Below are 57,671 nucleotides of genomic sequence, written 5' to 3' on the forward strand. Positions count from 1 at the left end.
TCAATAGTGGTGTGATCAAATATTATATATAGAGAATTTGAAGTACTTTTATATTTATTTAAGAATTTATATATATATAATTCATATAGTTTTTCTGGATTAATAGATTTATTACTTAGAAATCTTTGAAGTCTCTTAATTTTACTTTCTTCTGTGCCAGAAGAGTACGAATCTTTAAGCTCTTGAGCTTTTCAGATAATACAACTGTTTTTGAAATTATGATTCCAATAATCATAGCAACTAAGTTATTTAATCTTTTTGAAGATAAAGGTATCATTTTCTCTAGTGTTTTTTTCAATTTTGTAGTAATATATTCTTGATCATTGATCATAATAAACCACCTTTCTATATAAATTGGCTGTTACAAATCAATTTTACACTAGAATTGGTGGTTTTTTATTATTTTCAGATTAATTTTTTTCTCAAAAATGATATTGGAAATTATTTGGTTATTAACTGTCCGTAAGTCAGCTTCTTTTTCACCATTTAAAATATTATAGTGCATAAATTTATCTCTATTCTTTTTATCTCGACAATAAAATTATAATAGATAATTTATGCACTCCTTTTTTCATATAGTTTTTATTACTATTTGTGTCTACTAAAATTATACTCTAACCTATAATAAGTCTTCTTTTATTTTTGATTAGAGTTTTTTAATAATTCTATTGGAATTTTAGTTTCATATACACCACAAAAACAGGATTTATTCATTGCTTTTTCACTTATTCTTATTGAAGTCTCCCCTAAAGAATGTGCTATTTTTTTAGACATTTTGTTAAATAAAATCTTTTTCATAGTTCTCATAATTTCTATAACTCCTTTTCAATAAATTATATGTTATTGGTAAAATTAATGTAACTGCTGAAATTGCAGATAAAATTATCAATGCTTTTATTAGGTTATTTGGAACTAATAAAGTAATTATCATTAAGATTAGACCTGTTATTACAGATTCTTTTTTTAGTTTTTTTCTTAAATTAAAGCTTAATAAAGGATGATTTTCAGTATCTGCAGGGGCATATTTATATAATAAAGTATTAATAATTGTAAATAGAGTAAAAACCATATAATTATTAAACTTTAAATAATAACTTAAATAAGATCCAAAAACAAATATTAATAATGAAACTAAAGTACATATAAAGCTATTTTTGGCATGAAGGCCAAATGTATTTCTTCTTATAATTGTAAAAATTAATAACATAAAGATAGTTCTTTTTAATAAGTGAAATACTGCAGCTACTAAAAATATTATAATTAATTTAGATATATTAATTAGTAATATTTCAATACCTAATTTCATTTTTTGTAGTTCTAACCCTTCCTTTTGTAAATATGAATTTATATTATTCAAAATTATTTGAGCAAGTCTTTCCATAAGGCTTATCTGAATTTTATTTTTCATATATATCACCTGAATATGCTTTACTATATTTTTACTATAATAATGTTAATAAAATTGTATATTAATCTATTTATGCTTTGAATTATAAATAGCTAAAATAATTATACAAATCAAAGCAATAGAACTTATAATGATACCTAATATTATTGGTGGCATTGGAAAAATAATTGTAGCAATTAAAATTAGAAAAAGTAATATTAAAAGTAATGATAAGTATTCTTTCAATAAGTCACCTCCTCATGTATAGAGGAGTATTCTTGGAAAATGTAAATGTCCAAGTTTACTCAAATTTTATTTTTAATATTCTTATGGGTTTTATACTAAAAGCTATAATTCCATCTAAAACAAAAGCTATCATTTTTTATGGATATTTAGATTCAACTGTTAGTCTTTCATGATGTTATATTCTAATATGGAAGACTTGTATTATATTAAAATAACTATACCTCTAAGAAATAAGTTTACTTCTTTAATTATATATATATTATTGAAATTTTTCCAGTAAAAGTCACAAATGATAATATTTAAGTAATAATTGTTGAAATTAATACCAAAATTACACAAATAATACTATTTATGACTAAAATTAAAATTATAATTTTTGGTGATGTAGAATTATATCTATAAGTAAGATATTTAAATTAAAAGCAAATTAAAATATCTTAAAAAAGGATAGGTTACTTATTTTTTAGTATGTTATCTAATGCTGTTAGAATCATTGTTTATGGGTGTAAATCATGTCCATTAGCATAAATGTTTCTCTAGAAGCGGTTAGAATTAGGACAAGTTCTTGCTAATTACAATAATATACAATGTAATCGAAACTGCCAGATTAAATTATACGCAGAAATCAGCTTTTATCTACAGAGCAAAAAGTAGTAATTGTTTTTGGACCATAATTTCCATTGGAGGTAATAAGATGAAAAGTATAAAAGACTATATTTTAAAATTATGTTTTATATTTAAAGAAATTTTTAAAGCAGGACCAGGTGTATTTTTTCTTTCCATTGGTTCAATGCTTATTACAGGTATTAGCCCAGTCGTTACTACATATTTGACAGCTAAATTAATAGAAGAATTAGGTCAAAATATAGGAAATAACTCATCGGGTGTGTATGTAAGATTATTAATTATTTTATTTTTAATGCTTTTATTTATAGTAATTTCATTCGCTATAGAAAGTGTAAAAACTATTATATGTTCTATAGCAGGGTTAAAATTGTCACACAATATAGAAAACTTGGTTGCGGATAAATTTCAAAGAATAAAGCAAGAGAGAATAGATAATCCTACTTTTTTAGATTTGCATTCAAACACTTTGACTAAATGTGGTTCTGAACCATTGAATTTAATGGAAGGCTTATTTGGTATGGTTGCAAGCTTTATAAGTCTTATTGGATATGCTGTTATTATTATTAGATTTAATTTACTTGCGTTTCTTTTTATTATGATTTTTACTTTACCTATTATAATTTATAAAAGAAAATTTCAAGGTATGATGTTTAGATTTTTTAGTGAAAGAACTATGCAAATGAGGAGAATATGGTATTATCTCTCACTGATTACTGATCCCAAGTATACAAATGAGATTAGAGCTTATAGATTATATGATCACTTTAGAAAAAGAAGAAAAGAGTCATTTAATGACCTTATGAAAGGTAACAATAAAATTGCAACAAAAGAGATTATAGTATCAATATTAACTAGTTCTATTTCAATGATAGGTGCTATTTTGGTTGGAGTATGGATTGTAAAAAATACGATCACAGGTTCAATATCTGTGTCAGAGTTTTATTTGTTTGTTACTGCTATTATAACTATCGTTACGAAGTTAATAGGATTATCAAATCAAATAGCATCCAATAGTAAAAGCATGATGTTTATTAATTATATATTTGAATTTATGAAGGAAACAGATATTATAGAAAGTAAAAATCTGAAAATTAAATCAATACCAGTACATAATATATGTTTTGAAAATGTTAGTTTTAAGTATACAGGTTCTGATAATTATGCACTTAAAGATATAAATGTAAATTTTAATACAAAGGAGACAATATGCCTTGTTGGTGAAAATGGGAGTGGAAAGTCAACACTTGTAAAACTTCTACTTAGAATTTATGATCCAACACAAGGGCAGATATTACTAGATAACACAGATTTAAAAGAATACGACATAAATGAATTAAGATCGTTTTTTGGCGTTTTATTTCAAGATTATGTTAAGTTCTCAGATAGTGTCCATAATTGTATAGGATTTGGAAATATTGATAAGATACAAAACGACATGGATATAGAAAAAGCTGCTCAAATAACAGGAGCCAGTAAATTTATTGAAAACTACAAAAATAGATATGATACAAACTTAAGTAAAATGTTTTTTTATGATGCTATAGAACCTTCAGGAGGTCAATGGCAAAAAATTGCCATATCTAGAGCAGTTTTCTCTGAAGCATCGGTTTTAGTATTAGATGAGCCAACAGCAGCACTTGATCCAAAGTCAGAAGTGAACATGTTTGATACTTTTAAAACAATAAGCGAACTTAAATCTACAATCATCATCTCTCATAGAATGTATATTACTAAATTAGCTGATAAAATTATTTTATTAGATAAAGGACAAGTTATAGAAGAAGGAAGCTTTGAAGAATTAATCAAACTGAAAAAGGAATTTTATAATATGTATAAAATTCAAGCAGACAGCTACTCTATGTCTGTTGAATTAATATAAATATAATAAGGGCTATTGATTACTTATACAGCTTACTACTAAAAAAGTTATAAGATGGGGGAGAGAAAATCATGAATAATAAATTAAGTTTAAAGAAAATCAATAAGGCAAATTATTCTACAGTAAGAACTTTAGGTGTCCCAGATAAAGCTTATAATGCAGGTTTTATCGGACAAATGATATAAATAAAACATTCACAGTAAATTTAAAAAATTATAAGATGGAGGAGAGAAAATCATGAATAATAAATTAAGTTTAAAGAAAATCAATAAGGCAAATTATTCTACAGTAAGAACTTTAGGATGCCACTGTGGTTGTCACGGTGTCCCAGATAAAGCTTATAATGCAGGTTTTATCGGACAAATGATATAAATAAAACATTCACAGTAAATTTAAAAAAGAAGAATAACTAATAACTTTAGTAGTAGGCGGTATAAATAATCAATAGCTCAAAAGTTTATATCCATGATTAAACTAGACAAGCTACATCAGAATTCCTATAAAGTAAAAATTATAAGATGAGGGAGTGGAAGTCATGAATAATAAAGTTAGTTTAAAAAAGATAAACAATGCAAATTACTCCACAGTAACAACTTTAGGGTGCCACTGTGGCTGTCCAAGTAAAGCAAGTCAAGCTTATTATTATAATTACATGGGACAGTATTTGAATATTCTGTAAACTGAAAATTTACAGTAAATCTATAAAATAGAAAAATAACTTATAACTATAGTAATAGGCTATATAAATAATCAATAACTATAAAGAGAGAGGATGTAAGTAAAGATGTATTTATCTAAAATAATTAAGACAAATAACAATATGTATATTTATGATGCACTAAACAATGACTTTGCTAAAATTAACTCCGAGGAAGATATATTAGATGATAATAAATATGCTGATTTTTTGATAAATAACAACTTCAGGGATATAAAGAAACCATGTGAGTTTGATGTGAAATATCCTTATAGTGAAGACGAATTAAATAATATGTATAATAATAAAACAAAGAGTATGACTTTAGCACTTACAGAGCAGTGCAATCTACGATGTAAATATTGTGGATATATGCCTAAATATATGGATGATAACTATAAGCTAAAAAGTATGCCTAAAGAGGTTGCTTTTAAGGCTATAGATATTCTTATGAATAATTCACATGAAAGTGATATATGCCATCTTGGTTTTTATGGAGGGGAACCTTTACTTAGACTTGATCTTATAAAAGAATGTATTGATTACATAAGTAATAAATATCCATTTAGAAAACCTTTTTATAATATGGTAACAAATGCAGTTTTACTTGATGATAAAGTTACTGATTTCATAATAGAAAATGATATAAAAGTAATTATAAGCTTTGATGGACCTAAAAAATATCAAAATAAATATAGAGTTGATTGTAATGGTAATTATAGTCATGAGAAGGTGTGTCAAAACATTGAGGCATTTTATCGTAAAGACCCTAAATTTTTTAGGGAAAATGTTACATATAATGTAGTTACGTTTAATGGTGCTAGCAATGATCTTTTTGAGTCTATAGATAATTTATGGAAATCTAATGTAAATATGATAGATCTTGTAGAAACTGATTATTTTACAAACTCAAGGGACGAAAGTGATAAGCTGGTCAATAAAAATGAAAAAATTGATGCAAGAAAGTACGATTTTGTCTATAATAATATTCTTAAAAATATGAAAAAATATTATGATTTATTCAGTGGACCAGCTTGTAGTAATTGCATTTTTCCTGGAGGGTTTTGTATTCCTGGTTCAAGAAAGAACTTTGTAACCACTGACGGTAAAATAATTGTATGTGAAAAGGTGGATGAGGGTCAGGAAATTTTTGAAATTGGAGATGTTTATAACGGTATTGATATAAATAAAATAAAAAGGCTTATTGATCAAACTCTAAAAAGTTTAGAAAAATGTAAGGATTGCTGGGCCGCTAAGTATTGCAAAATGTGCTTTAAAGAGATTCTAAATATAAATGATGAGTTCTGTGAAAAATCTAAAAGAGATGTAGAGAAGGAATTGGGTTATTATTTAGACAATGCAAGTAATGATAGAGATTTTGTGAATCAGGTAGCAAACATCTCAGTGATTTAAATAGGAGATTCATATGACTTCTGTTTAGTGGTATCCCGTAGAAAATACAGAGATGGTAGTTGCCCAATAGTTTTAATCATCAGAGCTTGGACTCAGTATAGAGATGTATGACTAAGTATGGCATTAGAGGGCTACTCTATCTGTATTCGACTTTTCATAACTTGCGAGATACTACGAAAACTGGGGATCAATAGAAAAACTAAGATTATATAAGGAGAGAATAAAAATGAAGGTTGCATTGATTGATACAGGAATTTCTAAAAATGAAATTAACAACAGGTGTGAAGTAAGACACTTTTCTTTAGTTAAAGAAGCATTAATAGAAGAATATAAAGAACCTGCAGAAACACACTGCCACGGTACAGATTGCTTCAAGGAAATAGTATCTAATACTAAAAATAGTGAACTAGAAATACTTGATTTAAATATATTAGATGAGTCAGGAAAATTACAGGTGAATAATATTATTTCTGCAATAGAAAAATCAATAGAGGAAAGAGTTGATATAATAAATATCAGTTTAGGATTAACTACGTATTCCCAAGAATTATATGATATATGTGAAAAAGCAGTTCAAAATAATATTGTTATATTATCAGCTGCATCCCATTCTAATACCATATCATTTCCAGCTGATTTCAAAAATGTAATATGTGTACAAGTAGATCAAGAGCAAACAGAAAAAATTAAAACAATTGATTATAGTACAGTTTCTATTTCGATGAGAGATTTTATAATAAAGGAAAACAATACCGAATTTGATTTCAGTTCATCTAGTTTGGCATGTGCTAGACTATGCGGATATCTTTGTGATGATTTTAGCAATATGTGGTTAAATGATAAATTTAAAATACTATCTCGCAAATACAATATTAAGCTTTATAGTTCAGATGATATTAGTTCCAATATTGGTTTAAAAGAAAGCGGTATTAATTATATATTATCAAATAACAAAGCAGCCGTTGTTCTATTTCCATCAAATTTACTGGAAAAAGTGAATAAGGATTATATAAATGAAAACATAGTAGCGTATTATGATCATGAGAAATGTGATTTTTACAGTTTTAAAGATGGTAAGCCAATTAAGGATTTTGATGTAATAATAATATTGAATTCTTCATATTTCAATATGGAAGTTCCTGCAACTATAAAAGAAAAGTATATAAACTATAGGATAATCTGTATAGGTAATTTTTTAAAAACAGACGATAATAAATACTTGTATGATTATAATGAATATAATTCTTCTGAACTATCTGTACTAGAAAAACCTGCTATAGCTATCACAAGCTTATGTAGTGGATTAAATAAATCTGATGTTCAGTTATCTTTATTAAATAGTTTGAAACAAGACGGATTAAATATTGAATCAATTTCTAATAATCCAATAGATGCACTTTACAATGGAAATGTTTTTAATTTTCCAAACGAACTAAAATTCCCAAGTATAGTTTATTCGATTAATAAATTTATGTATCTTTCTGAAATTAATAAAGACATGGATGCATGGCTTATAAATATTGGAGGAGCAATAGGTCAAGTTAATAACTTAAATACATACAACTTTGGTAAACTTGCTGATGCTTACTTTTCTGCCGTAAATATAGATGTAGCCATAATGTGTGTAAATACTTTTATAGATGTTGAAAATTTAAAATTACAGTTAGCAAATTTATATAAACATGGCATTGAAACAATATTCATTGTTTTATCACATAATGATATTGATAGTACAACTATGAGTTATAGAGATGGATTACAAACCTATTATGTTGATAATACAAAATACTTTGAGGCATTTGAGTATTTAAAGGAAAATGTTGAAGAAAAAGTATTTACTTTGGATGATGTACAAAACGGTAACCTTTATAAAAATATTATAGAAACATTAAGCTAAAATAAAGTCATATTAGATAACTAATCAAAAGTCTATTAAAGAATATAAATTTAAGTAAGGGATTTAAAATATAATCTATGAACCTTTTCCATTGATAAAATCATTTACTGCTTGTAATTTAATATCTGATATATAAAATGTATTTTTATTTTTGGTTATAGGTTCTTCTAATGCAAATGTTTTATATTTACGAATCCATGCTCTAACAGAGCTTGGATTCACTCCTAAATATTTGCCTATTTGATTTAGGATAATTTCCCTATATAAATAGTATTCTACAAACTTAATCTTAATTTCAGCAATATTTTAGGTTTTCTTCCCATAATAGAATGCTTCCTCTATAGTTACAGTTTTATTATTTGAACTGTCTACTATAAGGGGAGCATATCAATGATTTTTTATATCTGTTTTTTATTTAACTACTTTTAATTACTTTTTCTAGTATAAGAATAGAATAAATAATAGTAATAAAGACTCCTAAGAAAGAAATTATTGTTATTATTCTTGATGACCAAGAAAGTAGAAAAATGCTTATTGTATTTAAATTATTAGGATCAAATAATGTAAATATAGAACCTAGGCTTTCGTGAACTAGATTGTTATTTAAAAGAGTTAAAACTATTCCACAAATTAATCCCATTATTAAATCTATATATTTGTGCATACATATATCCCCTTTATTAAAATATATTGTAATTACATATTAAAAATTTTTATGCTTTTGCAGTAACTTTACACGAAATAAAAATAAAAACAAAACTAAAAAAAATTAAAATTAATCTATTTAATATATAGTACTCTGGTGAAATAATATAATAAAAATTATTTGTATTTGCTCCAATAGAAAAAATCTTAAACATTGAACCTGATGATAATAAATCAATACAATAATATGATGTTAAAATTAATATTGCTGCATAAATATTCTTAAAAACAGTTATTATTAATAACACTAATGAACATAGAAATAATATATTAGGTATAAATCTAGCACTTAAAAGTAAATTTTTTATATCTAAAAATGATATATTTCTATAATAAATTAACCCAGTAACGAATGATCCAAAAGAAAATGCTAATGAATATATAAGCCATCTATACAGTACTATATAATTAAATTCATTTCGATTATAGAATGTAATTAATTCATACATTCCAATACTATAATCTTGATAAAAAACATATATTATAGTAAATGCTGATATTAATGGAATAATATAATCATATAAATTATCACAGCTTTTTAATTTATATCCAATTGCAATAGATTTTAAATAATTTGAAGGTGCAGGTGAAATTAATGATATAATAAACATTAAAATCAAAATTAAACCTGTAAATTTTACTTTCTTTTGTTTTACATCATATATTTTAAAATAATTATTATAAAATCCCTTGCTGTTTTTGAATATATACATATGCATTTTCTAAAGAAACCTCCTTCTCAGGTTTACTATTATTAATTTCACAAGAATTCTTAATAAATTTAATTTTAACCTCTTTATTATTTAAACGTTTTTCTTCTATTACAACTACAGATTTTCTTATTTCTTTTAAATTTTCCACATTGCAAATAACACTATAAATATTAGGAGCTGATTTTCCTATTATATCACTAACAGACCCATTAAATTTTATTGATCCGTTATTAATAACTAACACATTATCACTATATAATTCAGCATCTTCTATTATATGTGTTGATATTAAAGTTATCCTATCATGTCCAATTTCAGAAAGATAATGTCTAAATTCTAGTCTTTGTTCTGGATCTAGTCCAACTGTTGGTTCATCAATTATTATTAATTTAGAATCTCCTAATACAGCTTGTGCTATCCCTAATCGTCTCTTATATCCACCAGAATATTTAGAAACAGGACGTTTTATAACTTCATTTAAATTAAACTTGTATATAACTTCCTCCAATATCTTTTCTTTTTTATGTTTATCAATATTCTTAATATCACATACGTAAGATAAAAAATCATATCCTAATACATTAGGATATATATCAAAATTTTGTGGTAAGTACCCGATCTCATTCAATCCAATATTTTGTGCATACAATAAATCTTTTCCATTAAGTTCAATCTTACCACTTTTAGGCTTTTTTAATCCTGTAATAATTTTCATTAATGTAGTTTTTCCAGCTCCATTATTCCCCAACAAAGCAGTAATACCATTATTACAATTACAAGAAATATTATTTAATATTTTTTTATTACCATAAGAAAAATTAACATTACTAATAGATAAATTATTTTCCATACTTATAAACTCCTATATCTCATTTATTATTAAAGTATCTTCAAATATTTGCACACTTGAGTTTATATCATTATTTAGTGTATTAATATCCCAAATACCACCTATAACCTTTTTAAATTTTCGACTTTTTAAAAATTCCAAATCAGCTTCAGATAAACCATCAGTTACATTTAATTTTGAAATATATTTGTCTAATCTAGATTTTAACTGTTGTGAATTTTGATTTATTGGAATAATATATTGGCAATTATCTATAAATTCTTCTTTATAATCACCTGAAAATACATTTACTCCTAAGGACTTTCCTTGAAATTTATAAACATTATCACATTTATCTATAATATTTAAATTAGAATATACTTGTTTATTTGCTTTGATATTAACATTAAAATCTATCACATAGTTATTATTTATTTTTGGATACCATGAAAATGTTGATTCAGGTAAATTAACTGCTAAATTACTAACATAGTAAACACTCATACCAAGATCATTTTCTACAAAAACATTACCACTATATTCAATTACTATATCTACTAACGTACCTTTATTAAATTTATGTTTTATATACAAATTATTATCTTCATGTTCAAAATTAACATCAACATTATTTATAGATACTTTATTTATTTTAAATAACTTGTCTAATAACAATACAATTTCTTCTGAATCATCATTAATATTTATGTTAATATGAGTTGTATTTTTTATATTATTACTTATATCTATATTCATATCATAAGATTTAATAGTATATTTTGTATTAACTAAATCTTTATATTCTATGGTGGTGGTAGTACTTCTATTAATATCGTTATAATAAACAATACTAATCATTCCTAAAAAAATTGTGATTATAAAAATAATATATTTTAATCTTTTATTATTTTTATTAACTATAAAACTAATTGAAAGTATAAGTGCTGCTATAAGTACTATAAATACTTTATCTAAATAGTATAAAGTATTAAAAATTTCTCCACAAATATAATTTCCACCCATTAATGTAGAATCATCAAAAATATTAAATAATTTGTATAATACTTTTGTCGATGGATTATATAATTCAAAAATAAATAAACCGTATACTATAATTGATAATAACATAGCAAAAATATTTCTACATATACACCCTATAGTAGAACCTATTACAGACGCAATTAGATTACTTAAATTCCATACTATACAAAAATTAATAATTCCTCTTAAATCAAAGCTATATTCAAAACTTTTATTTCTAAATATAATTATAACTAACATTGGAATAAGAATTGTAAGTATTGAGATTATAAAACCAGTAATTATTATAGCTAATTGTTTTTTTAATATATTATTTTCTAATAAATTTAGAATATCATAATCCTTATACATAACATATGTACTACTTATAAGTAAAAATAAATTTGAACAAATAAATCCAAAGCAGTATACTTGACTAAATACAAAAATTGATTGTCTTAATGCTCCACATTGTTTATAAGTTAAAAATATATTTAATAATATTGCTATTAAAAACAATGGATTTTTAATCATTATTTTTAAGTAAAATCTAATTATTTTTTTCATATTTTGTATATCCTTTCTGTAACTAATAACAGTTCTACAAATTATACTATTGATTCTATAAATAAACACTATCAAAACTTGATAGTGTTTATTTATCTTCAAATTAAATTTTCTTAATCTATAGATAGATCAGCTTCTGAAGTCTAGAATACAAAGGCATTAGTAGCAACACAACTAAATAATGAAACTGATAACATAAGTGCAAGTATTAATTTTTTCTTATTCATATAATGCTGCTAACATTCTTTTTAATACTTGTACATATTTTTAACACTTGTATATATTACCATAATAATTAAATTATTTCATTTTTTTATTACTGCTAGCTAGTATTACTTATATATCTATTTGTATAAAATTCCTATAATTCATAAAAAATACACAATTTAAAAAAAATTATAATTATGGAGGTGTTTTGAAATTATTGAAGAATATTATGTAGGTAACAAAAAAATAAATTTTAAACTACTTTAAACTTTAATTTTTTGTTTTAATATATTTTGAAAGGGATGTTAGCTTAACATGAAAATTATTCCATTATCGTTGGAAAATAAAAATTACATAAAACAATGTGCAATGCTACTAAAGACTAATTTTAAAGATTTTTATAATATTGAAATTGCAAAAAAAGCAATTCTTAATTCTATAGATGAACATAAAATTAGTATTATTGCAGTTGATGAAAATAATAAGGTGCTTGGATGGATTTGTGGAGTTGAAGAGTACAATGCACATGTTTGGGAAATACAACCTTTAGTAGTACGTAAAGAAAATCAAGGAAATGGCATTGGAAAATTGCTTATTTGTGAATTTGAAAGGCTGGTTGCTTTAAGGGGAGGTATCACAATCATATTAGGTACACAAGATGATAATAATAGTACAAGTTTAAGTGGAAAAGATATATATACAGATATTTTCAAGCAAATAGAAAATATAAAAAATTTAAAGCATAATACTTATGAATTCTGCTTAAAACTTGGATATAAAATAATTGGTGTAATACCAGATTCAAATGGTATTGGAAAACCAGACATTCTAATGGCTAAAAGAGTAATATATAATTAATATATTATATTTAGTTCAGTTTAGATAAATTGACCCTATAAATAATTTTTGTAAACTGAATAAAATTAACTTCTTCTTTACAATAATTTGTTAATTATCTAAACAGTGCAATGTCAGTAAGCTAAGTTTTAAAATTTTTACAAGATATAGTTTTTCAAGGAAAAGTCTATGTTTTCATAGACTTTTCTAAAATATTATATAAGATAAAAGCTTGTGCACATATAACATCTAAAATTTAATCATTTTTGGATGCTCATTTATAATCAATAAAAGAATATATCTTAAATGTCTTAAACTTTTATTAATCAAGTAGTAAGTAGAAAATAATACTAAATTAATTGATCATTCAAAGTATTTAACTCATAATTTCTATCTTGATCTACTTCAAGTTTAGCTTTTTCCTTACTTGATAAGGCTCTATATTCAACATTAAATTGAAACATTTTATTATAATACGTAAAATCTTTAATAATTATCTTATTATTTTTAAGTTCTTCAAGAGAAGCTTTAATTCTATCTCTTTGCCTATAGTGATTTTTAGTATTCCAATAAATTGCTGTAGAAAACTCATTTAGATAGATATCTTCATTAAAACTTTTTTTATTAATTTCTGCTCTATATCTTCTTTTTTGTAGCCAAATAGCCAGTTGCTGAGAATCATCGCTTAAACTATTAAATACACTTTCGTCATATTCTAACGTGCTCTTTTTTATTATTAATTCTTTTAAAATATTACCTAAATAAACCTCAGCTATTTTGGTGCCATTTAATGTATATATCTTGCTTTCTAAAAAGACCCCATTAACAGAAGTACCTTCAATATTGTAAGATAATTTTATACTTCCAAGCTTAGCTATAGAGTCTTCAACTGCTTCATAATTCTTTTTTCCATCAGTTAAACCAATGTCTTTTAGAATTAAATGTATACTCTTTATAATTGGTTCCCCTAAAACCATCTTATGAAAATGAGTATAATAATACCTTATAATCTTAACGTCTATTCTATTTAAATATTTAACTGCTTTTATAAAAGCTATTTGTGTTAATAAATCATTTACTAAAAGTGGATTTCCACCACTTTTAATTTGAAGATATGTACTTTGCTCTAATTGAATTAAAAGTTCATTTTGTTCTTCCTGTCCAATCATAATAAATCTATCTATTGTAGAATTTGGACTAAAATCATTTGATTTATCTAAAGTAATTTTTTGATCTTTTGTTAATAAATCTACTCTTCCAGTTGTATCTATCGGTATGTCTCCTAATATACTTGGAACTTTAGTCACATTATTATTAATGATTTCAATTTCCTTATCATACCTTGAATAAATAATTAATATATCATTTTTAAAAGCTGTTCTAATAGAAACTTTACTTAAATCAGAAAGATACATAAACTCAGTAAGTAAAGAATTATCATCTCTTTTCCAATCCATAATTTTCTCTATAAGCTTTGTTTTATATAATTCACTATTTTTAACACCAAAATAACTTTTATACTTTCTTAAAGGCAAAGTTTTATCTAAAACCATCTTATATTGATACTCAGAAAATTCAATTTCTTTAGAAAGTGTACTATTGTTACTTTTTAAAAGTTTGTTCACCCATCTAGTTTTAGTTGTTTTAATGGCTCTATTTAAATTTTTTACTATAAAATCTTTATTATGAATATTGTCTAACATTTTAATATCTCCAGATAAACTAATAAAAAATGTATTAAAATTATCTTTTAAGATACTCTCATATTTAGGCTTCAATGTTTTATATATTTCTTCTTTAAAGGCCTCAATCATATTTTCCACTCCTTTTTTGTAGTATATCATAAGATCTAAATTATTTGCTACTAATGATATTTACTTATTTTAAAGTACATTAGAATAAATAATAAACTATGTATGTTGCAATAAGAAATTCTAAAAGAAATTAACAATTTAGGCACATGAAAATATTTAATATACTTTAGTTTCTTTTTAAATAATTAAACATCTATATAAGTTGCAGTAAAGACTTTAACATTACTATTTAGATTTAAAGTTGTGTCAATTACTTGAATATAACGGTATTATCGCAACTTATATATTTATAATTTAACATTAAAAATAAGCTTTAATATATGTAAAAATTTAACCACTGTGAAAAAGTAACCGTACTAAGTGAAAAAATTTCAGTCCCTCAACCGTACTGAGTGACAATTGTGCAAGATGAACCGTACTGAGTGAAAAAAATTTATGTGTTTTAGTTGAATATTAGTTAAGTTTTAATATTATAGCTTGCAACGTCCTAATTTATTCAAATTTATTCCTTTATTTTGAAAATTATCTTGTAAAAATAAAAAAAATTATATTTTTTTTAAAAATTTTTTTTAAAGTATTTATTCAATATTTTTATTTTTTTGTAGTAATATGTAAAAAAATCGTTGTTTTATTACCGTACTGAGTGAAAAAACACACCTACTTTTGGTAATTTTCGTGCTGTGTGTCAAAAATGAACCGTACTGAGTGAAAAAAATTTATGAAAATTTGTGATTTTAGATTTTTGAATTTTTAAAAACCCACCTAAAGCCAGTGTTTTCAACACTTTCAGCTTTTGTCATAAAATTTACGTATCTAAATGGAAAAATGCCCTCAAACCCGCATTCCTTCGTCATAATTTGTTAGTTGTGTGTCAAAAATGAACCGTACTGAGTGAAAAAAATGACGTTTTTGCATTATTCTCATTTATAAAATACAATGAATTATAGAATATATCGATGAAATGGAGGTGAAGAAGGAATGGCTACTAAACTATATAATTCACATTTATCTAAGATAATATTTGAATGTAATGAATACTATATTCTTGATACATATATATCTTTAGCTTATGTATCTAGTGAAGTTAATTCAAAATATCTTATACAAACATTTAGTGATTCAAAAGCAGATCTTATAAATCTTGTTAGAAGAAATATGAATGCTTCATATAAGACAATATTTAATTGCATAGATAAATTAATAGAAAAGTCTATCTTATCTTTTGATAATGAATTACATAGTTGGGTTTTAGTTGATATGGAGAATATGACTAAATTAAAATATGATTCTAATAATGACTCTTATATGGAGTCAACAGGTTATACAAATATAAGAAATTTCTTCTTCACTGACGAATTTAGAAAAATGAAAGCTAGAGAAAAAAGGCTTATTATATATATGTCACAGCTATGTGATTCTAAAGCATCTAAATTTCATGATAGTTTTTCTATGAATCTTTTAAAGCCTAATAGTTCATGGATGAAAGTATTAAAAACTAAATCTAAGTATTACGCAAGATACACAATAAATAAGATGTTTACTAAATATGAAGATGTATTTAAAGATAATAGTGAAACTATGAGAACTAGGGATTTATCACCTAAAAAAACAACAAACTTTAAGTTTTACTTTGAGTGTCCAGCAATTGATACTAAAGTTTTAGAAGATCAATATATTGAACTTGTTAAACTTAATAATCCTAAAGAATATGAAATGGTTAAAGAAAAGATTAAATTTGGTGGAATAACCTTAACTAAAAAGCTAATAATGCACTTAGTTAGAGCTTTATCAAATCTTAAAGAGTGGTTTTTAAAAGAAAGAGTAGCTCAACTTATAATAAATAAATACATAGCTATTCAAATTCATAAAAGCCGTGAAAATATAAAATCATTGCCAGCATATGCTGCAGCAGTGGTTAAAAGCGTTGTAAATGAATATAAAAACTTTAAAGAAATTCAAAATATAAATAATATAAGAAGATATGAACATGGAGAATACTTTATAGAATATACTAAAAATAAAGTTGATGATGATATAAATTTTGATATAAAAAAGGCTTTGGCCCTTTTATAAATATTCTAACCTAAGATATTATAAACTTTTGCTATGTTTTAAGTAAATGTTGATATTGTAGTATAAACAGACTTCTTATCATCAGATAAAGCTTGTCTTTAGCTGATGGTTAGAAGTCGTTATCCAGGAGCTAGTAGCTGTTATAGAATTACAGCTACTAGCTATCGGATAAAGCTCATGTACAGAATTGAAATAGGAAACTCTCCTCATGTACATTCGTGGAGTAAGTTCGAAGAACCAAATATAAAATTTGGATTCTCACTTAAGAGTTCTAAAAAGCAAATTCCAATGCCAGTTCGCCCTTATACTACAATATCAACACTGTTCTAAAACATATTAAAAACTTTAAATTTTTTAATATTCTAGGTTTATTTGTGGTAATTTAAAATATAAATTAAAACTAAACCTTATAAAAAATGCCATTTATAATTACTTTAGGCACATGAAAAACATATAATGTATAAAACTTTTAAACTAAAAAAAGAAACATGATGAATAATTTAGCTTGTTTTAGGCTAATATTTATCATGTTTCTTCTTTTTTAGGAGTAAATAACGTACAAAATGTAAAGTTGTAAAATTAAATATTAAAGTTATAAAAATATAGTTTAAAGTTATAAAATAAGTGGATAACCTTATGAAATTTTCTGTTCTTTTCTTTAAAATGTAAATCCTATCTAATCCCTTATATATAAACACTTTAAACATAATATTTGCTCTCGATAAATTGTATGTAAATAATATTAATAGTATGTATATTTTATTAACTGTAAGAGATAAATATAAACTGTTAGATATGAAATTAACTAGATAAAGTCTTTTAATAAACCAGAAATTTATTTGAATGTACTTTATATTTAAATGAGATTAATGTGTAATAAAATAATATCAGAATATGGTGAATATTTTTGGAGAAAGAATTTAATATAACAGGGACGTGTATTCCTAAAATGCATTATATGGTAGATACATCTGATAAATTAAAAAAGACTATAAAAGTTATAGATAAAGGAAAGTATTTTACAATAAATAGACCAAGGCTGTATGGATTAGATGAAGGATATCTTTTAATATTTGATTTTAGAAAGATTAAAGGGGAAACAGGTAAGTTAGATGAAACAGTTGTAACTTTAGGTTAGAAGAAAAAACGAATAGTTGAAGTTTATTGCTAGGAAAATAAATATAACAGATGAGATGAATTGAACTGCTCCCTGTCAAGTAGACAATAGAAAAAATAAGAGCGATAATTAGATTATGATGTTATAATTTAAATATATTATAGATTGAATTAAATAAGATATTTAATAGAGACAGGAGGGGAGCATATGGATGAGTATTTAGAATTTTTTGCTGAACATGAAGCTAATAAAAAAGTTTTTAATACAGCAGGATTATGTATAAAAAGTAAGCATTATATGGTCAATGTAGATAATAAGATTAAGAATATTATTAAATTAGTTCAAAGTGATGCTTATTTTGTAATCAATAGACCAAGGCAGTATGGAAAAACAACAACCCTTAATAGACTTGAAAAAATATTAAAAACTAGATACAAGGTTGTTAGTCTAGATTTTGAAGGCTTAGGAAATGTATTTGAATCAGAGCAAAGTTTTTGTAGATATTTCATAAATTATATAAATTCTTCTCTTGAGTTAGACTTACCTGTAATTTTTAAGTTTTTAGATTTAATTAATATTATAAAGAAAATTACAGATGATACAGATATTATATTAATTATTGATGAAGCTTTTAAAGCTTCAAATAACAAGTTATTTTTAGATTTTTTAGGAATGCTTAGATCATTATACTTATCAAGAGCTAAAGGAGATAGTAATACGTTTAAATCTGTGATATTAGCTGGAGTTTATGATATTAAAAATCTTAAAATAAAGTTTAGAGATGATACAGATGTAAGGTATAATTCACCTTGGAACATTGCAGTAAAATTTGATGTAGATATGAGCTTTAATGAATATGAAATAGGAACTATGCTAAGTGAATATTCAAAAGAAAATAAGCTCAATTTTGATATAGAAGATTTAAGCACGGAAATATATAAATTTACAAGTGGATATCCATTTTTAGTAAGTAGGATTTGTCAAATAATTGACGAGGATATATTAATAAATAGAGACAGTGTCTGGAATAAAACCCATATTCAAAAAGCTATAAAAATATTATTAGAAGAAAATAATACATTGTTTGATGATTTAATAAAGAATATGGAAAATAACAATAAGCTATATGAGTACATGTACAATTTGCTTATTTTAAATGTAACATCTATTTTTAATATAGACAATCCAATTATAAATTTAGGTGTTATGTTTGGATATTTAAGCAAAGATCATAATAATAATACTATTGTGTCAAATAAGATAATAAGAGAAAGAATTTATAATTATTTGGTATCTAAAACGGATAGTAAAGTAATGTCTAGCTACAATTTTAAAGATAATTTTATAACAGAAAATGATGGACTTGATATAGAAAAAATACTTTTAAGATTTCAACAGTTTATGAAAGAAAATTACAGCATAAGAGATACTGAATTTTTAGAAAGACATGGAGTTTTACTATTTTTATCATTTATAAAACCAATAATAAATGGTGTGGGTTTTGATTATAAGGAAGTGCAAATATCAGAAGAAAGAAGGCTTGATATAGTAATTCAATATAATCATAATAAATATGTTATAGAAACAAAAATATGGCATGGTAATATAGCACATCAAAAGGGATTAAAACAGCTTAAAAATTATTTAGATATAGAAGGTTTAGATAAAGGATATCTTTTAATATTTAATTTTAATAAAAACAAAGAGTATATAAATGAAAAATATAGTATAGAAGAAAAAGAAATATTTGAAATTATTGTATAGAGATAGGCTTATTTCAGTCTATCTTATTTTTATATACCATTTTCTTTAAATTTATATTTGTAGAAAATAAACTATTTTTTTGTGATATAATAATTTCACTAAAAATATAAAACCACATGTAGTATAAACTATAACTAATTAAAAATAGAGAATAATAATAAATATACAAACTAAGGGGTGAAAAATCATAGAGAATATACCAAAGATATTACAAGATTATTTAGATTATTTATCTACTATTAAGGAAAGAGCATATAGTACAGTTTCAGGATATAAATTAGATTTAATTATGTTTTTTAAATTTTTAAAATGTAGTAAAGAAATAGATAATTATCAAAGAGATTTTAATAAAATTGATATTAGCGACATAGATGAAGAATTTATAAAAAATATAAAACTTAAAGATTTATATTCATTCCTGGCATTTACTAAAAATTATAAGAAAAATAATGCATTAACAAGAGCTAGGAAAGTTGCTACTATAAAATCATTTTTTAAATACTGCAAAAATAAAATTAAGATATTAGATGATGATATAAGTTTGGATCTAGAAACACCAAAGCTTCCTAAAAAACAAGTAGCTTATTTAAGTTTAGATGAAAGTAAAAATTTACTTAAATCAATAGAAGGCAGAAATAAAGAGAGAGATTTTTGCATAATAACACTGTTTTTAAATTGTGGACTTAGATTAAATGAGTTATGCAATATAAAATTTGAAGATATTAGAGATGATGTTCTAGTTGTTAAGGGAAAAGGTGATAAGGATAGAACAGTTTATTTAAACAATTCATGCATAGAATCTATAAAAAATTATCTATTAAAAAGAACTAACGTAAACAATACATACCTTTTCGTAAGTGAAAGAAAAGGGCATATAAGTAGGAGAAATATTCAAAATATAGTTAAAAAGAGTATTAAAAAAGCAGGACTTGATACACATAAATATTCAACACATAAATTAAGACATACAGCAGCAACATTACTTTATAAATATGGAGATGTAGATATAAGAAGTCTTCAGAAGATATTAGGGCATGAAAGTATTTCAACAACAACGATTTATACCCATGTAGATGATGAGGATATAAGAAAAGCAATCCAATCTAATCCGTTAAATATATAATAAATTTAACTTTTTATAAATATGTATGCATATAAAAAATTATATTGGTTATTATAATAGCATAGAGTACAGAACAACCGAGCCAATACTTAATATATTCTTTATTGAATATATTAGGTTAGCCAAAGATTTAAATTAATTTACTAATGTAATTTAGCTTAAATTAGAGGGCGATTTTATATGGTTAGGAAAAGCTTTAATATAGTCGATGTTTTTACATTTATTATATGTAGGTTCCAACTTATCATATAAGGTCAAGCGAAGATTATATCTAGTGTTGAAATGATTATACATAGCCGTGAGGTTATATATAGTTGTGTAGATATTTTTTATGGTCGAACGAAACATCTTTATAAGTAGTGATTTGTTTATTTAAAGTCGAAAGATTCTAATTAGATAATAAGTTATTTGTATTGGTGCTAGGTAGGTTGTTTCTGTACTCTTATTATGTTTTAAAACAAATATTACTTAAAAACTAACATATTTATATATTAGTTTTTAAATGATATTTATAACATTTTCATTCCATTCATTACTAGAGTGAATTTAGTATTTAAAAAATCTGCTGCTTTTCTGCAAAGTATCATACGAGTAAGGAATATTTCAAAATAGTCTATTAATGGACATATAGAAGTATCTATTGTTAATGCTAATTCTATTATTCTATTTAACTTATCTACCTTTATATCTGCTTTTTCTACAGCATAATTTACTCTATCATGTATGTCAAAAGTTGCAAAATCAGTATTTCTAACCCTTGACCTTCTTACATCCGTTTTATCAGCTAATATTAATGCTGCTGAAACTGGATTTATAGGAATTCCTACATCTGCATCATGATTTCCAACAGAAGATACTATAATAGCTATTTCTTCTGGCTCCATACCAAGTCTAGTTAAAATATTAAAGGAAATACAAGCTCCAGTTTGTGCATGTTCTTCTCTATTTACCATATTACCAATGTCATGAATATATCCTGCAATTTTAGCAAGTTCAACTTCTCTTTTACTAAAACCTAAGTTTTCTAATATATCACCTGCTGTTTCTGCCACTTTTGTTACATGTCCAAACTCATGCTTAGTATATCCTTTTATACCTAAATATTTATCACCTATTTCTATATAGGTTTTAAATTCTTTATTATTTTTTATATCCTCAAATGTTGGTATTGACATTAGATCATCACCTTACTATATATAATGATTAAGAGATTTTACCCATTTATATTGATTAATTTTGAATACATGTAACTATTTTATACTTAATATTACAGTTTTATTCCTTGTGCAGTAATGAACTAAAATTTTTACATTTATATTTTAAATAGTTTATAATAATATTGTACAAAATATATTACAAAAAATTAGATAAGAAAATATAGAATTAAGGTGATTAAGATAAGTAAAGAAGAACAAAATATAATAGATTATTTGGTTGTATGTGTAAATGAATTTGCAGAAAAATTTCAAGTTAATTATAAGCAAGCATTTAATTATTTAAATAAACATAATGCTATTAAATTTCTCTTGGAGAACTATGAAATAGAGCATACATTATCTATAGATGATGCTATAGATGATATGATTATAATTGCAAGAAAAAATGGGGGGAATTTAAATGAATTATTAATTGATGAATTAAATGACGGAAAATTAATTCAAAAAGAACAATAATAAAAAGTATTTATTTGGAGAAATCTAAAAAATACCTGGATTAAACCAGGTATTTTTTATTTAAGCTTCAGAAGCGATTTGATATTCAGAAAGTTTAAGTAGTTCATTTTTAATATATTTGAATACTCTATTTTTTCGTCTTATAACAGAATGATAAGTTAAGCCTTTTTTTAAGGCATATTCTTTAAATGTAAAACCATTATAATAAACTAAGAATATAAGTTCAAAGTCTTTAGGATCAAGTTTAGATATGATAGATTGAATTTTAAGTGCTTTTTCTTTCTTTATAAAATCATTTTCTAAATCTATATTACTTTCAAAGAATTCTGTAAAGTCATTTAGTGATTCACATTCATTGATTGTTGAATTAATACTTAAAATATTTTTATGCTTTTTATTATTTCTAGCAGTATATTTCATACAATTTTTTATAGATGTGTAAACATAACTAGAAAATGAGTTAGAACCTTCGTTGTATTTATCTACTGCATTAATTAATGCAATGTATCCAATTTGAACTAAATCAAAGGTATCATAATTTTTTATATTAAAATCACGAGCAGTTTTAAATATAAAAGGTTTAAATTGAACCATAAGTTTTAAAAGTGATTCTTCATCTCCTTTTTTAGACTTTAATACTAATTTTTCTATTTCTTTATATTCCATAAAAATCCCATCCTTTTTTGCTTATTAATAATAAATATGCACTAAAAGGAAATAATGATTGCCTGTACTATTTAAAATAAATATGGTATAATTATACCATAAAATGTAAACTTAGGGAAATAGTAGCCTGTAAATAGAAAAGATAAAGAGACATAATGATTTGTGATTGTTATGGATCTTTATCTTTTTTTAATTTACAGGAAATTATAGAATTTAAGAAGCCTGAAAGGCTGAAAAAATATAATGTTATGGAGATATTTTTGAATTGACAATGGACCATGGACAATGGACAATTTACAGTTGACAATGCACAATTATGGTTGAAAGCCATAGGCTTTCTTTAATATATATTATTTAGAAATCACTGAGTGATTTCATCCTACATTGTCCATTGTCAATTAAAACGTGGCACAGCCACTTTTTTATTTAAACTCCATATAAATTTATATTTATTAAAATCTGAAAAACAAGTAATTTACCATATTATAACAGTAAATAGTAAGCATATATAGTTAAAAATGGGAAAGATAGAAGAAGTTTGTATAATGCTACAGAATATTGTATTATAAATAGTAGAATTTAAAATAAATCTATATAAAAAAAACAAGCCCCTATAATGTATTGAGCGTCGACAACTTATACACCATAGGGATTACAAACTTATTTTTATTGTTTCATATGGAATAAATTATACAATATACGACATATTAAGTCAATAATTGAGTAAAAGTAAGTGAGTATTTGTTTTTTATTATAGTATAAAGAACAGAGGGGGAGACATCTTGCTTGGAGCAATTAGAAATTTGACAGAAGATTTAAATGATAATGTTGATCCTAAATATAAGGAAGTAGCTATAAAGAATATATCTATGTTACATGATAATGATGATGGATTTATTACTATAGCTGCTAAAAAAGATAAAGAGTATGTTCAATATCATTATAAGGTAGATGATTTAACTTATAATATAGGAAAAGCTATAAGTTTAAATGCAAATATATATATGACACCAAATTCTTTCTTTATGCCTAAAAGAAAGATTGAAAATATAAGAAAATTAAATGCTCTTTACATAGATATAGATTATTATAATATTGATACTTTAAGTACATATGATCATGAAAGAGTACTTAAAAATTTAGAAAACGATTATTTTGGAGAAGATGTCCCAGAGCCTAGCTTTGCTATATTTACAGGGCGTGGACTTGCTGTATACTGGCTTATTGAACCAGTACCAATAAAAGTACTTCCACTTTGGAATGCAATTCAAAAACATTTTTTAGACAAGCTTAAAAATATGGGCGCTGATTCAAAGAGTATTGATTCAGCTAGAATAATGAGAGTTGCAGGAAGTGTAAATCATAAAACAGGAGAAAGAGCCAAGCTTTATATATATGATGAGAAATTAATTTATAGATTAAAGGATATACAAGAAAACTATTTACCTAAATTAACTCCATATGTTAAGAATCCTGCATTTAAAGGAAGGGGTAGAAAATCTAAGATAGTAAATTTCTATACTTTATATTCTCTACATTATGCAAGACTTAATGATATATTAAAGCTACTTGAGATTAGAGATGGATATTGTAGAAATGAAATTGGAAACTTAGTAGAAGAAGGCCAAAGAGAGTTTATGTGTTTCCTTTATAGATATTGGAACTGCTGTTATTCTAATGATACTAAACAAGCTTTAGAGAACACTTTAGAGTTTAACCAAGGCTTTAAAAAGCCACTAACTAATAAGGAAGTAGAAAAGATAACTATTCAAGCTGAAAAAGCATATGAAAAGTGGCTATTAGATAGCCCAAGCGGAGTTTATAAGCGTGGTGGTTATAATTATAAGAATGAAACATTAATAGAAAAATTAAATATAACAGATGATGAAATGAAGGTCATGACAACAATAATAGGACCAAATGAAAAGAATAGAAGAAAAAAAGAAAAAAGAAAAATACAGAGAAGAAATGAAGATGGATTAACTAAAAGAGAGCAACAAAAAAGAGAACGGGAAAAGAAGATAAAAGAATTAATAAATAAAGGTTACAATATGAACCAAGTAGCAAAAGAATTAGGGATTAATAGAAGTACAATAAGTAGAAGTTATAAACATTTATTTATATGATGTTGCATGAAATGTCCCCTTATATTAATGGGGCGTTAGCCTGTTTACTTTTTTTTTAGAAAAATTGATATCCTGATAGCACTACTAGGGCATAATTAAAAGGGGAGCAACAAAAAAAGAGAACGGGAAAAGAAGATAAAAGAATTAATAAATAAAGGTTATAATATGAATCAAGTAGCAAAAGAATTAGGAATTAATAGAGGTGAAATAAGTAGAAGTTATAAACATTTATTAATGATGTTGCATGAAATGTCCTCTTATATTAATTTTGTGTTGGCCTGTTTACTTAAAAAAAAAACACTGTCTTATAATTATAATAGGACCAAATAAAAAGGATAGAAGAAAACTTGTTAGATTTCAGGACATGACACGAATGTTCCCTAAACACCATCATTGAGAAAAATAGTTTTGTATTGGGGTTTTTGTATTTTTTTAATATAAGATTTTACTGTGAAAATTTCTTCCTGAGGGAAAATATTTTTAACGATTTTATAACATATATAATATATTCATTTAATATAATGGAATGTAATACAGGCATTGATATGCTGTGTTAATACTAAATTTAAAGAAGTTTCGAAAAGTTATAATTACATGACATTTGGATACTTATATTACATCCACAAATGAATAGCTATAGAATTTTTTCAGGTAAATAGAGCATAAACCTCGAAGTTATCAGGTGCTCAAGAGTATTATTTTTTAAGGAGGATAATTTTTATGGATAGACCTATTGGAATTATTGTATCACAGTCAAGACCACTAGAAGGTCAAAGCAGTCGAGCAAGTGGTAATTTCTCCACTAAATGGTATGGGGGACCCCATCAAATGTTAGTAGAAGTTACGGTTGATGGCCAGATTGATAATAGTATTGTTTTTAATATAGCCGAAGATAAAAGTGGAAGTGACCCTACAAAAGCGAGGGATGTATGCAATAATAAAGAATTGGATTTTATTGATAGTAGCTCTCTTTATATTTGTGAGGTTAGAAGTCCACATAATAAAGATTTTATGGTTACAATTAAACCATATGTAAATCAGTAATATAAATAATTACAAGGAGGATTGATTATGATTAGACCAATTGCAGTTGTAGTATCAAGTAATGCACGTTTAGATGAACAGAGAAGTCGAACAAGTGGTAATTTCTCTACGAAATGGTTTGGTAGTTGTAGTTCTATGGATGTTGAGGTCACAGTAGATGGTGTAATTGATAATGAAGTTACTTTTAGTATGGCAATAGATAATGGTGGTAGTGACGATACGATATTTAATGAAGTTAGAAATGGTTCTCGTTTAAAATATTATGACTCAAATGATTTTTACATTTGTAATGTTTCTACAAGTCAGCGTAAAGAGTTTACAATTAAATTTCTTCCTGTTTAGATTTATATAAAGCATTTGAAAGGAAAGAATCTTTAGAAACATATAATTAATTAAGAATAAAAAACTATAATGCATTAAAATTTATTTAAAAATAAATAGACTATGGATTATAAAAAATTTATAACTAATAATAAAACTTAATGATAATTTTAGGAGCTGCTTATATAGTAGCTCCTTTTTTAATGTTTTTAAATTTTTGATATTAATATCTAATATTAATATTACATTTTAAAATTTAACAGCGATACTATGGTTTAATATTTAAATATTAAATTAATACATATTAGGAAAGTCAGCAATTTACTTAAAGTACTATAATGAATATTTTATTTAATCATCTAAAATGGATGATTAAATAAACACTAAACACATACTATTTGAAACTTTATAAAATAGACTATGTAAATAACAAAAATAATGGGTATTTCTAAAAATATAATAGTAATATTAATTTTTATACCCTCATATTTATAATAACAGTTTATTAAAGTATATATTTTAATAAATTACCAAAAGAAAAAATGATATTGAATATGATAATAACTTAAAATGCCATTTAAATATTTTTAAAAATAAAGGAGGAACAATAATGGATTCAAATCAAAATAAAAATCAAATATTCAATAATTTACCAAATGATAAGGGTATTTTAAATAGTGATACCTTTGAAGATGATTCAGATGTTTTGATGAAAAATATTGATTATAAAGATTTTATGAATGAATTTGAAAGTATTACCCCTTCTATTTCATTTGCTGCAATAGGAATTATCCTTAATCTTACTAAACAATATATATCTTATGTTAGGGAACCTTCTGCTAGGGGAGGAATAGGATTGATAAGAGATCTTGTAAGTATAATAAGAAACCGTAATGTAGTAAATCTTACTATTGATCTTGTAAGAGATCTTATTTTAGAAGAATTAAATAATTATACAACACAGCAAGCAAATAGCAGAATGACTGCAATAAATAACAATCATGATCAATATCTTAATAATTTAGAACTTTATTTAAATAAGAATATGTCTGAAGCAGATTTTATCAGGGACTTAAGAAGCCATGAAGCTTCATTAAGATTTCAACTAGATTCTTTTTTCAGTTTACAAGGTTATGAGCTATTATTATTACCTAACTTTGTGCAAGTTGCCTTATATCATTTAAAGGTATTACAAGATGGTATAATATATGGTGGAGTAAATTTAATCCCTCAGCCTTCAAATGAAGGTGCATTTGCTTTAAATCGACCTGCCAGTCGTAATTTTAAAGAAGCCCTTGATACTAGTATAAGTATTTATACTAATCATTGTACTAATTGGTATAATACTGGTTTAAACAGGTTAAGAGGTTCAAGTAATGAAGATTGGACTAGATTTAATAATTATCGTACAGAAATGACCATAATGGTATTAGACTTTGTTGAATTATTCCCATTATTTGATCCTATTAAATATCCAGGAGCAACAAATGTTGAATTATCTAGAATCCTTTATACAGAGCCAATGAGACTAGGAACTGTTCTTCATGGTTTTCAACAGACTGAAAATTTCGTAACTTCTCCATCTAATAGAGCCGCTTTATTAAATAATATAGAAATTTTTACAGCTTATTATTTTCTTCCTAATAATACGTCTAGAGAGTATTGGTCTGGTAATATAAATACTCTAAGTAATGCTTCTTCATATTCTTATGGTTATAGGCATAATGATAGATTCCTTGGATCAACTAACTTTAATACTAGAAATATTGATATTTTTAAAGTAGATATGACGACTCATGCAATTCATCAAACTCGTGCAAGTTATTGGGGAGTTCATAAGGCAGATTTTACTGGTATAAATACACAAAATAATCAAAGAACAGTATTATTATATAATAGACCTAATGATTTTTATTGGTTTGATAGAGAATTTTTTTTACCAGGAGAATCATCAGAAGAACCAACTGTAAGTAATTATACTCATAAATTATTTCAAATAAAGACTACAATGCAAGAATGGAGAGATACACGTCATTCATTATTTTCACATGCATGGTTGCATAAAAGTTTTAATAGCCAAAATGTATTTAGAGAAGATCAAATCTCACAAATACCAGCTATAAAAACAAATAATGATAACATAGAACACCCTATATTGCGAGTACACGGATATACTGGAGGGGATTTGATAAAATTAGATGATATGAATTCAAGCGTATCATATACATTAACACCAGCAAATCCAGAATCATTAAAGGCACATTTTATTATTCGTCTTCGCTATGCTAGTATGAGCGATAATGTTCAAATAGCTGTTAGTTTGGGAAGTACTAAAGTTCCACCAGTGAATGTTCAAAGGACCGTGAAGGATGAAGGCACATTAGAAAACCTTCGCTATGAAGATTTTGAATACGTTACATTTCTAGGTAGTTTTTTGATGAATTCTAACTTAAGTATTATTAGAGACACACCTAACACAGAACTTGTAATTGATAAAATTGAATTGATTCCAGAACATTAATATTACTGAAAAAGATGATAATGGAGAAAAAAGTATAAATAGAATGAATTAAGAATTTATTTTGTAGATAATTTTAGGAGCTACTTATATAGGAGCTCCTTTTTTGATATATCAATATTCACTTAAAACATGTCCTAATTTTTATAAGCATCTGTACTTTTTTCAAAAATTGAAGGATCTATATTTTTATCAATATTAATTTCATTTGTCTCCATTGACATTAATGTGTTATTATCCTTATCTAAAAAATCTAAATTTAAAATTATTCCAGTTTCTTTATCAACAATAATTTTAAATTTATTCTCTCCGCTTTTGCCTGTGAAACCTAACTTACCATTAATTAATATTGATTTTCTATTTAGATAATCTATATCTCCTTCTATTTCCCAATTATCATAATTTTTTAAATATGACTGGATTTCTTGATTAAATAATGTTATATTATCTTGAACTAAAAAATCACCATCACGTCTATCTATAAATTCACCATTTTTTTTATTATATCTATCTTTTGGTTTTAATTTTCTTATATTTTCATTCACTACATATTCAGTACCTTGAAAATCAGTATATAAATTTTTTATATTATCAAATTGTCTTTGTATATTATCTTTATATATTATTTCTTCATTTGTATTTCCATCATCTGATATTATACTTACATAAGATTTTTTGTTTTCTATGTCAGCACAATATTTTACAACTTCATTATACTTTGAGATTTTATCAGTGTAAGTATATTTACCTGTAACATTTTTGAAAAAATCTATACTATTTAAAATTTTATAATTGATTACTTCTTTTTCGCTCATGCTATTAAAAAAATCATCATTTATAATGATACTATCAACATAACTTGGTAATTCAATATTATTATCTTTATTATCTGTTGTATTGATATATATTTTAGTAATAATAACTATGCTAACTAGTAAAGTTATCAATGCAATGAAAAATAATTTCTTATTTTTAACTATTTTAATCATGTCCTCCCCCTAAACTTACATACTTTCCATATAACTTTTGTTATTGTTATACATAGTATTTTACTTGTCCAAAAATCTCGTCTGCTACATCTACTCATTAAATAAACGCCATTAACTTTTAAATCATCACTTACATATATTCCTACTATGAATATTATTAAATTATTAATAAAAAACCAGATCATAGGAAAATCCAAATTATCAAAGTTATTCTCATAAGATATTCCTTTAAAGAATTCGAATATAATTGTACTCATATTACAATCTTCTCTATTATTTAAGTTATTAATTAGACTAAAACTAATTATAGATATTATAAATATCACACCTAAATATTTAAAAACATTTTTCTTATAACTATATAAAATATCTCTTTTTAGTAAAGAGCCTATAACTTTTTTCTTACTCATATATTTATTCCTCTAATTTTTTATTAATAAAATCTTTATTTAAAATAAATTCTTTTCCTATAAAATAACAGGCAATAATTATAAACAATAAATATATATAATTTAATAAAATACTAACAGGATTTATCCAATTTTTTAAAACAATTGTCATTTGACTAGTTATTATAGAAAACTCACTTTGAGTTACATCAAAAAATAGAATAATACTTACTATTAAATATACATATATATTTGTTAATTTTATTTTTAACACTGAAATAAACATCCCAATGCTACATGTACCCAAGAAAAAACCTATAAAAATTATTGGTAACATTTTATAGGTTAAAATTATATTAGATGTCTTCCTACCCAAAAAAAGTCTATTAATATAAATATATTGCAAATTAAAATCTCTAATTTTATCATGCTAATATCTTTTATTTTATATTTAAATTCCTTAATAAATCTCATTTTTAGTCCCTCCAAGATAGAATAGAGACATGCTCACTATCATAATCCCAATGAATTCCAAAATTATAACTTTTATATCTTGTTTAATTGATAAATACAAAAATGAAAGTGGTGAATAAGAATGTTTATTAGTTATATCTAATAATATTCCTATAACATTACATAAAAGAAATGGTATAAATAATACTACAAACTTATTTTTTATAATAGTACTTACCCCTAATGATATAGATGCAAATGCTCCTGCATACATAAAATATATTACTAGCCACAAAGCTATATATAAAATTGGATATGTATAAAAAAGTGCTGGGAATAATCCTCCACATAATATAGTTTGTTTTCCTAATATAGCATGTGTTGGTAAGCTTGGATAACTTAAAATTAAAATAATAAAATTAATTATTAATGGAATTACAAAGCCCAAACCTCCAACAACAAAATTAGATAAAAATTTATACATTAAATATTTCTTTTTACTATATCTAGTATGAATGCATTTTATAAATCCACTATTTATATCTTCCAAATATGAATCTGAATAACTTAAAACACTTAAAATTGGAAAAATTAATATCAATATGTTTGAAATTGAATTTAAATTAAAAAAAATGAAATTATCATAAGAAGATATTTCATATGCTTTTATATAAGATTGAATAGAATATGATTCTGTTTTCATTAAAATGGAACTTAAAATACAAGCTACTGTTCCTATAAAAAGTGCTATTTTAAAAGAAATTCTTGAAAAACCTCTTTTAACTTCCTGAAAAAACATTTTATCCCCCTTTTCATATTATTAAATTGGGAAAATCCTATGGATTTTCCCTTATTTTTTACATGAATTTTTATGATTTTAAATTAATGATAATTACCTACAATTACATATTTACACAACATCCAAACTATGTAAATACATATTTCTCTAAATGACAAAAATTAGATATTAAAAGCAAATATTTCTATATAGACTTTATTTTTTCAAATTATGATTAGAACAATATAAAAAGTCAACTTCAAAAGAAAAAACTTTAAATAATAATTTAGGTGATGAAAGATTGGTTATTTTTTTTCATAAACTTCACCTCTAACCAATACTATATTTACAAATATATGGTTATTTTATTATATACATTTATATATGTCTAATTAAAATTGATAATGTAGGATCAAATCACCGTGTGATTTCTAAAATATATACTTTTAAGAAAGCCTGTGGCTTTCAACCATAATTGTGCATTGTCAACTGTCAACTGTAAATTGTCCATTGAAACATGGCATAGCCACTTTTTCTATTATAATATCAATATCTAATATTAATATTATATTTTAAAATTTAATAACAATATTATAATTTAATATTAAATTATAATTTTAAATATAAATATTTAATAAAGAGGTGAAATATAAATGCATGGTATTATATCTATAATCAATGTCAAAGGTGGAGTAGGAAAGACTACAGTATAAGAGATACTGAATTTTTAGAAAGACATTTAAGATAAAATAATTTATTATGTGAAGTATTATATAAATTATGCATTGGCCATAATAAATAGTATAATAAATATATATTTTAAAGCTATAAACATTTAATTACTGGAGGGAAACATGGAAAAGAATATGGAATTATTTCATGGTAGTGCTATGGTGGTAGAAAAACCTAAAGTATTAATTAGTGGATTTTATAAAGATTTTGGATTTGGTTTTTATTGTACAAATATTGAGAAACAAGCTAAAAGGTGGGCTTTAGTTAAAAAATCAAACCATATTGTTAATAGATATACTTATATTGCAAATAGTGAACTAACTGTACTTAAATTTGAAAAAATGACAGATCAGTGGTTAGATTTTGTTGTTTCGTGCAGAAGGGGAATTGCTCATAGTTATGATTTAGTAGAAGGTCCAATGGCAGATGATACAATTTGGGATTATATAGAAGATTATATAGAAGGAAACATTACAAAAGAAGCTTTTTGGATATTGGTAAAATTTAAATATCCAACACATCAAATAGTTTTTTGTAATGATAAAGCATTAGAAACATTAAAATATGAAGGGAGTTATTCTTTATGATGAATGTATTTTTTAAAGATGAAGAAATCACGGAAAATGATTTATATTTTATGTGCTATATAATTGAAAGAATATCAAGAACGCTACATACAAGAAATAAAGAGGTGGTTAATGCAATTGGATATGATGAGCTTGCAAAGAAAATTAGTGTTGCAAGTGTTCTCCACTGTGAAAATCCACTAAAGGTAGTAGATGATTGGATTCAAGAATATAACTTAAAAAAAGGTGACTTTAATATATTAGATGTAGACAAAGAATTGGTTGAAAAAGTTCCATCAGAAACTCAAATGGGAAAAGTATATAAAAGACTAATAGTAAATACATTAGAACCAAATGAAGATTATATTCATGGTTTAATAAGAGTATATAATTCTGAAATTTGTGAGTTCATTGATAATTATAATTCTAGTGCATATTATGAACCATTACCTACAATTATTAGAGCTTATTATAATTCATCATTTAATTAAAAAATAAATTATAGTTATTCATTGTATAAATAATTGTTTTTAATAATGGTAGCAGTCTATTCTTAGGCTGCTATTTTTTATTATAATATTAATATTTAATATTAATATTATAGTTTACAATTTAATAATAATATGATATTTTAATATCAAACTATAATATTAAATCTAAATATTTAATAAAGAGGTGAAATATAAATGCATGATATTATATCTATAATCAATGTCAAAGGTGGAGTAGGAAAGACTACAACTGCCATTAATTTAGCTGGACAGTTTGCAAAGCAAGGTCACAGAGTATTATTAATTAAAAAAAAGATAGAGACCTTTTTATTAGACTCTACCTTTTTGAGTACACTTTCCATAGAAAATTAACATTATTCTATAATTTAATTTTCTATAAGATATTCTTAAATTTATCTATGCTCTAAAGTTTCCATATATTCAATTAAATCGCTAACATTTGTATAAGGATTACTTTTAACAAAACTTTCAGCATTGATTTTTAAATATTCATTTTCAGCATTAGGTAATATTTTATCTAAACTTTCATGATGCTTTTTTAGCTTTTTAGAATTACTTATTGCAGTTGTCAGATTATCTTTTAGTTCACTATAAACATTTTTATTTTTATCATAATTACTAATATATTTATCTAATCTTTTCTTGACATCATCATAGTTTTTTAGATTAGCAGTAGTATATTCAAAATGTAGAAGATACCAAAGTTCAAAACAAGGATTTGATATTCCAAGTCGTATTTTATTTTTGCTTGATAGTGTTTTAGCCTTTTGTATTTCATTTATTTTACTTTGCATTGCATTATTATTGTTATAATTTATATCAACATCAAATACGCACCAAACTCTATCACCGTCTTCTTCATTTATATCATAATCTTTCTCTTTAATTTCAATAGCTTTTTTAACTAAGTTTTCGGGATCTGTAGCCTTACCCTTATTTTTACCTTTTGAATTTTTATCAGCAATTCTAACATCTACTTTAGTATACTTTGAATTAAAATTATCAAGATATATTGTTTCAGTATCTTTACCTTCGCATATGATTACTATTGTAGGATTTAACTTTCTTTTTTTCCTAAGTTGTTCTCTTGGCTTTTCAGCACTTCTTTTTAATCCCATTGCCAATCACCTTTTAATACTGGAATAGCACCATACTTTCCTTGAAGGTATCCTTTTTCTATACTTACATTCTTTCTTACTCCTCTAAAGTCATATAAAGAATATAAGTCAGTGCTTTTATCTTCTTTCTTTTCAGTAAACCAAACCTGATCACGTCTTAAAAGATCTGAATCAAGAAGATTAGTATCATGAGTTGAGAATATTAATTGTGCATTATTTTTATTAATCTCAGGATCTAAAAACATTTGTATAAGTTTTTTTACTAAAAGTGTATGAAGTCTAATATCAAGCTCATCAATTACAATTGTATATCCATTTAATAATGCATCAACCCAAGGACCTAAAAGTCCAAAAAACTTTTGTGTTCCATCTGATTCTTCATTTAAATCAAATTTATAATTTATAATATTTCCACTTTCATCTTCAATGCTATGAATCATTTTAATGTCTAAAACATCACGATCTTGTATTTTATTTAATATTTCAGCTTTAGCATCATCAGGGATTACGTTATATAAATCTGAACTTAATATGTCTTGTGCTTTTCTTAACTTTATATCTACATTATCTATACCTACATCTGCAAGCTTTATATATTTTTTTACAAGTACATTAATTTTTTCATCATTATGCATTTTTGATCCAGTATATCCTTCCAATTTATCATGATTAATAAAAATATTTAAATAGTTACTAAGCCATTCAAATGGAATTTTTGCTTTCTCATATTCCCATAAACTTTCTGTTGCAATAAATAATTTATTTTTTGAATGAAATTTATTTTTTAATTCTGTCTGACGTTCTACATCAATTGTAAATGTATATTCATCTTTTTTCCTATCAAAGATAGTACTTTGTCTACCGTTTGGATAGTAATATAAATATTCTTCAATAACTTCTTCTTCAGTTACAGAAAAACCATAAAGGTATTTTATATTTTTATGAATAAATATTATCTGAAATTCGCTAGGCTCATCTATACAATTTCTATCAAGCTTAAAAGCATTTCTTGGTATTTTACGCCCTTGTTGCATTTCATGAGATTTGTTTATAAACCATGAAAAGAATTTTAATGCCTTTAATACATTACTTTTACCAGAAGCATTGGCGCCATATATAACAACTGATTTTAAAGCGTTTTTAATTTTTTTTCCATCTTCATAAGGTAAAAGATTATCTTCAAATGAAGAATCTTTAGATGCTACCATACTTAAAGTTACTTCATCTTTTATAGATAAAAAGTTTTTTACCGTAAATTCTAATATCATTTGAATCCTCCGTTAAATAGTTTTTATAAATATATTGTTCTTTTTAGTATATTATAACCATGTTTTTGCAAAAAAGATACAAAATTAATAAATAAAACTTATTTTACTCGAATTTTATTTTGAAAAGCGGTTGACTTTTTCCAATGATTGGATTAATATAAACATACAAATAAAACATGGATAGAAAATGTTTTATATATAAATATTGCAATAAAAGTGTAATATTTATATATAAATAATTAAAATTAATTATTTTAAGCAAATAAAAAAAGGCAGCGCCAACTACCTTTTTAAAGAAAACACTGATAGGTTTTCTCACGCTATATTTAATAAAATCAACAGAATTATAACACAAATATAGATGTGCTTCAATTTTCTATCAGAGATTTGGAGGACAAAATATGATCTTAAGTAAAAATATTATAAAATTTGCGCCTTACTAACTGTTTTAAATTTTATAATCATTATTAATTATTAAAATTTTAAAACAGAAAGGAGTAGACTGTATATATACATATAGTCACACAAAAATTATGAATAAAAAACAAACTGGTTCAAATATTTCATCATTAGCATCACAAATATTAACTAACTCAAATTCATCTGCAATTCAAAAGCAACTAGCAGGTTCAGCTTTATCACAAAGCCATACTAACAAGCAAACTGGTAAAGCTATGGAAACTACTGCTTCACATGTACTTCAAAGTTCTAAGTATAATGATACTACTAAATCTTTAGCTGCGAGTATTTTATCTCAAAGTAATAAAGACAGATAGGGGGTAGCTTATGTATAAAGGTTTTAATTTGGCATTTAATACATCTTCAACATTCAAAGAGTTATTAAATAAATATCATGATTATGGTAAAGAAATTTATAATAACAAAAAAAATGAAGTTATTAAGAATTTAGATTCGTATTTAGGTCCAGATGGTTCTCTTGATTGTAGTGCTCTTCAAGAAGATTGGTTTCCAACAATTAATAGTAATATTTTTATATCTCATTCTCATGACGATGAAGAGTTAGCTGTTAGTTTAGCAGGATGGCTATATAAAAAATTTAAATTAACTTCATTTATTGATTCTTATGTTTGGGGGTATTGTAATGACTTGTTAAAAGATATTGATGAGGAATATTGTAAGCATTCTAATGGACAATCTTATGATTATGATAAAAGAAATTATTCTACAAGTCATGTTCATATGATGCTTTCAACTGCTTTAACAAAAATGATAGATAAAACAGAATGCATACTATTCTTAAATACTGATAAATCAACATTAAAAGCCAAAGATATCATTTCTACACAAACTCGTTCACCTTGGATTTACTCTGAAATCATGTCTACTAAAATGTTAAGAAAAAATACACCTAAACGATTTACTTTAAAAAAATCAACTAATGGTATACAGTTTATAGAAAATGCTCAAAAAACTTTTAAACCTACATATGATATAGATTTAAAACATCTAGTTAAACTATCAGAATCAAATTTAAATAATCTTCATAAATGTTATGAAACAAGCTATCCTAATAATCCAACAGATGCTTTGGACAAACTATATCAAATAACACATATTCATTAAGCGTGGAGGAAATCATTAAAATGAATGATATAAGTATAGATTTAAAAGAAACTCTTCATAAAGAAATTGATTTAATTCAGGCATGTATATTAAGAATGAGTCAAAATTCTTTTCAGTTAAAAGGTTGGTTGGTATCATTAATTGCAGTAATATTAGCTGTTACAGCAAAATCAACTAATGTTATTTTTATAAATATTCTACTAATTGTCATAACATTTACATTTTGGTGTTTAAATGCATATTTTCTGAGAACTGAAAGATTGTATAGAAAATTATATGATTGGGTAATTACAGAACGTCTTAATAATAATATTGATTTTTTATATAATCTAAATGCACATAGATTTGAAATGGAAGTTGGTAGTATTTTAAAGACTATGTTTTTAAAAACATTAGTTTGTTTCTATGGAACAACTTTTGTGTTACTAATTATAATCTTATCTTATAATCTAATACCAATAATTCATTATTTACTCTGCCCATATAAATAATATATAACAACTTCAATAGGTATCGCTTTTACAACAATCTCAATTTTTTTGAAGGCGATACTATTGAACTTGCTTTATATATATAATTTTTAGCGATAAATTGTATAACTACAATAAATAAACAGTAGATAAAACTTTAATAGTTAGGAGCAAAAAAATTATGAATAATAAAAAAAGTTTAATAAAAAAAATTAAAATGTATTCTAGAATAAAAACTTTTGGAGTATTGCCATTTTCAATTATGGCAATAGTATCAACTGTTTTTTTTACTATATTTACTATACTAAGTACATGGATAAATATCTCAGGTATGCTAATAAAAATTCTATCCTTTTGTATGATGTCAGGCTTAATTGTACCTATATTAGCATTATCCATTAGCGAGAGAATAAGAAATAATTTAATCATTGAAAGTGAAAGCAACCAAGAAGTATTCACAAAATATTTAGAGTTATTTGCAAAAAATGAAGTGAAATCAAACTTAATATACTATGATTTAGTAGATTTATTTAGATCTTTTGTTACCAAAACATATATGCATGAAAATAAAAATGAAGAGATTTCACATTTTCAAAATGCTAACAACTGTATGTATAGAATACTTCAAGATAATTCTAATAAAGGACTTGCTAATAAGTTTGTATATGATAATCGTCAAGGTTTTTCTAAATTATGTGCAGAGTTCATAAAGTATTATAATGACAATGAAAGTGGTAGTGAATATAAATTAGATGGAGCATTATATAATTTATATTTGAAAATTAAATTTACTGATAATGTAGTTGGAATAGAAAAAAGACAGTGGGATTTCCACTTAATAGTTAGAATTACAAAAATCATCCTTTTACTAGGATGTGTTTCAACTTATTTTTTCCCACAATTTAACTCATGGATATTTAATTTAGTAGCAATAATATTACTATTATTAGATATCATTGAAAAACCTAAAAATTATTAAATTAAATATATATATTTAGCATATTTTAATATGCTTATAAGTTAATGTTTACATTATGTTAATTGGAGTTATCCTGCTTATTATTATTTAAAATAATTAAATGGCAATAGGGAAATATCCTTATTGCTATTTTTTATTATAATATTAATATTTAATATTAATATTATAGTTTACAATTTAATAATAATATGATATTTTAATATCAAACTATAATATTAAATCTAAATATTTAATAAAGAGGTGAAATATAAATGCATGATATTATATCTATAATCAATGTCAAAGGTGGAGTAGGAAAGACTACAACTGCCATTAATTTAGCTGGACAGTTTGCAAAGCAAGGTCACAGAGTATTATTAATAGATAACGACTCACAATCTAATTTAAGCCAGATCTTAAATGTAGAATCTGAATATAATTTATATGATTTATATTCTAATTCTAAAGTGAATTTTGAGGATTGTATAGCACAGTATGATGAATGGATTGATGTAATTCCAAATGTAATTGAATCAGCTGTATTAGAAAGTGAGCTTCATAATAAGATAACAAGAGAAACAATTTTAAAAAATAAATTTGAAAGATTTAAACATAATTATCATGTAGTTATAATAGATAACTCACCATTTTTAGGATTATGTACAATGAATGCAATGTGTTTAAGTAACTATTATATTGAGGTAATAGATAACAGCACAAGTGCGTTGCAAGGGTTAAATTTAGTTGATAATCTAGTTAAAAACATAAAAGATAATGGTGTAAATAATAGCTTAAAGTTACTAGGAATATTAAGAAATAATTTTGATAAAAAGACCATATTTTCTAAACAGATAAATGAGGTTATTACAGAAGAATTTAAGGATGATATTTTTAAAACAATAATATATAATAGTGTAAAATTTAAAGAAGCTGCAACTATGAATAAAACAATGCAAGATTATAATAGTAATTATGCTAAACCTTATAAAGAGCTATATTATGAGATAATTAAGCGTATGAAATAATTATGTAAATAATAATATTAAGTATTAATATTAGATATTAAAATTCAATATTAATAAATATATTAAAATATAATATTAAAGGGTGATATTAACAATGAGTATTGATTTAAAAAGTAATATTAAAAGTAATATTAAAAAGGAAAATAAAACATCAAATTTAGATAATAATATTAAAAATGATATTAAAAGTGCAGAAGAAGAAACGGATCTAAAGAAATTTAAAATCGGCAAGAAAAAAGAAGATAAAAGTGTTAGAAAATCATTTCCTCTTTATGTGGATGCAAAAATGCAAAAAGATTTAGATGATATATGTAAGAAGACTAAATATTCTAGAAATGAATTGATTTTAATGATGATACAATATTGTATAGATAATTTAGAAATTACAGATTAAAAATGTTAACTGAAATAGACTTTTATATAATTTCATAGATTTTAATTTGAAAAAGTAATTATACAAAGACCATGTAAATTTGTTATTGTATAGTAGTTAAGATATGTAATAATATATTTATAATAATATTATGTAAGAGGTATACTAAAATGTATGATAGATTTTTAAAAGTACTTAAAGAAACCAATGGAATCAACAATTCGTTAAATCAAATTTTAAAATATGATTTTATTTATCATTCAAATAAAATTGAAGGGAGTACATTCACGACAGAAGCACTTCAAATGTTAATGGAAAAGAATATAGTTACAGGAACTCATACTTTAGATGATGTTCAAGAAACAGTTAACTCATTCTATACATTTAATTTAGTTATTGATTCTTTAAATGAACCAGTGTCATTATCAATGATAAAAGAGTGGCATTCTAGTTTAATGTATAGGACTAGATTATATGACTTAGGATTAGCAGGAGTCTTTAAGAAGTATCAAAATAAAATATTAGGGGCTAATTTTAATACAGCTGATCCTTTAGAAGTTGAAAGCAAATTATTAAACTTAATAAATGAATATAATAGTTTAGAAAATATTAAATTAGAAGATATTGCTAGATTTCACCTTTTATTTGAACAAATACATCCATTTCAAGATGGTAATGGGAGAATAGGACGTTTTATATTTTTAAAACAACTGTTAGAAAATAAATTACCTCTTAAATATATGAATGGTGAAAGTTCAGAAGAATATAAAAAGGCATTAGCAGACTCAACTAGTACTAATGTAGATCCACTAGTAAATTATTTAAATAAACAAAAAGATTTTATTGAAATAAATAGAAATATGTTTTAGTTAAGGCAACCTATATTTGGTTGCCTTTTTTAGATATAAAATTAATTTATAGAGTTTCATCAAGTTTATTTTTGCTTAAAACTATGTTATTTAAATTAATAGACACTAGTATTTCAATTTGTATTTTTTCACATAAGTAATAAGAATACAACACTTTTTAGATGTAAAGAATAGTTATATAGTTTGAATTTACAATATTTAGGAAAATACAAAAAAGGAGATATAATAATGAAGTGCTTTCAGGACAATGATAAGGTTATTGATTCATGGAGAAGATGTATAAAATCTGGATTACAAAGTAATATAGATTCACCATCTATAATTGTTAATGTAAGTGAGTTGAAAAATAAAATTAACAAAAATTTACTTTCAACAATAATATTTGATATTGATATAAAAAAGATTAAAAAATTTATTCCAAAAGAATATGCATTTATGCTTCTAGATTCTTCAGGTATTTTAATAAAAAAAAAATAAAAATGCAAAATTTAAAGATTTTATTGAAGGAATGTCTTTTGAGGAAGAAAGTATTGGAACTAATGCAGCTTCATTATCAATAAAGAATAAAAAAAGGATATATACTATTCCAAATCATCATTATTGTTTGTTTTTATCAAATGTATATATGTATTCTGTTCCAATAAGTTTAGGTGATAAGTATTTATATCTTGTACTTGCTATAAAAGATAACCCTATAAAAAGTGAAATGACAGTTATTTTGGATTTATTAGCATATCATATTGTTAATGAATATAATTTATCTAATTTAAAGTATAATGTAAGTTTGAACAACAAACAGGTAAGAATTTTGAAGCTTTTAGCTAGTGGAATAACAGAAAAAGCAATAGCAATTGAGACAGGCTTATGTATAGATACAATAAAATACCATAAAAAGAATATATTTAAAAAATTAAATTCAAATAGTACCATAGAAGCTGTTATAAAGGCTATAAAGTTTAACATTATTAAAGTAAATGAAATAAATATATAATCGTTATAAAAATACTACTTTTTTAGGTGGTATTTTTATTTTTACTTAATTTACTACACAAATTTAGGAATATTCTAAATGAGGATATAAATATATAGTTATTTCATGGAACTTAAAAGATATTATCAAAGTAAAAAAATCGTTAAGCTACTGTGGAGCATCGATTTTTTTAGTCATGCACCCTTTCAAAATGTGGGTGAGGCAAATAAAAACACTTTCAAATTTCTAGATTAAGAGTTCCTATTAATTAATTATATGATAGGAGGTGAATTTTATGGGTTGGCAAGAAAATATGCCTGAGCCACATCCTGAATGTATTCATGATGTGTATTTAACAGAGAAAACTACTATGGAAGATACAGGATATTCTGTGAATATAAGCACAGCAGGAACTTTCCCTATATTGCAATGTAGAGTGTGCAAAGCCAGATACTGTGATGCATGGGGATATGAACAAAATTAAAATTTAGTTATAGCAAAAAATTGATAGCATTACTTTCAATATATAACAGGTACATAATGATGATTTATTTAATGTTTCGCTGTGCTTTAAAACAAATTCCCCTGTTCATGAGCTTCATACTACAATATGAACATTTACTTAAAACATAGCCTAATGTTTAATAGTTATATATTGAAAGAATGTTAAAAATCACAACAGAATTAAAGTAATTTTAAGAGAAAACAGGAGGAGATTTAAATGAACAAAGAACAAGAAAAACAAGTGTTGCAAGCAATCTATGATAGATTATTTGATGCTATTACTTATCAACCAAGTAGTGGAAAAAATCCATTTACTGAAGCTGAAACATTTATCCATTTTACAAAAAATTCAGCTATTGATACAAAATCTTTTGAGAATCCAAGAACTCCTTCCAATCCTTTAGGAAATTTAAAAGCATCAGAAGAGTTTTCTCGTATGGTGGATCAAGTATCTCCAATGTCATTGGAATGGCAATCAACAAATAATCCACTTTCAAAAGTTTACACAGACATAGTAATGGGTGCTAATGCAACAACAAAGCCTGATCAAAAGTCTGAAGAAATGTATAAAAAAGCATATAATTATTTACACCCAATGAAAGAAGAAAAAAATCCATTTACTGATGAGGTTGTTACGAAGATAACAGATGGGGAGGATTACTCTAATTATGAAGCAAATATGGATGAGTATGTAACTTCAATTATGAATTACAGACTTGGTTATAATTTATACTTAGATGATTTGGAATCAGAAGATAGTAAAGTAAAGGCATCAGCAGATAGAAAATGGCAAGCAACTGCACCAGGATTGGAAAAAGATATTAAGGCTGCTTTTAGAAAATTGATTGCAGGAAATGCAAAATATGTTGAGCAAGCACTAGATATATTAAATACAACTATTAATGATGGAATAAGACGTGCTCTTGTTTCTGCTCAAGATGCTATACAGGATGATAAAAAGTTTAGTTCTTCTTTGGGCTTTGATGATAAGTGGCTATTTAGTTATCCATCTCCTAGCAACTGGACAGATGAAAAAAATGATAGCTTTACTGATTTTAAAATTAGTGGGGGTAGTTCAAAAAAGATTTCTGAATCAACTAATCATAATTTTAGTGTAGATACTAATATAAATTATGGTTTATGGAAAATAAAAGCTAATTCAGAGGGTAAGTTTGAAAATTCAAATTGTAGTGCTGATAAAGATAGTCTTGAAATTTCTGCAAAAATAGCAAAGGTTAATATAATGAGACCTTGGTTTTTGGAATCTATTTTCAAACTTGGAGAATGGACTAACAACATGCTTACTAAAGTGAAAGTTTCAAACGGTAAAATGGATTCAACCAATAAGGATAATCTTATACCTATGTATCCTGTTGCATTTATTGTTGCGAAAGATATTAATATTAAAGCAAATTTCAGTCATGAAGAAGAAGAACATATAAAACAATCTATTAAAGCAAGTACATCTGTTGGATTTGGACCATTTACAATTGGGGGTAACTATGGATATGGTAAAACAAAAGACAGAATAAGTTCAAATTTTGCAAATGGTGAAATAAAAGTTCCTGGAATGCAAATTATAGGATGGGTAAGTCGTGTAGTGCCTTATTCACCAAAATTATAGTAAATATAATTATTAGTTGATATAAATAAAACACCTTTGTGTAGTGATGAAGTTGAAATTATTACACAAAGGTCAATATTATAAAAATAGAGTATATAAGTTTTAAGAATAAACCTATATTGTTATTAAATAAAATTCACTATCTTATATCATTTTTAAATATAAGATATTTGGTATAACATATATAATTTGGTAAATATAAGTACGCCAAATATTTATGAAAGGAATTTTAATTATGGATAATTTTTTATCAGTTTTTGCAGCAGAATTATCAAAAAACAAGAATTTCAAATATTTAAATTCTAAAAACAATATGGTAGAAAAAATAACTACTCCAAAAACAATACTGCAATTAAATTCAACACCATTTTCAATAGATGTTAATGAGTACTCTAATCCACATAGTTCAGATAATCCAACTGGAGATTATCGTGCTGCATATAGATTATCAAGATTAGCTGATCCTATTCCAGAGTTAGAAACATATTATACAGATAGTCTTAATTCGTCAGAAAAAGTATGGGGAAATATTATAAATTCTGCTACTACAGAAAATCAATATATTCTATCATTACTAAGTAAATCTCAGCTAGATTATAATACATCTCAAATGAGTGGAATGGGAGGTATACCTAATAGTTGGTTACCTGTTGAGATAATTCCTTCTAATTGGTATGAATTAGTTAAAGATGAATCAAAGTTAATAAAGATGGAAATTGAAACTTCAAGTAATGCTGAAAATAAGGATTTTATTATTATAAATGAAGATAAAGGGATTTCTTTAAATATTATAAATATGAATAATAGTAAATCAGAAATAAATTTAAATTCAAATACAACAATAAATAAAATATATATTAATGTATTAAGGGGAGATTTCATAAGGAATTGGTTAAATTTTGAGATACTCCAATCATCTCAATGGAACATTGATGGATTAGAAAAAGGATATTTTTCTACAGGAGATATTTATGAAAATAAAGGCATATTTCCGTTAATTATAAAGTCAATATTAGTAGGTACTAAAGTGACATTTGAAGGTAATTTTGATGAAAAAGATATAGATGTAATAAATAAATATAAAATTAATAATTCTCTTTCAATAGGACCATTTTTATTAAATACTGAAACTGAAGATGTTGTTGTACATGAAAAAAAGCTGTTAACATCTAATGTAATACAAGTTATTGGATATATTAGTGAATTAATACCACTATGTCCGAGTAAATAATAGTGATAAAGAGTTTAAAGAATATGAATTTAAAATACAAATAAATTCATATTCTTTAATTTATATAGTTTCATCAAGCTTATTTTTGCTTAAAACTACGTTAGTTAAAGCATTGATTGATACTGTTAGAGCATCTATTTTAGATTCAAATCTTATTAAAAGATAAGAAGCAACTGCGATTGGAAAGCCAACATTAGTTATTAACATTATAATATCTTCCATAAAAAAACCTCCTTCTTCAATTAAAAATTAAGGAACAAATTACAAAGTAATTTTAAATAAATTATTTTATGAAATCCTTCAATAGATTCCATCCATAATTGTCAATTTTACGTTATCAATTGTAAATACATATGCAAAAAAGAGTTTTATTTACTATAATACAAAACTGTTTAAAGTAATATCATACTTAATGGCCAGAATCATTATTAGTTACATAATCATAATAAAAGCAGATTGCTTTATCTATAATTTGATTTAAATATATGTTTATATCAGGATCTATTAATTTAAGCTCGGTTAATTTTCTTAAAGTAGATTCACGGAACTGATAACTACGTTTTATATTAAACATTTCACCATCTATTGGGGTAGTAAGTCCCCTAGGTGAATATTGTTTATTTTCTACATCTGAAGTTTCTTTAGTATTAAGATTTGGCGTTTTTTTAACAGTGTCATTTTCTTTATTTATAGTATCTTTTGTATTATTTTTTATATCAATTTCCTTGTTTATATTATTTTGTTTATTATCTTTAAGATTAATATTATCTTTAAGATTAATATTATCTTCAAGATTAGTATTATTTTCAAAGGTTTCATCAATATTATTATCTATATTTCCAAGTGAAAAAGTTTTTATTGGGGTTCCTAAGTTTATTGGTGTTTCATTAAATCCCATCTCATCACCAAATATATTATCATCACTAAGCTCTGTAGAAGAATTAGTTTTAAAATTTTTCATTGTCTTTAACAATTTCATCTCCTCCATTTTTAAAATTTTTTAGGCACATGGATTTATTATTTTTTTAACTGTGCCTTATGTAAATGGCTTAAATACTACATCATGATAAGAATATATAAATATATAATCTTATCAATATATAATTTTATCAATACATATTCTTATAATTATATGTTTATATAAAGATTTAAATATTGGTTATATTTTACATTAAAACTCATCAGAAATGTATATATATTTATAAATAATTTTTTTGAAAGGAGAAATTTACTATATTTATAGATGAAAAAGTGATTAAAGAAATTAATGAAGCAAAGTTAATTGATAAATTTTCTATAAATCAAGTTATATTAAAGGGTGGATTTGTAGGGGCTCAGTGCTCGGCAAAAAAAGTTAGTTATACAAAAGTGTGAAAGAACTCCTTTTAGTATATAATTAGCAATTCAAATATGAAAGGAAATGATATACAAATGTTAGATTGGAAAGAAAAAAATGGAGAATGGTATTGCTATAAGTCTGGGATGCTAGTTAAAGGCTGGGTAGAAGATGAAAATGGAAGATGGTTTCATTTAAATGAAGATTGTGGAAAAATGGATACAGATTGGATTGAAATTGATTCTAAATGGTATTATTTATATACTGAAAAAACTGAAAAGGATGGTAATACTCATTATAAGGGAGAAATGGCTACGGGTTGGTTAAAATCTCCTCATTCAGGGAAATGGTACTATTTATATCCAGAGAAAACTGAACATGATGGTAACACTTATTATAAAGGAGAGATGGCTACATCTACAACACTTAATATTAATAATAAAGTATATACATTTGATAAAAGTGGAGTGATGCAAGAATCTACCCTATCTAAAGATGCTTTGGTTTCTACTAAGTGTATTGATTTTGTTAAAGGGTATGAAAAATTCTATGCACATAAATATGATGATGGTACAGGAACAATTACCCAAGGTTATGGTTGTATTGGAGATGAAATCGCTGATTGGGGAGATACAATTACAGAAAAGCAGGCAAGTGATAGATTGAATAGCTTGATAAATGCTAAGTATGCTAAAACTATCAAAGCAAATTTGGATGCTAAAGGAATTTCATTAACTCAAAATCAATTTGATTCCCTTGTATCATTTGCATTTAATATTGGTTATCCCACTCTTTTTAATAGTTCATTATACAAGTATATAGTTTCTGGTGGAAAAGATGAAGGTACAATTAAGAGGGATTTTTGCATGTATAACAAAGCTTTGGTAAAAGGTGCACTTACAGTTATGGATGGGTTAACCAAAAGAAGAATTGCTGAAAGCAATATATTTAATTATGGTGAATATGATTCAAGGCATTAAAAAATATTTACTATAATAAAGTTAAAAGTGGTTGTTATACTAAAATTGAAAAGGTTTCTGTCAAGTAAACAGTGAAAAAAATAAAAATATTTGATATCGCTAATTGCTTTTGTGATTGGCGATATTTTATGCTACAGATTTCAGATAATCTCAATATTCCAAAGGCGTCATATCGGTATGATAAGAGCTGTATAAACTAAGATATTTACATATAATTCTATTAGTACATCAATATAAGATTCTACTATTCATTCTATTAAGTGAATTATAAATAAATTTAATCAATAAATTTACAAAAAATATAAGTAATGTTAAAATAATCATGAGTTTGAGGTGAAGTAAGATAATATTGATAAAATAAAGTAATTAAAAGGAGCATTATAATTGAAACATATAAGAAGTTTTATATCAGTAACATTGTTACTAGTAATGTTAACTGGTTGTGGAACTGAAAAACCACAAAGTAATAATAGCCAAACAAATAATGATACAGTTACTGAGACTGATACAAATAAGATGGACAACAATACAAAAACTAATGATACTACTAATAATAATGTAAAAGATAAAGAAGGTAATACTAAAAAAGATAACACTGCCAATGAAGTAAATTCTAATAATAGTAATAGCAACACTGCTGTAAATAACAATTATAAAAATAATGCTACAACAGTACAAAATGAAGAATCATTTTATGGACAATGGGTTATAGAAAAGGCAATAGCATATTGTAAAGTGGTAAGTTATAGCAATGATGATATAAAAAAAATAGTAGGAAAAAAACTAAGTTTTTCAAAAGAGCAGTCAAGTTGTTTTGGAGATGACATAAGTTACCTAAATGATATAGTGAAAAGTCCTATTTACAAAAAATCAGTTATTACATCTGATGAATTTTTAAAAAATTGGTGTGTACCTATAAGCACTTTGACTATAAATAGCAATACTGTAACAAAAATTGAGATAGATGACGCAAAAAATTTTCCGACATGTACTTTTTTTATAAAAGATGATAATACATTAATACTTTACGGTGGAGGGATTTTTTTTGAACTTAGCAAAGTAACTTAAGACATAGACTAAGCAAACACAAATTAATTATAAATAATTTATTTTGGAAGGGGAAATTTACTATATTTATAGATGAAAAAGTGATTAAAGAAATTAATGGAGCAAAGGTAATTTATATATTGAAAACATCAAACTAGAAATGCAAGTACATACACCTATAATATTTAAAGGATAAGTTTTATAATTTAATCTAAAAAGTTTGATGAATTTATAGTAGTAAATTTATCAAACTTTTTAGAGTGTTTTGATGCACTAAAAGTTCTTAGTTTACCACCCCTAATTATAAGATAATAAAGGTTTTTAAATATATTAATATTATATCTATATATAAATATAAGATATAAATATATAATATTAATATTTAATATTAATATGTAATATTATAAAAGGCACTAGTATTAAGTCTAGTGCCTTTTATAATTTAGTAGTAATGTAGATAATCTTTTATATATAAATAATTAAATAAATACTAATAATTTAGTAATCCTTTTTAATACTTACTTATTTTTTTACTTAAAATTTTACGTTGTATTTTAAATAATTTAAGCTTATATTTTATATATATTTAAAAGGAGCTCATTTATATGAATATTAAACCTGTATCTGATTTACGTAATATAATGAAGTATTAAAGGATTGTGGTAATGGAGAACCTGTTTTTTTAACTAAGAATGGACATGGACGTTATGTTTTATTAGATATTGTAGAATATCAAAAACAACAGGAGACAATTAAGTTGCTATCTAAACTTGCAGAAGCAGAAGAAGCTATAAAAAATGGTGAAAAGTATCTTACATTAGATGAAGTTAGAGCAAATCTTAAGGTATAGTTAAATTGGAATATAGAATAAAAATTAATCCTAAAGCACAAGAAGATTTGCAAGAGATAAAAATGTATATAAGCTTATTGTATCTACTTTCTTTGATGTATCAGCTTTAGTTTCATTTTCAATACTGTTTGTATTTTTACTATCAGACTTATTTATTGTTTGATTATCAGATAAATCCGTTTTGTTTTCTGAATTAGCAGCCATTTTTGTATTATTACATCCATCATGTGTTATGATAATTCCGTTAATTTATGCTTTTCATTGTATGAATTACCTTTTGAGACTCTTGAATCATAGATACAAAATCATTAATATCAGTAGTTGTAGAATCTAAAGGTACATCTGTAGGTCCACCTACTAAATAAGTTGTATTACCTAGAGTAATAAACTTTTTCTCACAAACAGAATCAAACATTTCTGCTTCTTCAGAATCATATTTTTTCTTTATAACAAAAAGTAATCCTCTATTTTCAGGAGTTTTAGGATCTTTTGATTTAAAATAAACAGCTAAGCCTTCATCATCTTCTTTAATTTTATATTTACCTTTCCAGTTATCAGGAAATTGCATTGAAAAGCCTAGCTTACTTTTAAAAATTAAATCATTAGTTGATTTATTCGGTTTTTGAGTTACATTGTCATTACTAACAGTTTTACTATTCTTTGGTGCTGAACTATTAGTACTATCTGATATCATTTCACTTTGAGTAGAATTACTTTCATCAGAAGATGTTTCATTTATCTTAGAGCTACTACATCCATATAAAATAGCTGTTGTTGAAATTAAAACTGTAATAATTAATAGTTTTTTTAATTTCATAATTATCTCCTTTTAATTTTTAGCTTTGTTTTAAAACTATGTTGACATTATTATAAAGCCTAATTTTTTACTAGTAAAATTATACCATAATTACTAATCCAATATTATCTAATTTATTCTTATATATTTGTTTTGTACTTTATTGTGTTATTATTTTCTTTTACTAATTTTTCTGTTTTCTTATTATTAACTTCTTTAGTAGTATTTTGTGAGTTCTTATTAATACTATTATCAGTATTATTTTTTGATTGTGCCTTATGTAAATGCCTTAAATACTACATCATGATAAGAATATATAAAGATATAATCTTATAAATATATAATTTTATCAATACATATTCTCATAATCATATATTTATATAAAGATTTAAATATTTCGTTATATTTTACATTAAAATTTATCAGAAATGTATATATATTTATAAATAATTTATTTTGAAAGGAGAAATTTACTATGTTTATAGATGAAAAAGTGATTAAAGAAAATAATGGAGCAAAGGTAATTGATAAATTCGCTATGAATCAAGTTATATTGAAGGCAGGATTTGTAGGGGCTCAGTGCTCAGCAGAAAAGTTAGGTATACAAAAGTGTGAAAACTGTGAAATGGAAAGTTTGTGTGAAGAAATGGACAATATTTATGATGCAGTTAAGACAAGCACTGTAGTTGTTAAAAAAGTTTTTAATTTATAAAAATAATATAGCTCTAGAAAATGATGAAAATTATTTTCTAGAGCTATATTATTTTTAAGGATTTTTTAATTTAAAATATAATATGTAAACTATCATCACATATCATATCTATAAATGTGGAATTATTTATATTTAAATTCTTATCTTCATAAGAATTATCTTCTTTTTTTCTACTATACTTTATAATTCTTGGAGTTCGTACATTATCTATAATTACTTTTATATCATCTATAGTATAATGATTCTTAGCAACTAATTCATAAAGAACAAGATCATTTGACTTGAAGGTTATACTAGCATATTCTCTATTTTTAAAATTATTATTTTTATTTAATTTATCTTGAGCGTAATATATGCAATTATAACAATCTTTATCAAATGTAAGCAATGTTATAGATTCTAATTTAGGAAAATAATAAGATAGTATATATGCAAGAATTGATATAGATATTTCACCAGCATTTTTCTTTTGTATTCTTCTATTTGTATTTGGACCAACTTCTTTGCCTGGAATAGGCCAATTATTATATAGAATATTTATCTATTCTATGAATTCATAATCTATATCTTCATAAGGTTGATTTTGGATAATTGATTTATTCATGTAACCAATGATTTGAGCAAATCTATGTGCACTATACATAGTAATATTCAAGATATTTAATTCTTCATTATTAGCAAGGTCAATATATTCAATTTCATTTATTATATAAACAAAAATGCCATTATCTCTTAATTCTTGCAAATATGTGGTCCTAATAGTACTATCATTTATTTCAATATTAACCCAAGAAGGAATAATTATAACATCATATTGTTTTAGTATTTGAATAATTGATATATGGTTTTCATTTAATTTTGTACAAAACTCAACAAAATTATTATCAAGTATACAAGTCTTAGCATTAGGCTTATTAACTAAAAATTGTTTTAAACTAGTTTCCATTATAATTACTCCTTAATAAGCTTTTGTATATGCTTAGTTAATTGCTTTAAGTAATCTAAATTATCCTGATGAGAAGAAGCTTCACAATCATCCTGCATTGCTTTTTTAATTTTTCTTTCTAAATTTCCTATGCTAACTACATAAGAAGGTTTTACTAATTCATCATCTAGCTCTAGCTCTTGAAATTTTTCAACTAAATTAATAGAATCTTTATCAAAATTCTCTAATATTAATTTTATTAATTCACTATTGTTATTATTTTTAGCTGCTTCATATATATTTATTAAAATAGCTTTGTAAGGTGCTTTATATAAATCCATACAATATATAATCTTATTTATAAAGCTATCTTCTGATAAGCTATTATAATAATTATAAACATTTCCAAGCATTATCATAGAAGCAAAATAATCTGCTTTTCTTTCATTTAACTGCAGATCTATTGAAATATTATGAGAGTTATTTATTACATTTTTATCATATAGCAGATGATATACCTCATGCCAAGCTACAAAATATTGATATACTCTTGGTTGAGCAGTGTTAAGTACAGGGATTTTTTTATCATTTTTTGTATAAATAGCTCCACCCCAAAATTGATCTTCTATTGGTAGTTGTATTAATCCATTATCTTTTAAAATTTGAAATGCTAATTTTTCTTCTGCTTTTACAACATTATTTAAATTTAAGTCAGTAAGTAAACGATCTTTATAATGTAATATCTCATCTTTAATTATTGAATTTTTTTCTATGACTTTATCTAAATTTTTACTAGTTATAAGTTCTGACATGAAATTTCACCTACTTTCTTTAATAATATAAGTCACACAAATGTAAAATATCATCTAATATATTAAACATTTCTTGAGCTTTAGGTTCATAAGTATGCTCTTTTGGGGCATTATCAGAATAAACTACTACATTATCTATATTCTTATTTTCATTGTAATTAACTATTTCATCTAAAGTAATGTTAATAGTATCAATGATTTTGTTTATATGGGTTTTAAACGTAGTCTTACTATCTGTTTCACCTTTAAATAAGTTATTTAAAGTTGGTCTACTTATACCTGTTAATTTGGAAAAGGACACTTTAGTATGACCTTTATCTTTCATTATTTCTAGTAACTTATCACCAACAATCTTTCGATTGTCAAATAAAGTATCTAGTGTTATATTACCTAAAAATTTTTTCATATAACCAACCTCCTTAACATTATTATATGTCAAAGTGTAAAAAAAATATACTAAATGTAAAAAAAATTTTTACATTTAGTATATTGATAAAATATTAATAGAGTCAAATTTAAATTTAGCCATTTTTATTTTAAATCTATATATTTTTTTATATTTTTAATTGTTTACAAAACTCAATATAAAAACCTTCTAGTAATTGTAAAGCAAATGAGTTAGCTAATATCAAACAAGCTTAATAAAATTTTTAATATTTAGGAGGTAAAAATAATGAGTTATAATACAATTTATGTTAATGGATATGCTTTATCAGCTAAATTTGAATCAAAAGTAATAAGAATTAAAAATGATAATGCTTTAAAAAATATGCTTACCAATACATCTAATGGTTCAACTGATATAGCTTATACACTTAAACAAGAATATAGAAAGGCTATCGGAGAAACTATAAAAATTTCAACAAGTTCATTAGCAGTAGAAATATTAGCACATGTTTATCCAGATAAAATTGCTCATGCTGTAGAAAATATTCCTGGATTAGGACATTTGGCAGATAAAGTAATTGCTCATACTGATCCAATTGATTGTGGAGAATTATCAGTTGATAGTAATAGGTGGATATGGGATACAATTGCTCCTTTTCATAAAATGATATTTGGAGATATTGTAGGTTAAAATACAGTTTTTAAAACAAATTTATAAAACAAAACGATTAAAGATTATTATATTACATCAAATTAATATTCCTAATTATTATAATTTACTCTAAAAAGTTTGATGAATTTATAGTAGTAAATTTAACGAATTCATAGAGTATTTTTATGTACTAAAAGTTCTTAGTCTACCACCCCTAATTATAAGAGAATAAAGGGTTTTTAAATATATTAATATTATCTATATATATAAATATAAGATATAAATACATAATATTAATATTTAATATTAATATGTAATATTATAAAAGGCACTAGTATTAAGTCTAGTGCCTTTTATAATTTAGTAATCCTTTTTAATACTTTCTTTATTAGACATAAAAAAAGAGATAATCTAAAAAATTTTAGATTATCTCTTTTTACATTAAGCAACATTGAATTTTCTAATCTCTCTTTGAGTTAATTGTGCAGAGTAAATTTTTTCTAACAGTCCACCATTAACAAAGAAAGCTTTCTTTTCAATGATAAGATTCATTAATGATTGTACATCCTCATCTTTAATATCTTCTTTAACTCCATTTATAGTTAATGAAATCTTTTTGCCAGTTTGAGTTAAAAATGTTATTACTAAAATATATTCCATAAATAGTCCCCCCTTCTTTTATTTATAGTGTAAACTTAAGCTCTCATTAACTTATTAGTATTATTTAAGAAAGTACTTCTAGTTTCTCCATCCAGGATATTTTTAAATGCATTACCAATTTCATATGCAGCTTCATCTGTTATATCAGGATTTAAATTTGAGAAAGTTTTTTTCTTAAAAACTGGATCCCCTTGTTTGTCCACTCCTTTTTGAACTTCTATAGTTAATGAACAATTAGTTAAAACTTTATTTACAGCCATAATTCTAACCCCCTTTTTGTTTTGATATTAATATGTATGCAACATAATAAAAAATTAACTGGTAATAAAAAAAATAATAAAAGTGGCTACGCCACGTATCAATTGATAATTGACAGTTGACAATGCACAATTATGGTTGAAAGCCACAGGCTTTTTTAAAAGTATATATTTTAGAAATCACGCGGTGATTTCATCATCCATCGTCAATTGAAAAATATAATCTAAAGTTATCCAGAAATTTGACTAAGTTATAATTTTCTAAACAGCAACAAAACACGAATATTATATCTATATTTCATATAAATGTATGTATTAAAAGATTTGTTTGTAATTTTTGTAAAATAGATACGTATAATAAGGATTAAAATTAGACTATTATAAGAATTAAAGAGCTTTATGTATATTTTTTACTTATAAACATATGTTTTACAAAAAATCAAGCCTAAACATGGCACAAAAGCATAATTTTGTGCCATGTTTAGGCTTCTTTAGTATTTACATCAGTTTTAACTTTAATTGAAAATATTTTTACATATATATGTTCTAATTAAGTTATTACATTTATAATGTTTTATATAATTTTTATAAGAAATTATATTTTAAATTAATAATATCTAGTTAGAAGCATATATATCATAAATTTTCTATATAAGTTCCTGATTATAGAGAGTAGTAATATCATTTATAGATATTTTTAAATTTATATTAATGAACAAAATTTATTGGAACTTATATAGCAATCATAAAATGAATTGATATTAAATATTAATCCATAAATGATTAGTTTTTTTAACTTTTAATGAAAATTATAATATAAGAAATCTATCATCAAGAGTTGTATGGGAAAATAATATAGAACACATTTATTTAATCTTTTTTCTATTTAATAAATAGGATTCTTATAGTTCATTAATTGTATCAGTTACCGCCATATTTCGAATTCGTTTTGATGGAGCATAGATTGCAGCGATAGATGTAATGGAAACAACCAAAAGTACAATAATTATATGCCTAATAGGAATACTCCAAATAGCGTAGTTAAAATAAGCAGTAATAAGCTTGTCGTATAGTAATTTGCTAATAAATAGACCAACTACAACTCCTACAATACAACCTGATATAGAATAGGTAAACGCTTCAGCGGCTATCATTTTTGTAATCTGATGTTCGTCCATACCAACAGCCCGCATGACTCCATATTGCTTTATTTTTGCGGATACGCTCATAGAAATACTGTTCATAATATTTAATACAGAAACCAAAGTTATAATTGTCAAAAATCCATATACAAAAAATGTAAATGCCATATATGTGCTGGATTGCATAGTCCGTAAGTCTCGTTTATCGCTAAAATTGTACTTCTCACCTACGACATTATGGATGGCTTCAACATTTTTGTCCTTCGCATTTTTTGTCATCTGTATCATAATAAGTGAATAGTCTGTTATACCAGTAAGGCGAGTAAAAGTTTCTTTAGAAGTAATGAGTATTGTTTTCCCATTTGGAGCACCGTTATCACTAAATGGGTTACATTTTAACAGACCTGCGATTTCAAGTTCCTTATTGCCAACTTTGATTTTATCGCCTATATTTAGAGGATTGTCCTTGTCCCAGATTGTAAGTACGTAATTACTGTCTCCATACACTTTTGAAATATCGCTACCTTTTTTAAGTTGCTTATCTTTTATAAGACACTCCAAATCATAATCATCATAGGAAATCATATCAATCGTGTTTGTTTTAGAGTTTACTTCTGCCAAAATATCAAAAGAGCTTCTTCGCCCAAAAACATGTTTTACATCTGACATACCACTTATTTTATCAAGCAATGCACTGTCTATCGAATTTGAAGTATTATTACTAGAAATGTTGATATCAGGAGTATCTGAAAATTGGGGCATAATATAGCCGATAAACTCTATCAACACTGAAAAGCTCAAAAACAGGATGATGCTAAGAGCAAATGAGCTTGTCATAAGTATTAAGTTTTTCTTTCCTGATACTGCACGATGAATACCAAGGGCAGTTTCAATTTTTGAAAAACGGGTATTCAATGCATGGGTTGCATTTTTTGTATTTTCCGAATTACCAGATACTGCTGTTACAGGCGATACCTTTGCAGCTCGTTTTGCCGGAGAACTGGCGGCAATGAGTACTGTAACAACTCCCACAATTATTCCACTGATAATACCTATTGGACTGACTCCAAAAAGGGGTATATTAGAGAACTCTAACGCGACAAGAAACTTTAGTCCAGCACATAATCCCCATGTGACCACAATCCCAAGTATAATCCCTATTGGAACCGCAGTTTTGCACCAATTAAGGGCTTCCAGTTTGACAAAACGTATAATCTGTTGTCTGCTCATTCCAATGCAACGCATCATTCCGAAAAACTTTGTCCTTTGAGCAACATTACTGTTTATACTGCTTGAAATCATAAGCACTCCTGCAATCATGATAAGCACAAACAGCACAGCTGCTGTAGAATATAGAGTTTGCATCGATCTTGTACTAAGGTCTTGCTGCTTATCCAGTAATCTTGATGTCTCCATTCTAACACCCATATCTGCCATAC

At 24.7% G+C, this 57,671-nt stretch carries 66 protein-coding genes and 2 pseudogenes (1 of these 68 running past the window's edge); 38 read left to right on the top strand and 30 right to left on the bottom strand.

Features of this window, described 5'->3' with window-relative positions:
* Positions 1-115: 115 nt before the first annotated feature.
* The 4 genes from KYD98_RS16260 to KYD98_RS16275 form a co-directional block, all read right to left on the bottom strand.
* Positions 116-331, bottom strand: coding sequence for a hypothetical protein (locus KYD98_RS16260; RefSeq protein WP_219781102.1), 216 nt, complete (start codon positions 329-331; stop codon positions 116-118).
* A gap of 305 nt (positions 332-636) precedes the next feature.
* Complete coding sequence (locus tag KYD98_RS16265) at positions 637-807, bottom strand: cyclic lactone autoinducer peptide (protein WP_219781103.1); 171 nt, start codon at positions 805-807, stop codon at positions 637-639.
* Entirely contained in the window at positions 779-1,408 is a 630-nt protein-coding gene (locus KYD98_RS16270) for an accessory gene regulator B family protein (protein ID WP_219781104.1), read from the bottom strand. The genes KYD98_RS16265 and KYD98_RS16270 overlap by 29 nt, the downstream gene beginning before the upstream one ends.
* Positions 1,409-1,474: 66 nt before the next feature.
* Positions 1,475-1,633, bottom strand: a complete 159-nt coding sequence (locus KYD98_RS16275) for a hypothetical protein (RefSeq protein ID WP_219781105.1) — start codon at positions 1,631-1,633, stop codon at positions 1,475-1,477.
* A gap of 32 nt (positions 1,634-1,665) precedes the next feature.
* On the opposite strand from KYD98_RS16275, the gene KYD98_RS18530 reads away from it, so the two are divergent.
* From KYD98_RS18530 to KYD98_RS16305, 6 genes are all read left to right on the top strand, one after another.
* A complete protein-coding gene (locus KYD98_RS18530) occupies positions 1,666-1,806 on the top strand; it encodes a hypothetical protein (RefSeq protein WP_219781106.1) in 141 nt (46 codons plus the stop codon).
* A gap of 521 nt (positions 1,807-2,327) precedes the next feature.
* Positions 2,328-4,139 carry an ABC transporter ATP-binding protein gene (locus KYD98_RS16285; protein WP_219781107.1) on the top strand — a complete coding sequence of 604 codons (1,812 nt, stop codon included), beginning with the start codon at positions 2,328-2,330 and terminating at the stop codon, positions 4,137-4,139.
* A gap of 237 nt (positions 4,140-4,376) precedes the next feature.
* A complete protein-coding gene (locus KYD98_RS16290; RefSeq protein WP_219781108.1) occupies positions 4,377-4,511 on the top strand; it encodes a lachnocin family radical SAM-modified peptide in 135 nt (44 codons plus the stop codon).
* A 163-nt stretch (positions 4,512-4,674) separates the two neighbouring features.
* Positions 4,675-4,818: a lachnocin family radical SAM-modified peptide gene (locus KYD98_RS18535; RefSeq protein ID WP_219781109.1), complete on the top strand. Its 144-nt coding sequence runs from the start codon at positions 4,675-4,677 to the stop codon at positions 4,816-4,818.
* Between the two features lie 105 nt (positions 4,819-4,923).
* On the top strand, positions 4,924-6,249 hold the full coding sequence (locus KYD98_RS16300; RefSeq protein ID WP_219781110.1) for a lachnocin radical SAM maturase: 1,326 nt from the start codon (positions 4,924-4,926) through the stop codon (positions 6,247-6,249).
* Between the two features lie 226 nt (positions 6,250-6,475).
* A complete protein-coding gene (locus tag KYD98_RS16305) occupies positions 6,476-8,146 on the top strand; it encodes a S8 family serine peptidase (RefSeq protein ID WP_219781111.1) in 1,671 nt (556 codons plus the stop codon).
* Between the two features lie 75 nt (positions 8,147-8,221).
* Here the strand turns inward: KYD98_RS16305 and KYD98_RS16310 are convergent, their stop codons facing one another.
* The 5 genes from KYD98_RS16310 to KYD98_RS16330 all read right to left on the bottom strand — a co-directional run bounded on the left by KYD98_RS16310 (position 8,222) and on the right by KYD98_RS16330 (position 11,980).
* Positions 8,222-8,368 (bottom strand): hypothetical protein, encoded by a 147-nt coding sequence (locus tag KYD98_RS16310; protein ID WP_219781112.1) that lies wholly within the window; start codon positions 8,366-8,368, stop codon positions 8,222-8,224.
* 193 nt (positions 8,369-8,561) lie between these two features.
* On the bottom strand, positions 8,562-8,810 hold the full coding sequence (locus KYD98_RS16315) for a hypothetical protein (protein WP_219781113.1): 249 nt from the start codon (positions 8,808-8,810) through the stop codon (positions 8,562-8,564).
* A gap of 49 nt (positions 8,811-8,859) precedes the next feature.
* Complete coding sequence (locus KYD98_RS16320; protein ID WP_219781114.1) at positions 8,860-9,570, bottom strand: hypothetical protein; 711 nt, start codon at positions 9,568-9,570, stop codon at positions 8,860-8,862.
* A complete protein-coding gene (locus KYD98_RS16325; protein ID WP_219781115.1) occupies positions 9,530-10,414 on the bottom strand; it encodes an ATP-binding cassette domain-containing protein in 885 nt (294 codons plus the stop codon). The genes KYD98_RS16320 and KYD98_RS16325 overlap by 41 nt, the downstream gene beginning before the upstream one ends.
* Positions 10,415-10,426: 12 nt before the next feature.
* Entirely contained in the window at positions 10,427-11,980 is a 1,554-nt protein-coding gene (locus KYD98_RS16330; RefSeq protein WP_219781116.1) for a hypothetical protein, read from the bottom strand.
* 522 nt (positions 11,981-12,502) lie between these two features.
* Here KYD98_RS16330 and KYD98_RS16335 point away from each other — a divergent pair.
* Positions 12,503-13,045, top strand: coding sequence for a GNAT family N-acetyltransferase (locus KYD98_RS16335; protein ID WP_219781117.1), 543 nt, complete (start codon positions 12,503-12,505; stop codon positions 13,043-13,045).
* A 329-nt stretch (positions 13,046-13,374) separates the two neighbouring features.
* On the opposite strand, the gene KYD98_RS16340 is transcribed toward KYD98_RS16335, so the two are convergent.
* The gene (locus KYD98_RS16340) at positions 13,375-14,838 is read right to left on the bottom strand and encodes a hypothetical protein (RefSeq protein WP_219781118.1); all 1,464 of its coding nucleotides are present in this window, start codon (positions 14,836-14,838) and stop codon (positions 13,375-13,377) included.
* 978 nt (positions 14,839-15,816) lie between these two features.
* Between KYD98_RS16340 and KYD98_RS16345 the strand changes: the two genes are divergently transcribed.
* The 5 genes from KYD98_RS16345 to KYD98_RS16365 all read left to right on the top strand — a co-directional run bounded on the left by KYD98_RS16345 (position 15,817) and on the right by KYD98_RS16365 (position 20,915).
* Positions 15,817-16,911, top strand: coding sequence for a hypothetical protein (locus tag KYD98_RS16345; RefSeq protein WP_219781119.1), 1,095 nt, complete (start codon positions 15,817-15,819; stop codon positions 16,909-16,911).
* 105 nt (positions 16,912-17,016) lie between these two features.
* Positions 17,017-17,241, top strand: a complete 225-nt coding sequence (locus tag KYD98_RS16350; RefSeq protein WP_219781120.1) for a hypothetical protein — start codon at positions 17,017-17,019, stop codon at positions 17,239-17,241.
* 577 nt (positions 17,242-17,818) lie between these two features.
* Positions 17,819-18,049 (top strand): hypothetical protein, encoded by a 231-nt coding sequence (locus KYD98_RS16355; protein ID WP_219781173.1) that lies wholly within the window; start codon positions 17,819-17,821, stop codon positions 18,047-18,049.
* Between the two features lie 186 nt (positions 18,050-18,235).
* On the top strand, positions 18,236-19,792 hold the full coding sequence (locus KYD98_RS16360) for a GxxExxY protein (protein ID WP_219781121.1): 1,557 nt from the start codon (positions 18,236-18,238) through the stop codon (positions 19,790-19,792).
* 289 nt (positions 19,793-20,081) lie between these two features.
* Positions 20,082-20,915: a tyrosine-type recombinase/integrase gene (locus KYD98_RS16365; RefSeq protein ID WP_373368742.1), complete on the top strand. Its 834-nt coding sequence runs from the start codon at positions 20,082-20,084 to the stop codon at positions 20,913-20,915.
* A 509-nt stretch (positions 20,916-21,424) separates the two neighbouring features.
* On the opposite strand, the gene KYD98_RS16370 is transcribed toward KYD98_RS16365, so the two are convergent.
* Complete coding sequence (locus KYD98_RS16370) at positions 21,425-22,090, bottom strand: HD domain-containing protein (protein WP_219781122.1); 666 nt, start codon at positions 22,088-22,090, stop codon at positions 21,425-21,427.
* 213 nt (positions 22,091-22,303) lie between these two features.
* Here KYD98_RS16370 and KYD98_RS16375 point away from each other — a divergent pair, with 213 nt between their 5' ends.
* Positions 22,304-22,588: a DUF3791 domain-containing protein gene (locus tag KYD98_RS16375; protein ID WP_308462469.1), complete on the top strand. Its 285-nt coding sequence runs from the start codon at positions 22,304-22,306 to the stop codon at positions 22,586-22,588.
* A 60-nt stretch (positions 22,589-22,648) separates the two neighbouring features.
* Here KYD98_RS16375 and KYD98_RS16380 read toward each other — a convergent pair whose 3' ends face one another.
* Positions 22,649-23,254, bottom strand: a complete 606-nt coding sequence (locus tag KYD98_RS16380; RefSeq protein ID WP_219781123.1) for a sigma-70 family RNA polymerase sigma factor — start codon at positions 23,252-23,254, stop codon at positions 22,649-22,651.
* A gap of 782 nt (positions 23,255-24,036) precedes the next feature.
* Here KYD98_RS16380 and KYD98_RS16385 point away from each other — a divergent pair.
* From KYD98_RS16385 to KYD98_RS16400, 4 genes are all read left to right on the top strand, one after another.
* A complete protein-coding gene (locus tag KYD98_RS16385; protein WP_219781124.1) occupies positions 24,037-25,380 on the top strand; it encodes a helix-turn-helix domain-containing protein in 1,344 nt (447 codons plus the stop codon).
* Between the two features lie 720 nt (positions 25,381-26,100).
* Positions 26,101-26,424: a DeoR family transcriptional regulator gene (locus KYD98_RS16390; protein WP_219781125.1), complete on the top strand. Its 324-nt coding sequence runs from the start codon at positions 26,101-26,103 to the stop codon at positions 26,422-26,424.
* A gap of 27 nt (positions 26,425-26,451) precedes the next feature.
* Positions 26,452-26,766, top strand: a complete 315-nt coding sequence (locus KYD98_RS16395; RefSeq protein WP_219781126.1) for a hypothetical protein — start codon at positions 26,452-26,454, stop codon at positions 26,764-26,766.
* Positions 26,767-27,355: 589 nt separating this feature from the next.
* Positions 27,356-29,266: an insecticidal delta-endotoxin domain-containing protein gene (locus tag KYD98_RS16400; protein ID WP_219781127.1), complete on the top strand. Its 1,911-nt coding sequence runs from the start codon at positions 27,356-27,358 to the stop codon at positions 29,264-29,266.
* Between the two features lie 134 nt (positions 29,267-29,400).
* Here the strand turns inward: KYD98_RS16400 and KYD98_RS16405 are convergent, their stop codons facing one another.
* From KYD98_RS16405 to KYD98_RS16420, 5 genes are all read right to left on the bottom strand, one after another.
* Positions 29,401-30,252 (bottom strand): hypothetical protein, encoded by an 852-nt coding sequence (locus KYD98_RS16405; protein ID WP_219781128.1) that lies wholly within the window; start codon positions 30,250-30,252, stop codon positions 29,401-29,403.
* Entirely contained in the window at positions 30,249-30,662 is a 414-nt protein-coding gene (locus KYD98_RS16410; RefSeq protein ID WP_219781129.1) for a hypothetical protein, read from the bottom strand. The genes KYD98_RS16405 and KYD98_RS16410 overlap by 4 nt, the downstream gene beginning before the upstream one ends.
* A 4-nt stretch (positions 30,663-30,666) precedes the next feature.
* Positions 30,667-30,915, bottom strand: a complete 249-nt coding sequence (locus KYD98_RS16415) for a hypothetical protein (protein ID WP_219781130.1) — start codon at positions 30,913-30,915, stop codon at positions 30,667-30,669.
* A gap of 77 nt (positions 30,916-30,992) precedes the next feature.
* The gene (locus KYD98_RS18295) at positions 30,993-31,115 is read right to left on the bottom strand and encodes a hypothetical protein (RefSeq protein ID WP_258049890.1); all 123 of its coding nucleotides are present in this window, start codon (positions 31,113-31,115) and stop codon (positions 30,993-30,995) included.
* Positions 31,102-31,893, bottom strand: a complete 792-nt coding sequence (locus tag KYD98_RS16420) for a hypothetical protein (protein ID WP_219781131.1) — start codon at positions 31,891-31,893, stop codon at positions 31,102-31,104. The genes KYD98_RS18295 and KYD98_RS16420 overlap by 14 nt, the downstream gene beginning before the upstream one ends.
* Before the next feature lie 833 nt (positions 31,894-32,726).
* Between KYD98_RS16420 and KYD98_RS16425 the strand changes: the two genes are divergently transcribed.
* The 3 genes and pseudogenes from KYD98_RS16425 to KYD98_RS18300 all read left to right on the top strand — a co-directional run.
* Positions 32,727-33,191 carry a DUF3990 domain-containing protein gene (locus KYD98_RS16425; RefSeq protein WP_219781132.1) on the top strand — a complete coding sequence of 155 codons (465 nt, stop codon included), beginning with the start codon at positions 32,727-32,729 and terminating at the stop codon, positions 33,189-33,191.
* A complete protein-coding gene (locus tag KYD98_RS16430) occupies positions 33,188-33,661 on the top strand; it encodes a hypothetical protein (protein ID WP_219781133.1) in 474 nt (157 codons plus the stop codon). Before KYD98_RS16425 ends, KYD98_RS16430 begins: the two co-directional genes overlap by 4 nt.
* A gap of 195 nt (positions 33,662-33,856) precedes the next feature.
* Positions 33,857-33,967: pseudogene (locus KYD98_RS18300) on the top strand (ParA family protein); the annotation flags it as partial.
* 107 nt (positions 33,968-34,074) lie between these two features.
* Here KYD98_RS18300 and KYD98_RS16440 read toward each other — a convergent pair.
* Both KYD98_RS16440 and KYD98_RS16445 read right to left on the bottom strand, forming a co-directional pair.
* Entirely contained in the window at positions 34,075-34,800 is a 726-nt protein-coding gene (locus tag KYD98_RS16440; RefSeq protein ID WP_219781135.1) for an RloB family protein, read from the bottom strand.
* On the bottom strand, positions 34,791-36,068 hold the full coding sequence (locus KYD98_RS16445; protein ID WP_219781136.1) for an AAA family ATPase: 1,278 nt from the start codon (positions 36,066-36,068) through the stop codon (positions 34,791-34,793). The genes KYD98_RS16440 and KYD98_RS16445 overlap by 10 nt, the downstream gene beginning before the upstream one ends.
* 533 nt (positions 36,069-36,601) lie before the next feature.
* Between KYD98_RS16445 and KYD98_RS16450 the strand changes: the two genes are divergently transcribed.
* The 12 genes from KYD98_RS16450 (at position 36,602) to KYD98_RS16505 (ending at position 45,676) form a co-directional block, all read left to right on the top strand.
* Complete coding sequence (locus tag KYD98_RS16450) at positions 36,602-36,844, top strand: hypothetical protein (RefSeq protein ID WP_219781137.1); 243 nt, start codon at positions 36,602-36,604, stop codon at positions 36,842-36,844.
* Positions 36,845-36,854: 10 nt separating this feature from the next.
* Positions 36,855-37,652 carry a hypothetical protein gene (locus KYD98_RS16455; RefSeq protein WP_219781138.1) on the top strand — a complete coding sequence of 266 codons (798 nt, stop codon included), beginning with the start codon at positions 36,855-36,857 and terminating at the stop codon, positions 37,650-37,652.
* A gap of 20 nt (positions 37,653-37,672) precedes the next feature.
* On the top strand, positions 37,673-38,143 hold the full coding sequence (locus KYD98_RS16460) for a hypothetical protein (protein WP_219781139.1): 471 nt from the start codon (positions 37,673-37,675) through the stop codon (positions 38,141-38,143).
* Positions 38,144-38,303: 160 nt separating this feature from the next.
* Positions 38,304-39,101 (top strand): hypothetical protein, encoded by a 798-nt coding sequence (locus KYD98_RS16465; RefSeq protein ID WP_219781140.1) that lies wholly within the window; start codon positions 38,304-38,306, stop codon positions 39,099-39,101.
* Positions 39,102-39,352: 251 nt separating this feature from the next.
* Complete coding sequence (locus KYD98_RS16470; protein WP_219781141.1) at positions 39,353-40,105, top strand: ParA family protein; 753 nt, start codon at positions 39,353-39,355, stop codon at positions 40,103-40,105.
* A gap of 94 nt (positions 40,106-40,199) precedes the next feature.
* Positions 40,200-40,499: a CopG family transcriptional regulator gene (locus KYD98_RS16475; RefSeq protein ID WP_219781142.1), complete on the top strand. Its 300-nt coding sequence runs from the start codon at positions 40,200-40,202 to the stop codon at positions 40,497-40,499.
* Positions 40,500-40,648: 149 nt separating this feature from the next.
* The gene (locus tag KYD98_RS16480) at positions 40,649-41,347 is read left to right on the top strand and encodes a Fic family protein (protein WP_219781143.1); all 699 of its coding nucleotides are present in this window, start codon (positions 40,649-40,651) and stop codon (positions 41,345-41,347) included.
* Positions 41,348-41,575: 228 nt separating this feature from the next.
* The gene (locus KYD98_RS16485; protein WP_219781144.1) at positions 41,576-41,824 is read left to right on the top strand and encodes a hypothetical protein; all 249 of its coding nucleotides are present in this window, start codon (positions 41,576-41,578) and stop codon (positions 41,822-41,824) included.
* Positions 41,825-41,855: 31 nt separating this feature from the next.
* Positions 41,856-42,338, top strand: coding sequence for a helix-turn-helix transcriptional regulator (locus tag KYD98_RS16490; RefSeq protein WP_219781145.1), 483 nt, complete (start codon positions 41,856-41,858; stop codon positions 42,336-42,338).
* A 274-nt stretch (positions 42,339-42,612) separates the two neighbouring features.
* Positions 42,613-42,801, top strand: coding sequence for a hypothetical protein (locus KYD98_RS16495; protein WP_219781146.1), 189 nt, complete (start codon positions 42,613-42,615; stop codon positions 42,799-42,801).
* Between the two features lie 237 nt (positions 42,802-43,038).
* On the top strand, positions 43,039-44,445 hold the full coding sequence (locus KYD98_RS16500) for a hypothetical protein (RefSeq protein WP_219781147.1): 1,407 nt from the start codon (positions 43,039-43,041) through the stop codon (positions 44,443-44,445).
* Between the two features lie 235 nt (positions 44,446-44,680).
* Positions 44,681-45,676 (top strand): hypothetical protein, encoded by a 996-nt coding sequence (locus KYD98_RS16505; protein WP_219781148.1) that lies wholly within the window; start codon positions 44,681-44,683, stop codon positions 45,674-45,676.
* Between the two features lie 60 nt (positions 45,677-45,736).
* Here KYD98_RS16505 and KYD98_RS16510 read toward each other — a convergent pair whose 3' ends face one another.
* Entirely contained in the window at positions 45,737-45,898 is a 162-nt protein-coding gene (locus KYD98_RS16510) for a YvrJ family protein (protein ID WP_219781149.1), read from the bottom strand.
* A 187-nt stretch (positions 45,899-46,085) separates the two neighbouring features.
* Positions 46,086-46,649: a hypothetical protein gene (locus KYD98_RS16515; RefSeq protein ID WP_219781150.1), complete on the bottom strand. Its 564-nt coding sequence runs from the start codon at positions 46,647-46,649 to the stop codon at positions 46,086-46,088.
* Between the two features lie 278 nt (positions 46,650-46,927).
* Between KYD98_RS16515 and KYD98_RS18305 the strand changes: the two genes are divergently transcribed.
* The 4 genes and pseudogenes from KYD98_RS18305 (at position 46,928) to KYD98_RS16530 (ending at position 49,889) form a co-directional block, all read left to right on the top strand.
* Complete coding sequence (locus tag KYD98_RS18305; RefSeq protein ID WP_258049891.1) at positions 46,928-47,050, top strand: hypothetical protein; 123 nt, start codon at positions 46,928-46,930, stop codon at positions 47,048-47,050.
* A gap of 57 nt (positions 47,051-47,107) precedes the next feature.
* Positions 47,108-47,992: a lysozyme gene (locus KYD98_RS16520; RefSeq protein WP_219781151.1), complete on the top strand. Its 885-nt coding sequence runs from the start codon at positions 47,108-47,110 to the stop codon at positions 47,990-47,992.
* A 384-nt stretch (positions 47,993-48,376) separates the two neighbouring features.
* On the top strand, positions 48,377-49,060 hold the full coding sequence (locus KYD98_RS16525) for a hypothetical protein (RefSeq protein ID WP_219781152.1): 684 nt from the start codon (positions 48,377-48,379) through the stop codon (positions 49,058-49,060).
* A 584-nt stretch (positions 49,061-49,644) separates the two neighbouring features.
* Positions 49,645-49,889 (top strand): annotated as a pseudogene (locus KYD98_RS16530) (type II toxin-antitoxin system Phd/YefM family antitoxin).
* Between the two features lie 30 nt (positions 49,890-49,919).
* On the opposite strand, the gene KYD98_RS16535 reads toward KYD98_RS16530, so the two are convergent.
* Positions 49,920-50,093, bottom strand: coding sequence for a hypothetical protein (locus KYD98_RS16535; RefSeq protein WP_219781153.1), 174 nt, complete (start codon positions 50,091-50,093; stop codon positions 49,920-49,922).
* A 40-nt stretch (positions 50,094-50,133) separates the two neighbouring features.
* Positions 50,134-50,706 (bottom strand): hypothetical protein, encoded by a 573-nt coding sequence (locus tag KYD98_RS16540; protein ID WP_219781154.1) that lies wholly within the window; start codon positions 50,704-50,706, stop codon positions 50,134-50,136.
* 454 nt (positions 50,707-51,160) lie between these two features.
* Here KYD98_RS16540 and KYD98_RS16545 point away from each other — a divergent pair, with 454 nt between their 5' ends.
* Complete coding sequence (locus KYD98_RS16545; protein ID WP_219781155.1) at positions 51,161-51,397, top strand: hypothetical protein; 237 nt, start codon at positions 51,161-51,163, stop codon at positions 51,395-51,397.
* A gap of 70 nt (positions 51,398-51,467) precedes the next feature.
* Here KYD98_RS16545 and KYD98_RS16550 read toward each other — a convergent pair whose 3' ends face one another.
* The 4 genes from KYD98_RS16550 to KYD98_RS16565 all read right to left on the bottom strand — a co-directional run bounded on the left by KYD98_RS16550 (position 51,468) and on the right by KYD98_RS16565 (position 53,540).
* A complete protein-coding gene (locus KYD98_RS16550) occupies positions 51,468-51,785 on the bottom strand; it encodes a hypothetical protein (protein ID WP_219781156.1) in 318 nt (105 codons plus the stop codon).
* Positions 51,786-51,938: 153 nt separating this feature from the next.
* Positions 51,939-52,343, bottom strand: a complete 405-nt coding sequence (locus tag KYD98_RS16555; protein ID WP_219781157.1) for a hypothetical protein — start codon at positions 52,341-52,343, stop codon at positions 51,939-51,941.
* A 5-nt stretch (positions 52,344-52,348) separates the two neighbouring features.
* Positions 52,349-53,134 (bottom strand): ImmA/IrrE family metallo-endopeptidase, encoded by a 786-nt coding sequence (locus KYD98_RS16560; protein WP_219781158.1) that lies wholly within the window; start codon positions 53,132-53,134, stop codon positions 52,349-52,351.
* A gap of 19 nt (positions 53,135-53,153) precedes the next feature.
* Positions 53,154-53,540: a helix-turn-helix domain-containing protein gene (locus KYD98_RS16565; protein WP_258049892.1), complete on the bottom strand. Its 387-nt coding sequence runs from the start codon at positions 53,538-53,540 to the stop codon at positions 53,154-53,156.
* Between the two features lie 267 nt (positions 53,541-53,807).
* Between KYD98_RS16565 and KYD98_RS16570 the strand changes: the two genes are divergently transcribed.
* Complete coding sequence (locus KYD98_RS16570; RefSeq protein WP_219781159.1) at positions 53,808-54,212, top strand: hypothetical protein; 405 nt, start codon at positions 53,808-53,810, stop codon at positions 54,210-54,212.
* Positions 54,213-54,614: 402 nt separating this feature from the next.
* Here KYD98_RS16570 and KYD98_RS16575 read toward each other — a convergent pair whose 3' ends face one another.
* The 3 genes from KYD98_RS16575 to KYD98_RS16585 all read right to left on the bottom strand — a co-directional run.
* Complete coding sequence (locus tag KYD98_RS16575; RefSeq protein ID WP_219781160.1) at positions 54,615-54,833, bottom strand: DUF2922 domain-containing protein; 219 nt, start codon at positions 54,831-54,833, stop codon at positions 54,615-54,617.
* 35 nt (positions 54,834-54,868) lie between these two features.
* Positions 54,869-55,093, bottom strand: coding sequence for a DUF1659 domain-containing protein (locus KYD98_RS16580; protein ID WP_258049893.1), 225 nt, complete (start codon positions 55,091-55,093; stop codon positions 54,869-54,871).
* An 899-nt stretch (positions 55,094-55,992) separates the two neighbouring features.
* Positions 55,993-57,671, bottom strand: partial view of an ABC transporter permease gene (locus tag KYD98_RS16585; protein ID WP_219781161.1) — the 3' portion only. The gene runs 112 nt beyond the window's last position; only the last 1,679 of its 1,791 coding nucleotides appear in the window; the start codon falls outside the window, past its right edge; it ends in the stop codon at positions 55,993-55,995.

The organism is Clostridium weizhouense, assembly GCF_019431045.1.
In the GTDB taxonomy this organism is placed as follows: Bacteria; Bacillota; Clostridia; order Clostridiales; family Clostridiaceae; genus Clostridium; species Clostridium weizhouense.

Bases quoted from the DNA above. Each gene is read 5' to 3' on its own strand.
- KYD98_RS16290 (WP_219781108.1), top strand. From the start codon at position 4,377: ATGAATAATAAATTAAGTTTAAAGAAAATCAATAAGGCAAATTATTCT.
- KYD98_RS16580 (WP_258049893.1), bottom strand. From the start codon at position 55,093: ATGGCTGTAAATAAAGTTTTAACTAATTGTTCATTAACTATAGAAGTT.
- KYD98_RS16485 (WP_219781144.1), top strand. From the start codon at position 41,576: ATGAAGTGCTTTCAGGACAATGATAAGGTTATTGATTCATGGAGAAGA.
- KYD98_RS16475 (WP_219781142.1), top strand. From the start codon at position 40,200: ATGAGTATTGATTTAAAAAGTAATATTAAAAGTAATATTAAAAAGGAA.
- KYD98_RS16505 (WP_219781148.1), top strand. From the start codon at position 44,681: ATGGATAATTTTTTATCAGTTTTTGCAGCAGAATTATCAAAAAACAAG.
- KYD98_RS16535 (WP_219781153.1), bottom strand. From the start codon at position 50,093: ATGGCTGCTAATTCAGAAAACAAAACGGATTTATCTGATAATCAAACA.
- KYD98_RS16445 (WP_219781136.1), bottom strand. From the start codon at position 36,068: ATGATATTAGAATTTACGGTAAAAAACTTTTTATCTATAAAAGATGAA.
- KYD98_RS16570 (WP_219781159.1), top strand. From the start codon at position 53,808: ATGAGTTATAATACAATTTATGTTAATGGATATGCTTTATCAGCTAAA.
- KYD98_RS16510 (WP_219781149.1), bottom strand. From the start codon at position 45,898: ATGGAAGATATTATAATGTTAATAACTAATGTTGGCTTTCCAATCGCA.
- KYD98_RS16440 (WP_219781135.1), bottom strand. From the start codon at position 34,800: ATGGGATTAAAAAGAAGTGCTGAAAAGCCAAGAGAACAACTTAGGAAA.
- KYD98_RS16390 (WP_219781125.1), top strand. From the start codon at position 26,101: ATGGATAGACCTATTGGAATTATTGTATCACAGTCAAGACCACTAGAA.
- KYD98_RS16575 (WP_219781160.1), bottom strand. From the start codon at position 54,833: ATGGAATATATTTTAGTAATAACATTTTTAACTCAAACTGGCAAAAAG.
- KYD98_RS16330 (WP_219781116.1), bottom strand. From the start codon at position 11,980: ATGAAAAAAATAATTAGATTTTACTTAAAAATAATGATTAAAAATCCA.
- KYD98_RS16430 (WP_219781133.1), top strand. From the start codon at position 33,188: ATGATGAATGTATTTTTTAAAGATGAAGAAATCACGGAAAATGATTTA.
- KYD98_RS16465 (WP_219781140.1), top strand. From the start codon at position 38,304: ATGAATAATAAAAAAAGTTTAATAAAAAAAATTAAAATGTATTCTAGA.
- KYD98_RS16360 (WP_219781121.1), top strand. From the start codon at position 18,236: ATGGATGAGTATTTAGAATTTTTTGCTGAACATGAAGCTAATAAAAAA.
- KYD98_RS16265 (WP_219781103.1), bottom strand. From the start codon at position 807: ATGAGAACTATGAAAAAGATTTTATTTAACAAAATGTCTAAAAAAATA.
- KYD98_RS16450 (WP_219781137.1), top strand. From the start codon at position 36,602: ATGAATAAAAAACAAACTGGTTCAAATATTTCATCATTAGCATCACAA.
- KYD98_RS16480 (WP_219781143.1), top strand. From the start codon at position 40,649: ATGTATGATAGATTTTTAAAAGTACTTAAAGAAACCAATGGAATCAAC.
- KYD98_RS16370 (WP_219781122.1), bottom strand. From the start codon at position 22,090: ATGTCAATACCAACATTTGAGGATATAAAAAATAATAAAGAATTTAAA.
- KYD98_RS16365 (WP_373368742.1), top strand. From the start codon at position 20,082: ATGTTTTTTAAATTTTTAAAATGTAGTAAAGAAATAGATAATTATCAA.
- KYD98_RS16560 (WP_219781158.1), bottom strand. From the start codon at position 53,134: ATGTCAGAACTTATAACTAGTAAAAATTTAGATAAAGTCATAGAAAAA.
- KYD98_RS16380 (WP_219781123.1), bottom strand. From the start codon at position 23,254: ATGGAATATAAAGAAATAGAAAAATTAGTATTAAAGTCTAAAAAAGGA.
- KYD98_RS16300 (WP_219781110.1), top strand. From the start codon at position 4,924: ATGTATTTATCTAAAATAATTAAGACAAATAACAATATGTATATTTAT.
- KYD98_RS16345 (WP_219781119.1), top strand. From the start codon at position 15,817: ATGGCTACTAAACTATATAATTCACATTTATCTAAGATAATATTTGAA.
- KYD98_RS16285 (WP_219781107.1), top strand. From the start codon at position 2,328: ATGAAAAGTATAAAAGACTATATTTTAAAATTATGTTTTATATTTAAA.
- KYD98_RS16425 (WP_219781132.1), top strand. From the start codon at position 32,727: ATGGAAAAGAATATGGAATTATTTCATGGTAGTGCTATGGTGGTAGAA.
- KYD98_RS16500 (WP_219781147.1), top strand. From the start codon at position 43,039: ATGAACAAAGAACAAGAAAAACAAGTGTTGCAAGCAATCTATGATAGA.
- KYD98_RS16410 (WP_219781129.1), bottom strand. From the start codon at position 30,662: ATGAGTAAGAAAAAAGTTATAGGCTCTTTACTAAAAAGAGATATTTTA.
- KYD98_RS16520 (WP_219781151.1), top strand. From the start codon at position 47,108: ATGTTAGATTGGAAAGAAAAAAATGGAGAATGGTATTGCTATAAGTCT.
- KYD98_RS16320 (WP_219781114.1), bottom strand. From the start codon at position 9,570: ATGCATATGTATATATTCAAAAACAGCAAGGGATTTTATAATAATTAT.
- KYD98_RS16455 (WP_219781138.1), top strand. From the start codon at position 36,855: ATGTATAAAGGTTTTAATTTGGCATTTAATACATCTTCAACATTCAAA.
- KYD98_RS16470 (WP_219781141.1), top strand. From the start codon at position 39,353: ATGCATGATATTATATCTATAATCAATGTCAAAGGTGGAGTAGGAAAG.
- KYD98_RS16545 (WP_219781155.1), top strand. From the start codon at position 51,161: ATGTTTATAGATGAAAAAGTGATTAAAGAAAATAATGGAGCAAAGGTA.
- KYD98_RS16325 (WP_219781115.1), bottom strand. From the start codon at position 10,414: ATGGAAAATAATTTATCTATTAGTAATGTTAATTTTTCTTATGGTAAT.
- KYD98_RS16260 (WP_219781102.1), bottom strand. From the start codon at position 331: ATGATCAATGATCAAGAATATATTACTACAAAATTGAAAAAAACACTA.
- KYD98_RS16540 (WP_219781154.1), bottom strand. From the start codon at position 50,706: ATGAAATTAAAAAAACTATTAATTATTACAGTTTTAATTTCAACAACA.
- KYD98_RS16495 (WP_219781146.1), top strand. From the start codon at position 42,613: ATGGGTTGGCAAGAAAATATGCCTGAGCCACATCCTGAATGTATTCAT.
- KYD98_RS16420 (WP_219781131.1), bottom strand. From the start codon at position 31,893: ATGTTTTTTCAGGAAGTTAAAAGAGGTTTTTCAAGAATTTCTTTTAAA.
- KYD98_RS16305 (WP_219781111.1), top strand. From the start codon at position 6,476: ATGAAGGTTGCATTGATTGATACAGGAATTTCTAAAAATGAAATTAAC.
- KYD98_RS16350 (WP_219781120.1), top strand. From the start codon at position 17,017: ATGGTTAGAAGTCGTTATCCAGGAGCTAGTAGCTGTTATAGAATTACA.
- KYD98_RS18535 (WP_219781109.1), top strand. From the start codon at position 4,675: ATGAATAATAAAGTTAGTTTAAAAAAGATAAACAATGCAAATTACTCC.
- KYD98_RS16460 (WP_219781139.1), top strand. From the start codon at position 37,673: ATGAATGATATAAGTATAGATTTAAAAGAAACTCTTCATAAAGAAATT.
- KYD98_RS16405 (WP_219781128.1), bottom strand. From the start codon at position 30,252: ATGATTAAAATAGTTAAAAATAAGAAATTATTTTTCATTGCATTGATA.
- KYD98_RS18295 (WP_258049890.1), bottom strand. From the start codon at position 31,115: ATGAGATTTATTAAGGAATTTAAATATAAAATAAAAGATATTAGCATG.
- KYD98_RS16400 (WP_219781127.1), top strand. From the start codon at position 27,356: ATGGATTCAAATCAAAATAAAAATCAAATATTCAATAATTTACCAAAT.
- KYD98_RS16490 (WP_219781145.1), top strand. From the start codon at position 41,856: ATGTCTTTTGAGGAAGAAAGTATTGGAACTAATGCAGCTTCATTATCA.
- KYD98_RS16340 (WP_219781118.1), bottom strand. From the start codon at position 14,838: ATGATTGAGGCCTTTAAAGAAGAAATATATAAAACATTGAAGCCTAAA.
- KYD98_RS16395 (WP_219781126.1), top strand. From the start codon at position 26,452: ATGATTAGACCAATTGCAGTTGTAGTATCAAGTAATGCACGTTTAGAT.
- KYD98_RS16555 (WP_219781157.1), bottom strand. From the start codon at position 52,343: ATGGAAACTAGTTTAAAACAATTTTTAGTTAATAAGCCTAATGCTAAG.
- KYD98_RS16270 (WP_219781104.1), bottom strand. From the start codon at position 1,408: ATGAAAAATAAAATTCAGATAAGCCTTATGGAAAGACTTGCTCAAATA.
- KYD98_RS16315 (WP_219781113.1), bottom strand. From the start codon at position 8,810: ATGCACAAATATATAGATTTAATAATGGGATTAATTTGTGGAATAGTT.
- KYD98_RS16565 (WP_258049892.1), bottom strand. From the start codon at position 53,540: ATGAAAAAATTTTTAGGTAATATAACACTAGATACTTTATTTGACAAT.
- KYD98_RS16335 (WP_219781117.1), top strand. From the start codon at position 12,503: ATGAAAATTATTCCATTATCGTTGGAAAATAAAAATTACATAAAACAA.